Here is a 56293-nt window from a genome sequence, read left to right as displayed (position 1 = left end):
CGCTACGGACGGTGGATCTGATGTGTTCGTCCATTACTCCGCCATCAACATGTCGGGTTTCCGCACCCTTTCCGAAGGGGACCGGGTGGAATTCGAGGTGAAGGCGGGGCGTGACGGCCGCACCCAGGCTGACGGGGTCCGCAAGGTCTGACCGAGCTTCATCCGCGGCCCGGTCCCGCCCGCGGGGCCGGGCCGTTGTGCTGGTCCTCACCGGGCGGATCGCGACCGGCTCGGCCAACCGTGAGACGAGCGTGATCTGGGCCGGTTAGGCTGCTGATCGTGTCGGAAGACCTCACCGGGAAGCGCCTCGGCCACTACAAGATCGACGGAGTGCTCGGTCGCGGTGGCATGAGCGTGATGTACCGCGCCACCGATGTCCGGCTCGGCCGCAAGGTCGCCCTGAAAGTCATGGGCGAGCACATCACCGGTGATGCCGAGTTCCGCGAGCGGTTCGTCGACGAAGCGCGCAACACCTCGGCCATCGACCACGCCAACATCGTGCCGCTGTACGACTTCGGCGAGGTCGACGGCATGCTCTACATCGCGATGCGGCTGGTCGACGGCTCCGACCTGGCCAGCCTGATCAAGGACGGGCCGATCTCGCCCAAGCGCACCCTGGAGCTGCTGGCGCAGATCGCCGAGGCGCTGGACATGCTGCACGAGCGCGGTCTGGTGCACCTCGACCTGAAACCGGCGAACGTGCTGGTGACCTCGCGCGAGTCCGCCCACGAGCACGTCTACCTGGCCGACTTCGGGCTGACCCGGCGCGGCGCGACCGGCCACCGCACGGCCAGCGGCGACTTCCTCGGTTCGCCGACCTACGCGGCGCCGGAGCACCTGCGCGGCGAGCCGGTGGACGGCCGCACCGACCAGTACGCGCTGGCCTGCATGCTCTTCGCCTGCCTGACCGGCCGCCCGCCGTTCCAGGGCCAGGTGCAGGACGTCATCCAGGGCCACCTCGCCGCCGAGCCGCCGCCCGCGACCTCCCTGGTGGTGCTGCCGGGCACCATCGACGAGGTGCTGCGCCGCGGCATGGCCAAGAAGGCCGACCAGCGCTACAGCAACTGCCAGGACCTCGTCTCGGCCGCGCGCGTCGCGCTCGGGCAGGCCGCCGGGGACGCCCCGCCGCAGCCGCGCCCGGTCGCCCCGCCGCCGGGCCCGGTGTCCGGTCCGCAGCCGGTGCAGCACCCGCCGAGCCAGCCGATCCCGGCGCAGGGCTACCGGCCGCCGTTCCAGCAGCAGCCGCCGCGCCCGCTGCCGCCGCCGGGCAACGACCCGGTGCGGCTCCGCCCGCCGATGCCGGCGGGCTCCACGTCGTTCGCGACCACCTCGGGCGGCTCGGCGAAGTGGATCGTGACGGGGCTGGTCGGCGTCGCTCTGGTGCTCATCGTTGTGGTGTTCGTCGTGATGGCCAACATGGGCAGCTCCGGCAGCACCACCCCCGGGACCAGCACCACGACCTCGTCGTACAACAGCAACGACCTGCCCACGACGGTCCCCACGGGCGACTGACCCGCCGCCCGGTCGCTTGCACTCGACAGGGGAGAGTGCTAAACACGGTATTGGCACTCACCAAGGTTGAGTGCCAGGTCGGGACGGTGAGGCCGTCTCCGGCGGTACCACCCGACGGTACCGCCGCACGGTCGTCCGTCGCGGGCACCGAGCCTGGCCGAGCACGAGTCTTGCCGTGGGGTGCGTACTCACCTCCGCGGCGTCCAGACAGGTGGAGGACCACACCGCAATGGCCAAGATGATCGCGTTCGACGAGGACGCCCGCCGCGGTCTTGAGCGCGGCATGAACACCCTCGCCGACGCCGTCAAGGTGACGCTCGGCCCGAAGGGCCGCAACGTTGTGCTCGAGAAGAAGTGGGGCGCACCCACCATCACCAACGACGGCGTCTCCATCGCCAAGGAGATCGAGCTCGAGGACCCGTGGGAGAAGATCGGGGCCGAGCTGGTCAAGGAGGTCGCGAAGAAGACCGACGACGTCGCCGGTGACGGCACCACCACCGCCACCGTGCTGGCCCAGGCCCTGGTTCGCGAGGGTCTGCGCAACGTCGCGGCCGGCGCCAACCCGATCGCCCTGAAGCGGGGCATCGAGAAGGCCACCGAGGCGATCGCCGAGCAGCTGCTCAAGAACGCCAAGGAGATCGAGACCAAGGACCAGATCGCCGCCACCGCCGCGATCTCGGCCGGCGACCGCCAGATCGGCGAGCTGATCGCCGAGGCCATGGACAAGGTCGGCAAGGAAGGCGTCATCACCGTCGAGGAGAGCAACACCTTCGGGCTCGAGCTCGAGCTCACCGAGGGCATGCGCTTCGACAAGGGCTACATCTCGCCGTACTTCGTGACCGACTCGGAGCGGATGGAGGCGGTCCTGGAGGACCCGTACATCCTGCTGCTGAGCTCCAAGGTCTCCAACGTCAAGGACCTGCTCCCGCTGCTGGAGAAGGTCATGCAGGCGAACAAGCCGCTGCTGATCATCTCCGAGGACGTCGAGGGCGAGGCGCTGGCCACCCTGGTCGTCAACAAGATCCGCGGCACCTTCAAGTCGGTCGCCGTCAAGGCGCCGGGCTTCGGCGACCGCCGCAAGGCGATGCTGCAGGACATGGCCATCCTGACCGGTGGCCAGGTCATCAGCGAGGAGGTCGGCCTCAAGCTGGAGAACGCCGACCTGAACCTGCTGGGCCGCGCCCGCAAGGTGGTCGTCACCAAGGACGAGACCACCATCGTCGAGGGTGCCGGTGACGACGAGCAGATCGCCGGGCGGGTCAACGAGATCCGCGCCGAGATCGAGCGCTCGGACTCCGACTACGACCGCGAGAAGCTGCAGGAGCGGCTGGCCAAGCTGGCCGGCGGCGTGGCCGTCATCAAGGCGGGTGCGGCGACCGAGGTCGAGCTCAAGGAGCGCAAGCACCGCATCGAGGACGCGGTCCGCAACGCCAAGGCGGCCGTCGAGGAGGGCATCGTCGCCGGTGGTGGCGTCGCGCTGCTGCAGGCCGCGCAGGCCGCCTTCGACGGGCTGAAGCTGGAGGGTGACGAGGCCACCGGCGCGGCCAGCGTCAAGGTCGCCGTCGAGGCCCCGCTGAAGCAGATCGCCGTCAACGCCGGCCTCGAGGGCGGCGTCGTGGTGGAGAAGGTCAAGAACCTGACCTCGGGCCACGGCCTGAACGCCGCGACCGGCGAGTACGAGGACCTGGTCCAGGCCGGTGTCCTGGACCCGGCGAAGGTCACCCGTTCGGCGCTGCAGAACGCCGCTTCCATCGCCGCGCTGTTCCTGACCACCGAGGCCGTGGTCGCGGACAAGCCGGAGAAGGAGGCCGCGGGCGCGGCTGCCGGTGCCGACCCGATGGGCGGCATGGGCGGCATGATGTGAGTCCTGCCCCAGGCAGCCGAAGGGCCGTCCCCCGAGCGGGGGCGGCCCTTCGGGCTTTTCCGGGGCCGCGGTTTACGGTTTCGGGGTGTTGTTGGAAGTCATCGCGCTGGACGCCGCTGATGCCGAGGCCGCGCAGGCGGGTGGGGCCGACCGGGTCGAGCTCTGCCGGGACCTGGCGTCCGACGGCCTGACGCCGGAGCTGGGGACCGTGCGCAGCGTGCTGGCCACCACCGATCTCCCGGTGCGCGTGATGGTCCGGGAGGAGGCCGGGTTCGCGGCCGACGTCGACGTGCTGCGGCGGCGGGTCGGGGAGCTGCTGGACGCCGGGGCGCGGGAGTTCGTGCTCGGGTTCCTGGACGCGCACGGGCAGGTCGACGTGGGCGCCACCCGTGCGGTGGTCGCCGAGCTGGCCGGGTGCCCGTGGACCTTCCACCGCGCCGTGGACCACGCCGCGCAGCACCGGATGGCCTGGAACCAGGCCGTGTCGCTCGGGCCGGACACCGTGCTGACCGCGGGCGGCCCGGGCGGGGTCGACGAGGGCCTCGCCGACCTGCGCGAACTCGCCGCGGTCCAGGACGTCGACGGGGTGGAGCTGCTCGTCGGCGGCGGTCTGCGCCAGGAGCACGTCCCGGACCTGCGGGCGGCCGGTGTGCGCGCGTTCCACATCGGCAGCGGCGCCCGGATGTCGACCTCGGTGCTCGCCGACCGCGTCCGCTCCTGGCGCGAGCTCCTCGACTCCTGACCTGCGGCCGTTTTCGCGCGAGATCGCCAAGCCCGGCGCGGGGTGGTCCGGGTGCTTCCCGACTCGCCGGGGCGTGTCGGGACGGGGCGGAAGTTCCGGGTCAGGGGCGCGTCCGCGCGCGGCCGAGGGGCGCCTGCCAGCGATCGAGACCTGGATGTGCTCTCCTTGATCCCGTTGGGAACCCAGGCGAGGTGGGGGTCATGTTCGGTCGAAATGCCCGGCGGCGGTCTGCTGCGGTCGCGACGGTGCTGTGCGCCGCGCTGGCGGGGTGCACGAATGCCCCGCAGCCGTCGCCGCAGCCGACCGCGCCAGCGCCCGCGCAGTCGTTGCCCGGGACCGGGCTGCCCCAGGTGACGCCGCAGCCGCAGCAGATGCGGCGGCTCGGCGACGACATCGCGGTGCAGGGCAAGGCCGAGGTGGTCGTCGACCAGCTGGTCGACCAGCCGACCCGCGATCTGGCCGCGCAGGTGCTGCGGATGGCCGGGGCCAGCGACGTCGTGGTGCGCGAGCAGGGGCAGCCGTCCGCTGGCGATGCCGCGCTGCGCATCGAGATCGGCACCCAGGGCTCGCAGGCCATCGCGCAGGGGATGCGGGGCTTCGACTTCTCCGCGCCCGCGAAGCTGCCGCCCGAGGGGTACGCGCTGGCCGGGCGCGGCGGCACGGACCCGGCCGTGGTCATCGGCGCTTCCGACGCGGCGGGCGCGTACTACGGCGTGCAGACGCTGCGCCAGCTCGCCTCGCCCGGCCGCCTCGCCGGGGTCGGCATCGTCGACCACCCGGACATGCCGCTGCGCGGCAGCATCGAGGGCTTCTACGGTCCACCGTGGACGCACCAGCAGCGCATGGACCAGCTCGCCTTCTACGGCGACGTCAAGCTCAACACCTACGTCTACGCGCCCAAGGACGACCCGTACCACCGGGAGAAATGGCGCGAGCCGTACCCGCCGGACGAGTTCGCCTCGGTGCAGCAGCTGATCGGGCAGGCCGCCGCGCACCACGTGAAGTTCACCTTCGCGCTCTCGCCCGGCACCTCGATCTGCTACAGCGACGAGTCGGACTTCCGCGCCCTGCTGGCCAAGCTGCAGGCGGTCTACGACTCGGGCGTGCGCGACTTCTCCGTGCCGCTGGACGACATCTCCTACACCCGGTGGAACTGCCCGGGCGACCAGGCGAAGTACGGCAGCCCCTCGCAGGGCGCGGCGGGCCGGGCGCAGGCGGAGCTGCTCAACCGCGTGCAGCGCGAGTTCGTCGACACCCACCCAGGGGTGGCGCCGCTGCAGTTCGTGCCGACCGAGTACTCCGACGTGGAGGACTCGCCGTACAAGGCGGCGATCCGGTCCACTTTGGACCCGCGGGTGCTGACGATGTGGACCGGGGACGGCGTGATCCCGCGCCAGATCACGGTTTCCGATGCGCAGCAGGCCGCGGCGGTCTGGGGCCGCAAGCTCTTCCTGTGGGACAACTACCCGGTCAACGACTTCGACGGCTCGGTCGGCCGGGTGCTGCTCGGGCCGTACGAGAAGCGCGAGCGCGGGCTCGACGAGCAGCTCACCGGTGCCCTGGTGAACCCGATGAACCTGGCCGCGGCGAGCGAGGTCGTGGAGCTCGGTGCGGCCGACTTCTACTGGAACAACTCGGATTTCGACGCGCAGCGGGCCTGGCGCGCGGCGGCCGACCACCTGGCGGGGAAGCGGGCGGCGGGAGGTGCGCCCGGCCTGGTCGCCGATCGTGGGACCGCCGATGCGCTGCTGGTGTTCTTCGACCTGGAGCACATGGGGCCGCTGCCCAGCGGACGCCCGTGGTTGCCGCAGGCACCGGAGCTGTCCCGGCGCGTCGAGGCGTTCCGGACGGCGTGGGGGAGCGGGGACCGCGCGAACGCGGTGCAGGAGCTGCGCGGGTACGCGCAGGCGATCGCGGACGCGCCAGCGCGCATCCGCGAGGGGGCACCGGCGGACTTCGCCTCCGACGTCGAACCCTGGTTGAGCGCCACCGGGCTCTGGGGTCAGGCGCTGCTCGCGTCGCTCGACGGGTTGCAGTCGCGGGTGGACGGGGACGAGGCGGCCGCGTCCGGGCACTTCGACCAGGCCAGGCAGTTCGCGGCGCGCGCCGAGCAGATCCGGACCGTGCCGGGCAAGGTCCGCCCGCAGGGGCCGGTCCGGGTCGGCGACGGCGTGCTGGACGTGTTCGTCGAGCAGGCGCCCGGTCTCCGCTGACCCGGGGTCACTCCTCCGGGACGACCAGCCAGCAGGCCAGGTAGAGCAGGATGCCGGAGCCGAAGCCGAACAGGGTCGCGGCGATCAGGCCCACCCGGACCAGGGTGGGGTCCACGCCGAGCGCCTTGGCGGCTCCGCCGCACAGCCCGGCGATCATCCGCTCGTCCCGGCTGCGCCGGAACTTCCGGTTCGAGGTCTCGGTGTTCGAGGCGTTGGCGGTGGGGATCTCGTCGGTCATACCTGAATCCTGCGCCTCGGGCGGCCGAGCCGCGTCCGGGAACAACCCCGATCGACCCCTGAGGCGGCCCTGACGCACCCCGGTGCACGACCGGTGGCTGTCCCGAACTTCCTTGAGTTCGGGGGGCGAAGCCAGGTCAGGCGGCGCAGGGGCGGTGGATGTCCAGGAGGTTCGCCGAGGTCTCCTCCCAGCGGTCGTAGAGGGCGTCCCGGCCGTAGCGGGCGACCAGCTGGGCCTCGCCCCGGGTGATCGGGACGAGGGTGATGAGCTGCAGGACCGGTTGCCCCGTTTCGTCGAGCAGGACGTCGAACTCGTCGCCCAGGTAGGGGTGCGGTGCGGCCAGGGCTCCGGCGATCTCGGTCTCCGGCAGCAGGACGCGGTCGTTCATGATCAGCGCGCCGTACCCCACCCGGCTGTTGGACTCGGTCAGCAGCTCGGCGATCACACCCGTCAGGTGCCGTGCGTGCAGCTCCTGGTCGGCCTGCAGGGTGCAGACCAGCTCCTGCGGCAGCGGCGCTCCCGCGGTGCGGTCGCGCAGACCGCTGGTCAGCACGGTGACGTGCGCGCCGTCGGCGTGGTCGCAGTAGACCAGGTGGTACCCGCGGTCGCGGCCACCGGCGATCCGGCCGTCGGCGCCGCGGACCCGGCCGACGTGCTTCTCGATGTGCGCGGGGAACCCGCTGAACCGACTCATGCGCCTCCTCCCGAAGCCGCCGAGATCCTATCCGCGCGGTTCGCCGCCCCGCGCCGACGCCAGCCCGCGCAGCAGGCGCACCCACCAGGACCAGCGGGCGGGTTCGCGCACCGAGCCGGTGGTGGCCCGCTCGGCGAGGTCGAGGCTGTCCTCCAGCGCCGCGTCGTGCAGCGGGCGCCACACCAGGGGCCAGGTGATCCGGGCCGGTCCGCGGGCGCGGATGGACAGCAGGTGGTGCAGCGAGGTGCGGTCGCCCTCGCGCTGCACGGCGTACTCGTGGAACCCGTCGAAGCCGCGCGGGGCGGTGAAGCGGAACCGGATCCAGCGCCCGGGGGAGTACCCGGTGATCCGGTAGCGCACCGGGCCGTGGCCGCCTTCGGCTCCGACGCCCAGCGGGCGGTCGAAGCGCATCGGCGGCCACGCCCGGCCGGGCCACAGCTGGTCCTGCGGCCCGGCCAGCGAGTCGATCAGCGCACCGGCGGTGTCCTCGTCCACCGGCAGGTGCCGGACGTGCACGTTCCGGACGGCCATCGGCCCCTCCCCGCAGTTTTAGGCGGTTCTCTCTAAAACACTATTGGAGCATATCCTCCAATACATGGGCAGGCCTCCTCGGCACGACGCCGACCGACTCCTCGACGCCGCCGTCGCCCTCGCCGCCGAAGCGGGACCGCGCGGCGTGACCATGGCGGCGGTCGCCCGCGCTGCGGGCGCGCCGAGCGGCTCCGTTTACCACCGGTTCCCCGACCGGTCCGCGCTGCTGTCCGCGCTGTGGCTGCGGACCGTCACCCGGTTCCAGGGCGGGTTCTTCGCCGCGATCGAGGCGCCGCCGCTGGAAGCCGCGGTCGCGGCCGCGCGGCACGTGGTCGAGTGGTGCCGCGAGAACCCGGCCGAGGCGAACGTGCTGCTGGCCGGACCCGGCGCCTACGGCCTGGCGGACTGGCCCGGCGAATCGCGCGAACGCCTCGCGAAGGCGAACGCGCAGGTGGACGAGGCCCTCACGCGCTTGGCGGAGCGGCTCGGCCGGTCCGATGCGGCTGGTCGGTCCCGGGTGTTCCTGGCCGTGGTCGACCTGCCCTACGCGGTCGTCCGGCGGCACCTGGGGCAGGGTGAACCCGTTCCGGCTTTGGAGGTTGGCACAGTGACCGACGCGGTCCGGGACCTGCTCGCCGGATGATCCGATGATCGCCTTCGCGGCGGTTGTTCGCATACGCTCCCGGTATGGCGGTGGATGACGCGTTCGACCTGAAGTCCCCGGCCGCGGTCGCCGAAGCGCTGGACGGCACCGGGTACCTGCCCGACGACGGCATCGCGACGGCGGCGTTCCTGGCGATGCGGATGCGCCGCCCGCTGCTGTGCGAGGGCGAGCCGGGCACCGGCAAGACCGCGCTGGCGCAGGCCCTGGCCACCGCGCTCGGCGTGGACCTGATCCGGCTGCAGTGCCACGAGGGCATCGACGCGGCGCAGGCGCTCTACGACTGGGACTTCCCGCGCCAGCTGCTGCACCTGCGCACCCTGGAGGCCGCCGCCGGGGGCGAGCTGGACGCCGAGGCCGCCGAATCCTCGCTCTACACCCGCAGGTTCCTGCTCGCGCGACCGCTGCTGCGGGCGCTGCAGGAGTCGCCGTGCGTGCTGCTGGTCGACGAGATCGACCGCGCCGACGACGAGTTCGAGGCCTTCCTGCTGGAGGTGCTGTCGGAATACGCGGTCACCATCCCGGAGTTCGGAACGGTGTCGGCGGTCGAGCCGCCGATCGTCATCCTCACCTCCAACCGGACCCGCGAGGTGCACGACGCCCTGAAGCGCCGCTGCCTGTACCACTGGCTGGAGCACCCGGACCTGGAGCGCGAGGTGGCGATCCTGCGGCGGCGGCTGCCGGGGTTGGACGAGCGGCTGGCCGAGCAGGTGGCCGCGACCGTGCAGCGGATGCGGCAGATGGAGCTGCTCAAGCCGCCGGGCGTGGCCGAGGCGCTGGACTGGGCGCAGGCCCTGCAGGCGCTGGAGCAGGACGAGCTGGACACCGAGGTGGCCGCGACGACGTTGGGCGCGGTGCTGAAGTACCGCGAGGACGCCGAGCGCGTCCGCGCTGCGGGCGTGCTGACCGCCGAGCGCTGAGACCCGGAGGGGGCGGAATGCACACCGTGACCGGATTGGTCGGGTTCGCGCGCGCCCTGCGGCACTCCGGCATGGCATGCGGGCCGACGCGCGTGCAGGCCTTCCTCGTCGCCGTGGAGCAGGTCGGGTTCGACCGCGACGCGATCTACTGGGCGGGCCGCCTGACGCTGTGCTCCGACCCGGACGACCTGCCGCGCTACGACGCGGCCTTCGAATCCTGGTTCGGCGGTGCGGAGACCGCCGCCGAGCCGGTGGGTCGGCCGCTGCCGCGACCCTCGCAGATCGCGGCGCTGACGGCGGCCGACGCCAGCGGCGAGGAGGGCGACGCGGACCGACCGCTGGCCGCCGCGGCCAGCGACGCCGAGGTGCTGCGCCGCCGCGACCTCTCCGAACTCGGCGTGCCGGAGCGCGAGCACCTGCGGCGGATGCTCGCGGTGCTGCGCCCCGAACCGCCCACCCGCCCGGCGCTCCGCCGCCGCCGCGACAAGCGCGGTGCGCTGAGCTCGCGCGCCACGCTGCGCGAGATGCTGCGCTCCGGCGGCGAGCCGGTCCGGCTGCGGCGGCAGCGGCGTTCCCGCCGACCGCGACGGGTCGTGCTGCTGATCGACGTCTCGGGCTCGATGAGCCCGTACGCGGACGCGCTGCTGCGGTTCGCCCACGTCGTGGTGCGCCGGTCGCCCGCCAGCACCGAGGTCTTCACGCTCGGCACGCGGATGACGCGGGTGAGCAGGCAGCTGCGGCAGCGGGACCCGGAGGCCGCCCTGCTGGCCGCGTCCCGCGCGGTGCCGGACTTCTCCGGCGGCACCCGGCTCGGCGAGACGCTCCGGGTGTTCCTGGACCGGTGGGGGCAGCGGGGCATCGCCCGCGGTTCGGTGGTGGTGCTGTTCTCCGACGGCTGGGAGCGCGGCGACGCCACCGAGCTCGCCGACCAGATGCGGCGGCTGCGGCGGCTGGCCCGCGCGGTGATCTGGGCGAACCCGCACGCCGGGCACGACGGCTACCAACCGGTGCAGTCCGGGATTGTCGCGGCCATGCCGCACGTTGACCGGATGGTGGCCGGGCACAGCCTGCGTTCGCTGGAGGACGTCTGGTCCTGGGTCCGCCGGTTGTCCCACCCCGGCGTTGGAGGGGCGAAGTGCGAGAACTAGCAGCGGTGCCCGCGTCCCCGGGCGCGATTTCAATGGAAATCGGAGGTCTGGTTTCCATTGAAATCGTGGATCGGAGCGGTGCGTCGGGCGGTGCGGTGAGAGCGGAGGTGCGCTGTGCGTGACGTGCTGGACGAGTTGACCAAGCGCTGGGAGTCGGGCGAGTCCGTCGGGCTGGGCACGGTGGTCGCGACCTTCCGGTCGGCGCCGCGCCCGCCGGGCGCCTCGATGCTGGTGACCGGCGACGGCGAGGCCTTCGGCAGCGTCTCCGGCGGCTGCGTCGAGGGCGCGGTCTACGACGAGGCGACCGCGGTGCTGGGCGGGTCCGAGCCGGTCGTGCGCCGCTACGGCGTCAGCGACGACGACGCGTTCGCGGTCGGCCTGACCTGCGGCGGGATCCTGGACGTCTTCGTGGAGCGGGTCGACCGCGACACCTTCCCGGGGCTGGACGAGGTCGCCGCGTCGGTGCGCGCCGAGGAACCGGTCGCGGTGGTCACCGTCGTGGAGCACCCGGACGCGGCGAAGGTCGGCGCGCACCTGCTGGTCTGGCGCGACCGCAGCAGCGGCGGCCTGGGGTCGGAGCGCATCGACGACGCGGTGCTCGACGACGCGCGCGGCATGCTGGCCAGCGGCCGCAGCGGGGTCATCGAGTACGGCCCGGAGGGGCAGCGGCGCGGCGAGGGGCTGCGGGTGTTCGTGAACTCCTTCGAGCCGCCGCCGCGGATGCTGGTGTTCGGCGCGATCGACTTCGCCGCCGCGATGGCCCGGATGGGCGCCTTCCTCGGCTACCGCGTGACGGTGTGCGACGCGCGCCCGGTGTTCGCCACGCACAGCCGGTTCCCCGGTGTGGACGACGTCGTCGTGGACTGGCCGCACCGCTACCTGGCGGCCGAGGCGGCGGCTGGCCGGGTGGACGAGCGCACCGCGGTCATGGTGCTCACCCACGACCCGAAGTTCGACGTCCCGGTGCTGGAGGAGGCGCTGCGCCTGAACCTCGGCTACGTCGGCGCGATGGGCTCCCGCCGCACCCACGACGACCGCCTCCGCAGGCTCCGCGAGCAGGGCCTGACCGAGGAGGAGCTGGCCAAGCTGTCCTCCCCGATCGGCCTCGACCTGGGCGCCCGCACCCCGGAGGAGACGGCGGTGTCCATCGCGGCGGAGCTGATCGCCCTCCGCTGGGGCGGCCGCGGAGTCCGCCTGACCGACCTCGAAGGCCCCATCCACCACCACTCCTGACGCCGCTCGGGTGGCGGCAGGATCAGGTGAGGTCGACTAGGGCGTCCAGGCCGGACGGGGACTGGCAGCGGACGCGGCCGCCCGGGTTGAGCCTCGGGTCGGTCGCGTAGCGGTGGGCCAGCTCGCGCTCGGCGGAGTCGTCGCCGCCGTCGGCCGCGAGCAGCAGGGCGGCGATCTCGTCGACCAGGTGCAGGTCGAGGTCGGCATCGGCGGTCACCAGCGCGCCCCAGAAGTCCCAGAGCAGCAGTTCGTCGCGGCGGCGGTGCGCCAGCTCGCGCAGCACGTAGTTGCCCGCGAACCAGGCGCCGCGCATCGGGTGGTCGGGGCCGACCCCGAAGCGGTCCACGTCCACCTCACCGCGCCGGTGGGCGGTCCAGACCTGCGCGGCGGTGGCGAACGGCGCCGAGCTCAGATCGGCGCCGCGCGGGATGTCGCAGGTGTCGAACGGCCAGTCCGCCTGGTCGAGCTGGGCGTCGGCGAGGACCCAGCGCTGCCCGTCCCAGTACTCGGCGATCACGTGGTCGGCGTGGAAGCCCTCGTGGAAGTAGGCGGCGAAGCCGACGCGGCTGCGCGCCGGGACCCCGTGCTGGCGCAGCGCCGCGACGGTCAGCAGCGCGACGTCCCGGCAGCACCCGACCAGCCGCTGCTCCAGCGGGCGCGGCGCGGTCAGGGACGGCGGGAACCGGCGCTGGTCGGTGGCGAGCAGGCGCTCGGTCCAGCGCGAGTCGATCTCGGCCAGCCGATCACCGGTGAAGGTGATCCCGGTGCCCCGGTAGTGCACGACGAGGCCGTTCGTCACGGCCGCCAGCTGCCGGATGTCCGCGGGCAGCGCGTCGAGCAGCGGTCCGTACCGGCCCGGATCGGTGTACCGGGAATGGCGGGCGTACTCCTGCGGCGTCGTCATCGTCTGCTCCTCCCGGGGCGGACGATAGGGCGGATCCTTCCGCTTCTCCAACGAATTCCCCGGAGGATCGCGCCTGCCCGCTACGGAACGCGATCAGGCGGCCAGCCTTTTGCGCGCTTGCTCGGGTCCGTGTGGCGTAGCAGGCTCTAGCGATGTGACGCCCGTCACCCAGGCGGAGTAGTCCGTGTTCCCGACCGTCCGCGCACCGCGGGCCAGTCCCTCCGAGGAGGCCGCCCAAATGCCGCGCATCACCGTCAACGTCGATGGCACCCAGTACACCGATGAGGTCGAGCCGCGCACGCTGCTCGTCCAGTACCTCCGCGAACGACTAGGCAAGGTGGGCACCGTCATCGGTTGCGACACCAGCAACTGCGGGGCGTGCACCGTCCACCTGGACGGCCACAGCGTGAAGTCGTGCTCGGTGCTGGCCGTCCAGGCCGACGGCCACGACGTGACCACCATCGAAGGGCTCGCCCAGGACGGCAGGCTGCACCCGCTGCAGCAGGCCTTCCACGACAACCACGCACTGCAGTGCGGGTTCTGCACCCCCGGGATGATCATGCAGGCGCTCGACCTGCTCGCCGAGGTGCGCGAACCCGACGACCAGCAGATCCGGGAGGGCATGGAGGGCAACCTCTGCCGCTGCACCGGGTACCAGAACATCGTCCGCGCGGTCTCCGACGCCGCGCAGCGCATGCGTCCCGGGGCCGGTCCGGAGGTGGAGCACACCGAGGACACCCCGGCGCCGCGAACACCCGCCGACGAGCAGGCCCAGCCGAAGGTGACGGGAGGAACGCAGTCATGACCTCGGTCCTGGAACCCGAACTGGGGCGCGCCCGCAAGCGCAAGGAGGACGCGCGGCTGATCACCGGCCGCACCCGCTGGACGGACAACCTCAACCCCGCCGGAACGCTGCACCTGGCGATCCTGCGCAGCCCCGTCGCGCACGCCCGGATCAGGTCGATCGACACCGACGCCGCGCGGCGGATGTCCGGCGTGACCGCGGTGTTCACCGGCCGGGACCTCGCCGACGAGCAGGGCAGCCTGCCGTGCGCGTGGCCGATCACCGAGGACATGAAGGCCCCGGCGGCACCGCCGCTGGCGGTCGACGAGGTGCGCTTCGCCGGTGAGGCGGTCGCGGTCGTCGCGGCCCGCAGCGCGGCCGAGGCGCGCGACGCGCTGGACGCCATCGACGTCGACTACGACGACCTGCCGGTGGTGCTGGACATGGAATCCGCGCTGCGGGCGGATTCCCCGCTGGTGCACGAGGACCTGGGTACCAACCGCAACGCCACCTGGACGTTCGACTCAGCGGCGGCGGGCACCGGTGGCGACGTCGAGGAGGCGCTGCGCAGCGCGGAGGTGCGCGTCGAGCGGACCTTCCGGCAGCAGCGGCTGATCCCGGCGTTCATGGAGCCCCGCTCGGTGGTCGTCGACCCGACCGGCGAGCAGATCACCATGTGGTCGGCCACCCAGGTGCCGCACATCCTGCGGCTGATGCTGGCCATGTCGCTGGGCGTGCCGGAGCAGAAGATCCGGGTCATCGCCCCCGACGTGGGCGGCGGTTTCGGCGGCAAGCTGCAGGTGACGCCGGAGGAGTTCATCGCCTTCGTGCTGGCCCGCAAGCTCGGCAAACCGGTGAAGTGGACCGAATCCCGCTCCGAGACCATGGTTTCCGCGCACCACGGCCGCGACCAGGTCCAGAAGCTGTCGATGGCCGCCGACCGGGACGGCCGGATCACCGGGCTGAAGGTCGAGCTGCTCGCCGACATGGGCGCCTACCTGCGGCTGGTCACGCCGGGCATCCCGATCCTGGGCGCGTTCATGTTCAACTCGATCTACAAGATCCCCGCCTACCACTTCACCTGCACCAACGTGTTCACCAACAAGACGCCCACCGACGCCTACCGCGGTGCCGGGCGGCCGGAGGCGACCTTCGCCATCGAGCGGATGATGGACGAGCTCGCCGCCGAGCTCGGCATGGATCCGATGGAGGTGCGGCGCAAGAACTGGATCGCGCACGAGGAGTTCCCCTACGACACCGTCGCCGGGCTGACCTACGACTCCGGCAACTACGAGGCCGCCACCGACAAGGCGATGGAGCTGTTCGGCTACGACGCGCTGCGCGCCGAGCAGGAGGAGCGGCGGCGCAGCGGTGATCCGGTGCAGCTGGGCATCGGCATCTCGACGTTCACCGAGATGTGCGGGCTGGCCCCGTCGCGCGTGCTGGGCTCGCTGTCCTACGGCGCGGGCGGCTGGGAGCACGCCGCGATCCGCGTGCTGCCGACCGGGAAGGTGGAGGTCGTCACCGGGAGCTCGCCGCACGGGCAGGGGCACGAGACGGCGTGGAGCCAGATCGTCGCCGACCGGCTCGGGGTGGCGTTCGAGGACGTCGAGGTGCTGCACGGCGACACCCAGGTCTCGCCGAAGGGCCTGGACACCTACGGCTCGCGGTCGCTGGCCGTCGGCGGCATGGCGGTGGTGCAGGCGGCCGACAAGGTCGTGGAGAAGGCCAAGAAGATCGCCGCGCACATGCTGGAGTGCAGCGAGGACGACGTGGAGTTCGCCGCCGGGCGCTTCGGCGTTCGCGGCACCGACCGGGGCACCGCGCTCGGCGAGGTCGCGCTGGCGGCGTTCGCCGCGCACGACCTGCCCGACGGGGTGGAGCCGAACCTCGACGCCGAGGCCACCTTCGACCCGGAGAACTTCTCCTTCCCGCACGGCACGCACCTCTGCGCGACCGAGGTGGACACCGAGACCGGGCAGGTGAAGATCCGCAAGTACGTCTGCGTGGACGACATCGGCGCGGTGATCAACCCGCTGATCGTGGAGGGCCAGGTGCACGGCGGCCTGGCGCAGGGCATCGCGCAGGCGCTGTTCGAGGAGGCCGTGTACGACGAGACCGGCACCCTCACCACCGCCACGCTGGCCGACTACCTGGTGCCCTCGGCGGCCGACCTGCCGGAGTTCACCACCGACCGCACCGAGACCCGCGCGACGTCGAACGCGCTGGGCGTCAAGGGGGTCGGCGAGGCGGGCACGATCGCCTCGACGCCCGCGGTGGTGAACGCGGTGGTCGACGCGCTGCGGCCGATGGGCGTCTCCGACGTGGAGATGCCGTGCTCGCCGCAGCGGGTGTGGCGGGCCGTCACGGGCGCGCGCGAGAGCGGTGCCACCGCGCCGGAAGCCGGTGGCGGACTCGGTTCCACGAACCCCCAGGGAGGTGCCCGGTGATCCCCGCCCAGTTCGAGTACGTCGCTCCCTCCACAGTGGAGGAAGCGGTGGCCGCGCTCGCGGAGTTCGGCGACGAGGCCAAGGTGCTGGCGGGCGGGCAGAGCCTGCTGCCGGTGCTGCGGATGCGCCTGGCCGACCCGCAGCTGCTGGTCGACCTGAACCGCGTCGAGGAGCTGCGCGGCATCCGCGAGGACGGCGACGCGCTGGTGATCGGTGCGATGACGACCCACCACGACGTGCTGCGCGACCCGCTGGTCCAGCAGCACGCCGAGCTGATCGCGCTGGCCACCCGCACGGTCGCCGACCCGCAGGTGCGCCACCGCGGCACCTTCGGCGGCTCGCTGGCGCACGCCGACCCGGCAGGTGACCTGCCCGCCCCGGCGCTGGCGCTGGACGCGGAGATGGTGCTGGCCGGACCGTCCGGGCGGCGCACGGTGCCCGCGGCGGAGTTCTTCGTCGACTACTTCACCACCGCACTGGAACCCGCAGAACTGCTGGTCGAGGTGCGGATGCCGAAGTGGACCGGCTGGCGCGCGCACTACGAGAAGTTCAACCGGGTCGCGCAGGCGTGGTCCATCGTCGGGGTGGCGGCCGCGGTGCGGGTCGCCGACGGGCGGATCGCCGAAGCCCGCATCGGCCTGACCAACATGGGCCCGACCCCGATCCGAGCGACCGGGGTCGAACAAGCCCTGATCGGGCAACCACCCACGGCGGAGGCGGTCCGCGCAGCGGCCCGCCGCGCCACGGAGGGCACCAGCCCGACGGCCGACGCCAGCGCCGACGTCGACTACCGGGAACACCTCGCCGAAGTCCTCACCGGCAGAGCGGTCCTCGCCGCCGCAGGCGCCTGACCGGCCCCCGGCCGCGGCTCCACCGCTGGGCCGCGGCCGGGGGATCGGCCCGTGGCGGGTGGACGCGATTTCAATGGAAGTCAGAGGTCCGATTTCCATTGAAATCGCGGAGTTCTCCACAGGTCGGACGGTCTGCCCACACCCTCCGGCGCGTCGGGTGCCCGACGCGCCGGAGGAGTGTGGGGTCGCAGCATCGATCGGAGCTGTGGTCCGCCGTGTGGGGGGTGCAGTTTCAACTGAAACTGTGGGTCGTCGCGGGCGGGGGGCGTGGTTTCGGTTGAGACTGTGGGTTGGTGGTCGCCTTGCTCGTGGTGGAGGCGGGGGATCGGGACTCGTTCGGTGATCGGGCTCGCCCGGTCGGGTGGGCTCGAACTCGTGGTCGGGTGGGCTCGAACTCGTGAAGGCGGTCGACAGCGGTCGCGGTTCGGGTGCGGCGTGGTGAGGACGGATGCCGTTCAATGATCCGAACGGGGTAGAGGTCGGCCGCCGAGGCTGGGAAGCTGGAAGGCGACGCCTCAGCAGGAGGACGGCCCGTCCCGCCGGGCCGAGTTCGGTTCGAACCAGGAGGACTCCCCGTGCAGATGCAGCACCAGTTCAGCGTTCCGGTGCCGGTCGAGGTGGCGTGGCAGGCGCTGCTCGACCCGGAGCGGGTCGCACCGTGCATGCCCGGCGCCACGCTCACCAAGGCCGAGGGCAACGAGTTCTCCGGCTCGGTGAAGGTCAAGCTCGGCCCGGTGACGCTGCTCTACAAGGGAACCGGCACCTTCAAGGAGGTCGACGAGAGCGCCCGCCGCGTGGTCATCGACGCCAGCGGCAAGGACTCCCGCGGCAGCGGCACCGCCGCGGCGACGGTGGCCGCGGTGCTCACGCCCGAGGGCGACACCACCTCGGTCACCGTGGACACCGACCTGAAGGTCACCGGCAAGCCAGCGCAGCTGGGCCGCGGGCTGATCTCCGAGGTCGGCGGCAAGATCCTGAACCAGTTCGCGGCCAACCTCGCCAAGCAGCTCACCGAGGAGGGCACCCCGGCGGCAGCCGAGGCGAAGCCGTCCGCCGGCGAAGCCGCGGCGGCGAAGCCCGCGGAACCCGAAGCCGCAGCGGCGAAGCCCGCGGAGGCGAAGGCGAGCTCGGCGAGCGCCGGAGGCGCGGAGCCGGCGAGCTGGCGGGTGACCCCGGCGGGGAGCCGGGACGGCGAGTTCGCGAGCACGGCGACGGAGGAGCCGTCGCGCCGCGCGGACGCGGTGGTCACCGGAGGCCCGGTGCCGTCGGACGAGGCGATCGACCTCCTCGGCACGGCCGGAGCCCCGGTCCTCAAGCGCCTCGCCCCGCTAGCGGTCGCAGCGGTGGCCCTCGCCCTGGTCTTCCGCCTCATCCGCCGCCGACGCCGCCGCGCCTGACCCAGCACCGTCACCCGGGAGAACGGCAATTTCGGGAGAAAACGACGTTCACCCGGGTGACGGTCAATTTCTCCCGAAATCGCACCCCACCGCGCCCCAACGCAGCCCGACAGACACGCACCGACCTCCACCCCCATCACCACCGCAGGCACGCCCGGTAGCACTGCTACGAGCGCACCACCTGATGCCACTGCCGTGAGGCGCAGGTATCACCACCGCGAGCGCTGTGCCGAACGTCCGCGATTTCGATTGAAATCGCTACCCGCCCAAGGCGACCACCCACCGCTTTGAACCCAAAGCAACCGCACACTCACCGCAACGCACGACGCCCAACTCTCCCGGATATCACCGCTGAACCTCCGGACGCATGGTCCCCCGGCAGCCGCGCCGACCCCGGGTCGCTGAGCCACCTGGCCGCCCAGTCGGTTGGCTGCCGATCGTCAGGCGATGTCCCTGCCGCTCCCGGAACCGGCACCGGGCCAGCGCGGCGGGGGCCGGGTACCTCCACATTGGTCCAAGATCAAGGGCCTTGGCTACCTGGGAAGACGATGCTCGACCCGGCGCCAGGATGAATCTGGCCCGACCGGCCGCACCCTCGCGCCGACGGGCTCTGGTCGGCCTCGGGAGGTGAGCGCGGGTTCCGAGGCGCTGTGTGTGGGGCGACTTCGCGCGAAACCGGCGGCTCGCTCGCGTGCAGGGCGGCGACTTCCTGCGAAATCGCCGCACCGCCCTCAAGGCCGCGAGGGGTCGTGAGTGCGAAAACCGCCTCCAGCCGGTTTTCGCACTCACGACGCCAGGCCGAGCCCAGCCCTAGGCGCGGCGGAGGGTGTCGACGCGGCCGAGGCGTTCGAGCCAGCGGTGTTGGACGTCCGCCGTGGGGGTCGCCGCTGCGACCAGGGCCGGGTCCGGTTCCGGGGGGCGGCGGAGGACCGGGAGGTGGCCGTCCACCGGGAGCAGGGAGTCCGCGACGACGTCGCCGTCCAGCAGGGACATCGTGCCCAGGCCGCAGGCGAAGGGGAGTTCCGGCAGCGCCCCCGCCAGGGCCAGCTGCGCGGCGAGGCCGATGCTCGTCTCCACCGCCGACGACACCACGCACGGCAGTCCGCACGCTTCGGCGACGCGCAGCGCTCGGCGCACCCCGCCCAGCGGTGTCGCCTTGATGATCGCCACGTCCGCCGCTCCGGCCACCGCGACGCGCAGCGGGTCCTCGGCGCGGCGGATGCTCTCGTCCGCCGCGATGCGCACGTCGACCTGGCGCCGGACCGCGGCGAGCTCGTCCACCGACGGGCAGGGCTGCTCCGCGTACTCCAAGCCGCCCGCCGCGCGGTCCAGCTCTCGGATCCGGGTGACCGCCGTGTCGACGTCCCAGGCGGCGTTGGCGTCCACGCGGATCGCGCCGCCCGGACCCAGCGCGTCGCGCACGGCGGCCACGCGCTCGACGTCGTCACCAGCCGTTTGGCCGGGCTCGGCGACCTTGACCTTGGCCGTGCGGCACCCGGACGCCGCGACGATCGCGTGCGCCTTGTCCGCCGACACCGCGGGGACCGTGCAGTTGACCGGGATGCTGGTGCGCACCGGTTCCGGCCAGGCCTCGGTGCAGGCCTCCAGCGCGGCGGCCAGCCACGGCACCGCCTGCGCGTCGTCGTAGTCCTCGAACGGGCAGAACTCGCCCCACCCGGCCGGGCCGCCGAGCAGCACCCCGCGCCGGACCGTCACCCCGCGGAACTTGTTGCGCATCGGCAGCGCGTACACCCGCACCGCGTCCAGTTCCGCCAGGTCGATCGTCGCAGGTGCCATGCCCCGATCCTGTCACCCCGCCGCCACCCCGGCGTGCCAAGGGGACGTGCTGGGCGGTCCGCGCGGCTCAGGCGACGCTGGGGCGGCCCAGGTCGAAGACGTCGACCTCGAAGCGGGCCCACTGCTGGCGCAGGGCCGTCACCCCGTTGTCGAGGATGTAGTTCAGCTCGCCGAGGGTCACCGGGAGGAGGGTGAAGACCTGGAGCTGCTCGATGCCGTCCGGGTCGGTGAAACGGGTGAACTCCGGGGGGAACATCGGGTGGCCGCTGGCCAGCACGCCGTGGAACTCGGTGCCCGGCAGCAGCGGCTGCTCGTTCGGGACGATCTGGTCGGGCACCAGGTGGGTGCGCTGCTGGACCAGCACCTCGGCGGTGAGGTCGACCAGGTGGCGGGCCGCCTCGGCCTGCTCCTTGTAGACCGTGCAGGCCAGCTCCTGGGCCGGTTCGGCGCCCAGCGGCTGGAAGCGCAGCCCGCTGCTGATCACCGTGGTCAGGTGGTACTGCTCCAGGTGGAAGAAGACCAGGCCGTAGCCGCGGTTGGTGCCGTGCACGTTGGGGGGTTCGGCCGCGGTCGGGGTGCCGGCGTGGCGTTCGAGGTTCTCCGCGAGTCCGACGAACCGGTGCGCCCCGCCCATGGCGGTGCGTTCCTGCTCGGTGGTCATCCGATCTCCAGTGTCCCTGCCTGCAAAGCGCGCGGCGCACCCGTCCTGCTCCCGGCGTCCGCCCCCGATCGGTGGTCACCTGCGGCGGCGCGCGGACCACTGCGCACGTCCGGACCGACGTGCCTGGTCAGCTCGCGTGCGTCCACCGCAACCGTAGCGGCTGCCGGGCCCAGCGTGGACACATTTGGGTGACAGCTGACCGGGTGTGTCTCGGAATTGTCGTCACCCGACGTCCGGGATCGAGGGGCCGAGCAGGTCGTCGGCGTCCACGATGCGGTAGGCGTAGCCCTGCTCGGCGAGGAACCGCTGCCGGTGCGCCGCGTAGTCGGTGTCCAGCGTGTCCCGCGAGACCACCGAGTAGAAGTGCGCCTGCTTGCCGTCGGCCTTCGGCCGCAGCAGCCGACCGAGCCGCTGCGCCTCCTCCTGCCGCGACCCGAAGGTGCCCGAGACCTGCACCGCCACCGACGCCTCCGGCAGGTCGATGGAGAAGTTCGCGACCTTCGAGACCACCAGCCGGTTGATCTCGCCGTTCCGGAAGGCGTCGAAGAGCGCCTCGCGCTCCTTGTTCTTCGTCGAGCCCTCCACGATCGGCGCGTCCAGCGCCGCGCCGAGGTCGTGCAGCTGGTCCAGGTAGGCACCGATGACCAGCGCCGGTTCGCCGGGGTGCTGGTCCAGGATCGCCTTGACCACCGGGGCCTTGGTGCGGGCCGTGGAGCACAGCTTGTAGCGCTCGTCGGCGTCCGCGGTCGCGTACTCCAGGCGCTCGTTGTCGGTCAGCGTCACCCGGACCTCGATGCAGTCGGCCGGGGCGATCCAGCCCTGCGCCTCGATGTCCTTCCACGGCGCGTCGTAGCGCTTGGGGCCGATCAGCGAGAACACGTCGCCCTCGCGGCCGTCCTCGCGGACCAGCGTCGCGGTCAGCCCGAGGCGCCGCCGGGACTGCAGGTCGGCGGTCATCCGGAACACCGGGGCGGGCAGCAGGTGCACCTCGTCGTAGACCACCAGGCCCCAGTCGCGGGAGTCGAACAGCTCCAGGTGCTTGTACTCGCCCTTGGAGCGGCGGGTGATCACCTGGTAGGTGGCGATGGTGACCGGCCGGATCTCCTTCTTCTCGCCGGAGTACTCGCCGATCTCCTCCTCGGTCAGCGAGGTCCGCTCGATCAGCTCCCGCTTCCACTGCCGACCGGCCACGGTGTTGGTGACCAGGATCAGCGTGGTCGCCTGCGCCTCGGCCATGGCCGCCGCGCCGACCAGCGTCTTGCCCGCGCCGCAGGGCAGCACCACGACGCCCGAGCCACCGGCCCAGAACGACTGCACCGCCTGCGCCTGGTAGTCGCGCAGCTGCCAGCCGTCCTGCTCCAGCTTGATCGGGTGCGCCTCGCCGTCGACGTACCCGGCCAGGTCCTCGGCGGGCCAGCTGACCTTGAGCAGCATCTGCTTGAGCCGCCCGCGCTCGCTGGGGTGCACCACGACGGTGTCGTCGTCGATGCGCTGGCCCAGCATCGGGGTGATCTTCTTGTTCCGCAGGATCTCTTCGAGCACCGCGCGGTCCAGCGAGTTCAGCACCAGCCCGTGCGCCGGGTCGTTGACCAGCTGCAGCCGCCCGAAGCGCCCCATCGTCTCGACGATGTCCACCAGCAGCGGCTGCGGCACCGGGTAGCGCGAGAAGCGCACCAGGCCGTCCACCACCTGCTCCGCGTCGTGCCCGGCGGCGCGCGCGTTCCACAGCGCCAGCGGGGTGATGCGGTAGGTGTGCACGTGCTCGGGGGCGCGCTCCAGCTCAGCGAAGGGGGCGATGGCGGTGCGCGCCTCGTCGGCGAGGGCGTGGTCGACTTCGAGCAGAAGCGTCTTGTCGGACTGGACGATCAGGGGTCCGTCGGTCACGGGTGCGCAGCTCCCTCGGGTCCGCAGGTGATCAGTGACCTTCCCGGCACGCCCGCCGCAGTCCCGACCCGGGCGGACCGGCCTGCGTGCGCTGGTCACGCGACACCGACGAGGGTACTTGTCCCGCGCGGACGATGTTGCCGTCCGACCGCGCCGGACCGGCCGGTGCGGAAAAGCTCCTATATCAGCCGTTCGCGCACCGAAGTCCGGGTGTGCGGTTAGCCTTCTCGAGGTGAACGAATATACGGAGGAGCAGTGAGCTACCCACAGCAGCCGGATCCCTACGGGTCGCAGTCCGGACCGTACTCGGGCCAGCAGTACCCCGGCGGACAGTACCCGACCGGCGGCTATCCGACCGGCGGTTACCCGCCGCCGAACGAGCCGGACGACTTCTGGCGCCAGGTCGCCGGGAACCAGCCGCAGCCGCCGATGCCGCCGAAGAAGAAGTCCACCGGGCTGATCCTCGGTCTGGTCGGCGCCGGTGTCGCGGTGATCGGCGTCGTCGCCCTCGTGGTCGTGATGATCGTGAACGTCAGCAACCGCAACGAGGCGAGCCCGACCGGCGGGGGTCCCGTCGAGTCCACCACGAGCCCGGCCACCACCAGCCAGGCCGAGGACGGGCCGGTCACCGTGGGGGACTGCATCGGGCTGCTCGACGAGAGCGGCGGCGAGATGACCGTGGAGACCTGCGGCACCCTCGACTCCGACTACGAGGTCGTGAAGGTCGCCAACGGCACCGACCGCGCGGTGTGCGGCGACGACTACAGCAACGTCGTCGACGGCCAGACCTACTGCATCGTCCTGGACGTCGAGGAGGGCGACTGCATCACGCCCTACAACGAGGCGGGCAACCGGATCCCGCTGAAGCTGGACTGCTCCGAGGCGAAGGACCAGATCACCAAGGTCGCGCCGCGCGGCGACCCGGCGCAGGTCTGCGGCCAGGGCGACGGGTACTACAACTTCGCCGAGAAGACGTTCTGCTTCAACGACGTGCGGGGAGCCTGAGACGGCAACGTGACCTGCGTTGCAGTGCGGTCGAGCTGATCACGCGGGGGCGGCGGATTCGCTAGATTCTCGCCGTTTTCAGCTCGAACCGACTGGGGGAACCCGTGACTCAGCCTCCGCAATTCGGCCAGCAACCGCAGTGGGGCCCGCCGCCGCAGCAGCAGTGGGGCCAGCAGCAGCCGGTGCCCGCCGGGCCGCCGCAGGGCTACCCGGCAGGCCCGCCGCCGCAGCAGATGCCGCCGCAGGGCGGATTCCCAGGTGGCCCGCCGCCGCAGATGCCTCCGCAGGGCGGTGCGCCGCAGCAGGGCGGTGCCGCGAAGAAGGTCCTGGGCATGGTCGGGACCCTGGTCCTCGGCATCGTCGGGGTCGTGGTGGTGGCCCTGCTGCGCAGCGTCGACGGCGGCGGCATCGCGGTCGGCGAGTGCGTCGACGTCACCAACCCGAGCACGACCCGACCGGAGTGGGACAAGGCCGCCTGCGGTTCGGCGGAGTCCGACTTCAAGGTCGCCAAGCAGCTCGACGGGTCCGGCAGCTGCGGCGATGACTACGACTCGCTGGAGAAGCGCGGCGACTACGTGATGTGCATGGTCCCGGACGTCAAGACCGGCGACTGCCTGACCGCCCCGATGCTCGACATCTCCACGAAGGTGCCGTGCTCGGACCCGGACGCCGCGCAGCAGGTCACCGCGGTGGCCAACAACACCAGCGGTGACGCCGCGTGCACCGAGGACTCCGAGAAGTACCTGACGTGGAACGAGCCGCCGCTCACCATGTGCTGGAAGTCCACCTGAGCGCCGGTTTCGCGCGAGATCGGCGCCCCTCCCGCTGACCACCCGGCGATTTCGCGCGAGATCGCCGGGTGGCGTGGGCCACCCCGTGCGACCGCCCGCGCGGGAGCGCCGCTGCTCGCGGCCTCCCCGGGCCGTCGAGCCGCACCGGCGATTGGCGCCCAGTGACCAACGCGATCTGGTTCAGACCTGCCGGATGTGGTGTCGTTGCAGGGGCAACCTCGCAGGTGAGCGGGGTTGTTCGCACGATGAGGGAGGCTTGCGATGCGCAGCGAGGACCGCACGGTCCGTGACATCACCCGGACTCTGATGCGGGAGCTCGGGTTGACCACCGTGTTCGGCAACCCGGGCACGACCGAGGTGCCGTTCCTGACGGGCTGGCCGGACGACTTCCGGTACGTGCTCGGCCTGCAGGAGTCCGCGGTGGTCGCGATGGCCGACGGTTATGCGCAGGCGCGCCGCGAGCCGGTGCTGGTCAACCTGCACTCCGCGGGCGGGGTGGGGCACGCGCTGGGCGCGATCTTCACCGCCTACCGCAACCGCACGCCGATGATCGTCACCGCGGGCCAGCAGACCCGCAGCCTGATGTTCGGCGAACCGTTCCTCGGCGCCACCGACGCGCCGAACTTCCCGCAGCCGTACGTGAAGTGGAGCTACGAGCCCGCGCGAGCCGAGGACGTCCCGGCCGCGCTGGTGCGCGCCTACCAGCTGGCCACCACCCCGCCGTACGGCCCGGTGTTCCTGTCCATCCCGGCCGACGACTGGGACCAGCCCGGCGTCCCGGTGCCCGCGCGGCCGCGCACCCCCGGCTTCGCGCCGGACCCGGCGGCGGTCGCCGAGCTGGTCGGGGCGCTGCGCACCTGCGAGCGCCCGGCGTTCGTGGTCGGCCCGGCGGTGGACGCCGACCAGGTCGTCGACGAGATGGTGCAGCTGGTCGAGAAGACGAAGGCGTCGGTGCTGGTGGCGCCGATGTCGCCGCGCTGCTCGTTCCCCGAGGACCACCCGCAGTTCGCCGGTTTCCTGCAGCCCGAGCAGCGCGCGCTGAGCGCGGAGCTGGCCGAGTACGACCTGGTCGTGGTGTGGGGCGCCCCGGCGTTCACGTACCACGTGTACCGCGGGGAGAGCGAGGTCGAGCTGCCGGAGATGTTCCTGGTGCACGACGACCCCGAGGTGCTGGCCCGCGCCCGCCAGGGGCGGGGCGTGCTGGGCACCCTGGGGCACGCGGTCCGGCAGGTCAACGCGCAGGTCGAGGACGTGCCGCGCAGCGCCCCGAAGACGTACCAGCGGCCGGAGAAGCCCGCGGCGGCTGCGCCGATGAGCGCGGCGTACGTGTTCGACGCGATCGCCGAGGCGCTGCCCGCGGACGCGGCGGTGGTGGAGGAGACCCCGAGCCACCGCAACGACCTGCACGAGTTCTTCCCGATCCGGTCGACCGACGGCGGGTTCTTCACCGGGTTCTCGGGTGCGCTCGGCTACGGCATCTGCGCGGCGGTCGGCGTGGCGATGGCGGACCCGAACCGCCGCACGGTGGCGCTGCTGGGCGACGGCTCCAGCATGTACGGCATCCAGTCGGTGTGGACGGCGGTGCGCGAGCAGGCCCCGGTCACCTTCGTGATCATGGACAACTCCCGCTACGCGGCGGTGGCGGTCCTCGGCGAGGCGGCGGGCGGCGACAAGCTGCCCGGCGTGGAGCTCGGCGGCATCGACTTCGCGGCCCTGGCCACCAGCCTCGGCTGCCCGGCCAAGTTGATCGAGACCCCGGAGGACCTCGGAGCGGCGCTGTCCGAGGAGTTCGCGGAGGGCAAGCAGGGCCCGACCCTCCTCCACGTCAAGGTCGACCCGGGCCAGCGCTACCTGTACTGATCCGAGGTTCCGCCTGCTCAAGGCCCGTGAGTGCTTTGTGGTGTTATAGCCCCGCAAAGCACTCACGGCTTACGTTCGAGGTCTGAGCCGTACCGAGCAAACAGCCCCGGCAGCGTTGCGGCCGGGGCTGTTCCGCTGTTCGGCGCTCAGCTGCGCTTCGCGCTCTCGGGCGCTTCGGCCTTCTCGGCCTCCGCCCACTGCTTCGCAGTGGACTGCTCCGCCTCCGCTCCGCCCTTCGGCGCGTCCACATCGGACTCGGCGGGCTCCGCCGCCTCGGCCGACTCCGGCTCCGCCGTCGCCGCTCCGGCTTCCGCCTCCGCAGGCTCCGAAACCTCCGCCGCTTCCGCGGCCTCCGACGCTTCCGCGTCGGCCGAAGCCTCCGCCGCAGGCTTCGGCGTCGCTGCGGTGCGGACGTCGAGGAGGCGGGCGACCTCGCTGCGGAGGTGGACGAAGGTCTCCGACTCCCTGGTGGTGATCTGGTCGCGGTCGTCGCCGAGGGGGATCTCCAGGTCCGCCACGATGCTCGCCGGGGACTTGGACAGGACGAACACGCGGTCCGCCAGGTAGATGCTCTCGTCGATGTCGTGGGTGACCAGCAGGACCGTGCTGTCGTACTGCTTGCGCACGCGCAGCAGGAGGTCTTCCAGCTCGAAGCGGGTCTGGGCGTCCACCGAGGCGAACGGCTCGTCCATCAGCAGCAGGGCCGGGCGGCAGGCCAGCGCGCGGGCGATGGAGACGCGCTGCTGCATGCCGCCGGAGAGCTGCCACGGGTACTTCTTCGCCGCCGCCGACAGGCCCACCCACTCGAGCACCTCGTCGGCGCGCTCGCGGCGCTCGGCCTTGCTCACGCCGCGGGAGCGCAGCGGGAACTCCACGTTCGACCGCACCGACAGCCAGGGGAACAGCGAGCGGCTGTAGTCCTGGAACACCACGGCGAGGTCCTCGGGCACGCCCTGCACCGGGGAGCCGTTGAGCTTCACCTCGCCGCTGGTCGGCTTGATCAGCCCGGAGATGGAGCGCAGCATCGTGGACTTGCCGCAGCCGGACGGGCCGACGATGCAGGCCAGCTCACCGGTGCGCACCTGGAAGGTCAGGTCGGCGATGGCCTGGTGGCCGCTGGGGCCGCCGTAGCGGTGGCCGAGCCCGGAGACGTCCAGCATGGTCTTGGTTTCGGTCATCAGGATTCAGCCTCCGACTACGTTCGCCGACGCTTGCGACGGTTGCCAGCTCAGCGCGCGGCGTTCCACTGCGAGCAGCAGGGTGTTGAGCAGGTATCCGAGGACGCCCAGCAGGACGATGCCCGCCCACATCGCGGGCAGGTCGAACGCGCGCTGGTCGAAGATCAGCCGGTAGCCGATGCCGTTGGTGGAGCCGACCAGCTCCGAGACGACCATCAGCACCAGCGCCAGCGACAGGCTGACCCGCAGGCCCGCGAAGATCTTCGGGGTCGCGGCGGGCAGCACCACGCCGAACACCCAGTGCGAGCGGGGGATCCGGAACGACTTGGCGGTGTCCACCTTGACCTGGTCGACCGAGCGCACCCCGTCCACCGTGTTGAGCAGGATCGGCCACATCACGCCGAAGACGATCACGGTGATCTGCATCTCGGTGCCGATGCCCAGCAGCACCAGGAACACCGGGACCAGCACCGGCGGCGGGATGGCGCGCATGAAGGCCATCAGCGGTCCGAAGTAGTCCATCCCGGTGCGGGACCGGCCCAGCAGCGTGCCCAGCCCGACGCCGATCACCACCGCGATCAGCCACCCGGCGAAGACCCGGCCGAGGCTGGCCAGCAGGTCGGTGAAGACCTCGTCGGTGAGGAACAGCGAGGAGGCCGGGCCGCTGAACCACTTCTGCCCGGCGGCCTCGACGATCTGCGTCGGCGGCGGGAAGAACGGGTTCTGCGCGAACCGCGTGACCAGCTCCCACAGCACGATGGCGACGACGAACACCAACCACCGCCGCACGAAACCTTGCAACCTGCTCACGCTGCCTCCCGGTCAACCGTGCTCCAGCGGAGGCCGCGCTTGTGCAGGAGTTCCAGCGCCTCGTTGATCAGGTAGCCGATGATGCCCGCGACCAGGGTTCCGGCCAGGACCAGGTCCATCCGGCCCGCACCGGAGCTGGCGTCCAGGACGAAGTTGCCCAGGCCGCTGCTGCCACCGGCCAGGAACTCGGTGCTGACCACCAGGATCAGCGCCACCGCGGCGGACATCCGGATGCCGGTGAGCACGAACGGCGCCGCGTTGGGCAGCGCCACGGTGAACATCACGCGACCGCGGCCGAGCCCGAAGGAGCGGGCGGTGTCGACCATGACCGGGTCGATCTCGTCGAGCGCGTAGATGGTGTTGAACAGGATCGGCCAGACCGCGGCGTACACCGCGAGCGAGATCTTGGTCTCCGGCCCGGCGCCGACCAGCACGATCGCCAGCGGGATCAGCGCCACCGACGGGATCGGGCGGAGGAACTCGATGATCGCGCGGGTGGCCACCCGGATGCTGCGCACGCTGCCGAGCAGCAGACCGGCCGGGACCGCGATGGCGATCGCGATGCCCAGCGCGATCGCCCAGGCCAGCACGCTGGCGATCACGTCGAGCAGGAAGTTCCGGTCGCCGAGCAGCTCGGCGAGGCGGAGGAGCACTGTGGACGGTGGCGGAAAGTATTGCTGGGGAACGGTTCCGGATCGGCTGAAGAGCTCCCAGACGAGCAGGAAGCCCAGCAGTCCGAGCAGTCCCCGGAGTGTTTTCGTCATTTCCCGGTATCAGCTCTGTGGCGGTGCGGCGAGGTGTGCACCCGGCGGTTTTCGTTGCGGATGCCCGAATTCCAGCATTCGTGGTGGGAGTGGCGGACTTCGGGGGCGGGCCCGGACCGGGAATTGGCGTCGCGGCGCCAATTCCCGGTGAATTCCGGGAGAACTGGCGGAGTCGGGAGCGCGAAATCGCGCTCGGCGCCCGCCGGTTCAGGCCTTCGGGGTGACGATCATCTCTTCGACGTTGATGTCGGTGTTGATGAACCCGAACTGCTTCATCAGCCGCGGCACCCGCTGCAGGCGGGTCGCGTCGGCGCGGGAGTTGAACTTGAGCAGCGTGATGATCGACGCCGTCTGCGGGTCGATCTTGGCGAACTCCGGCAGCAGCGGCTCGATCTTGCTGCGGTCCTGCGCCTCGGTGACCGCGCGGTCCATGACCTTCTGGAAGGCGGCGACGGTCTTGGGGTGCTCGTCGACGAACTTCGCGGTCGCGCCGTAGCCGGTCAGCGGCAGGTCCTCGAGCGGGCCGGTGGCGGTGTCGACCACCGGGATCGCGCCGTTGCGGGCGGCCATGGTGAGGAAGGGCTCGGTGACGATCGCGGCGTCGACCCGGCCCTGGTCCAGGGCGGCGGGCATGTTCATGAACGGCACCGGGGAGAGCTCGACCCCGCGCCAGTCCACCCCGTGCGCGTCCAGGGTGGCCTTGACCAGCAGCTCGGTGATGGTGTTCGGGCCGCTGATGGCGATCTTGCGCCCGGCCAGGTCCTGCGGCTTCCGGACGTCGGTCTTCGGCGAGGTCATGATGACCGTGGTGTTCTGCGCGGCCGAGGCGCAGTCGGCGACGATCCGCAGCGGGGCCGTGCCGCTGGCCTGCGCGGCGAAGAACGGCACGTAGCTGCTGTAGGTGATGTCGTAGTCACCGCCGATGGTGCTGGCCAGCGCCGCGCTGCCGTCGCTGGCGTTGACGATCTCGACGTTGAGGCCGGCCTCCTTGAAGTAGCCGTTCTTCACGGCCAGGTGCAGCGGCGCCAGGTCGTTGATCGGCAGCGCGCCGACCCGCAGGTTCTGCTTCTCCACCAGGTCGTTCCCACCGCTGTCGCCCTGCGACCCGCCGAGGAGTCCGCAACCGCTCGTGCCCAGCAGCGCGCCGGCGGTGACGGCACCACCTGCGAGTTTCAGCAGGCTGCGGCGATCGAGGGCGCGGGGGACGGGGCTCATGTGTTCCTCCTCGGATTCGGGGTGCGACATGGTGCAGAACCGCGCCGGGTCGTCCGGAGCGCGGCGACCGAGCGCATGCATGCCCCCGTGATGCGCTGTGACCGGTTCGCGGCACCGGTGATCACCGGCTGCTCAGGTGCGGGTGGGGAACAGTCGGTGCGCCCCCGGTGGTGCGGTGGCGGTGGCGGGGCACCCGAACTGTAGAACGTTCACGAAACGCCCACAACCAGCTGTAACTAGCTCGTTGTCACACTATTGGCCCAAATGTTGTCCATACCACTCGACCGTGTGATGAACGCCTGCGTTGGGGGCCTGACTTGTGACGCCCAGTTAAGTATAGTCTCGCCCGTCGAGGTGACTGGCCTCTTGCTTCGGGGGATGCACGTTGTGACCAGGGAGTGTGATGGCAAGCCCGGCTGACAGAGTCAGGGTCTGCGGCTGTTCGGCGGAAGTCGAGGAATCGTCGACCCGCTCGTGGGTTCTCGGCGTGGCGACGCCGGTTCGCGGGCGCACTCCCAGCACGATGATCAACACCGCCGCGGCGCGGAGAGGTAGCCGTCCGTGGCGGTGACGCACATGTCCGCCGCAGCGCAGGAAACAGGGATGCTCAACAACGACCCCGCTACCGGAGCCGATGCGCCCGACCAGCCGGGAGCCACCCGCACCAAGAAGTGGTGGCTGCGCAACTGGCGCCTCCGGTACAAGATGGCCGCCGTCCTGCTCGTGCCGACGCTGGCCGCGCTGGCCGTCGGTGGCATCCGCGTCTACGACGGCCTGACCACCCAGACCCGGCTGAGCACCATCGTCGAACAGGTCGAGCTCGGCCAGCGGGCCGCCGACCTCACCCACGAGCTGCAGCGCGAGCGCGACTTCGCAGTGGTGTTCACCACCGTCCGCGGCCCGAAGGCGGGCGAGGACTACGCGGCGCAGAGCGCGAAGGTCGACGAGGCCGTGAACCTGCTGCGCGGTTTCGAGGACCGCGTTGGCGAATTCTCGCCAGAAGTCCGCGAGGCGTACGAGAGCGCGGTGCACCGCGTCGGCAGCCTCGGCGCCCTGCGCGGCACGATCAACACGGCGTTCACCAGCCCGCAGACGCTGGTCGCCTACAACTCGGTCATCGACACCCTGCTGCAGGTCAACCGCACGGTCGCCACGTCCGCGGTGAACACGCAGGTCAGCCAGACCGCGCGCGCCTCCGAGGCGCTGGGCCGGGCCAAGGAGCAGCTCGCCCAGCAGCGCTCGATCCTGCTCAGCGCCGCGCTGCGCGACCGGTTCCTCACCGGCCAGACCGAGGCGATGCGCGCCGCGGACGCCCGGTTCGAGGCCGCCTACAGCGAGTTCCTGAACTCGGCCAACCCCGACCAGCGCGCCCTCTACGCGGCCCGCGTCGCCGGTGCCGCGGTCGACACCACCGAGCAGATCGAGCAGACCGCGCTGATCCGCGCGGAGAGCGACCAGACCGCCCCGCTGAACGTCCCGGCGCAGACCTGGGGCCAGGTCGCCGGTGAGCGGACCGACCTGGTGCGCTCGGTCGAGGACTCGGTCCTGAACGACTTCCACCAGGACGCCGAGGAGCTGGCCGACTCCGCGTGGTGGGCCATGGTCCGCGACGCGGTGCTGCTCGCGATCCTGCTGGTGGTCGCCTTCGGCGTGGCGGAGTTCATCGCCCGCTCGATGCTGCGCCCGCTGCGCACCCTGCGCTACAGCGCGCTGGAGATCGCGCAGCAGAGCCTGCCGGACGCGATCAGCCGGGTGAACGAGAACCCCAGCACGGCCAGCCAGGTCACGGTGCCGCCGGTCCCGGTGCACACCAGCGAGGAGATCGGCCAGGTCGCCCGCACCTTCGACACGGTCAACCAGCAGGCGCTGCGGCTGGCCTCCGAGCAGGCGCTGCTGCGCAACAACATCAACGACCTGTTCGTTAACCTCGCCCGCCGCAGCCAGACCCTGGTGCAGCGCCAGCTGTCCCTGATCGACCGGCTGGAGCAGGACGAGCAGGACCCGGACCAGCTGAGCAGCCTGTTCGAGCTGGACCACCTGGCCACCCGCATGCGGCGGAACAACGAGAACCTGCTGATCCTCGGCGGCACCGACCTCACCCGCCGGATGATGCGCCCGGTGCCGCTCAACGAGGTCCTCGGCGCCGCGGTCTCCGAGGTCGAGCAGTACGCGCGGATCGCCGTGGTGGACACCCTCGACCTGGCCATCCAGGGCCGCGTGGTCAACGACTTCGTGCACCTGATCGCCGAGCTGCTGGAGAACGCCACGGTGTTCTCCAACCCGGACACCGAGGTCACCGTCCGCGCCGCCTACCGCAGGCAGGAGCTCGTCATCGAGATCCGCGACCGCGGCGTGGGCATCGACGCCGACGAGATCGACGAGATCAACGAGCGGCTCACCCGCCCGCCGGAGATCGACGTCGCGGTGTCCCGCCGGATGGGTCTGTTCGTGGTCGGCCAGCTGTCCCAGCGCCACGACATCCGCGTCGAGCTGCACAACAACGACGGCCTGGAGGGCGGCGCGACCGCCACGGTCCGGCTCTCCGGCGAGTTCGTGGTGCAGCTCACCCCGGACGGCCCGATGCCGATGCCCGACGTGCCGCGCAGCGGGCGCGACGAGCGCCGCGACTCGCTCACCGAGACCGGCGCGCACCTCGGGCTGGCCGCCGCGTTCGGCGGCGGGCGCCCCGACCGGGCGGCCGAGCCGCCCACCGAGCGCGCCCCGCTGCCGCAGCTCGGCATGGACCAGAGCGCCCCGGAAGAGCCCGAACCGGACGAGTCCGGCACCGAGCTGTCGACCCAGTACTCGGTGACGCTGTCCTCCGGCGATTCGTTCGGCGCCACCGACGTCCCCCGGTGGGAGGATGAGCGGACGGCGCCCGCGGACGACGACGTCCGCGCCGAGGAATGGCCGAGCGACGAGACGCCCGGCGGCTTCGACGGCCAGTGCGGGCCGCCCGCCGCTGCGGCCGATCTGTTCCACAGCCCGTTCGAGGCGGAGAAGACCGCGCGGTTCACCCCGGCGGAGTTCCCGACCGAGCTGGACGAACCGGCGCACAACGGCAGTGCGCTGAACGGGGCCGGGCACGACCCCGACGACGTCGAGAGCAGTTCCGAGCGCGCCGCGGACAACGGAACCCGGCAGGACGCGGTCTCGGACGTCTCCACCCGAGGAGGGAGCCCGGAGCAGGGCGCCCAGGGCCAGCCGCCGGCGTTCGCCGACGACGAGCCGAGAGGGGCCTCCTGGGACATGGACGACGCGCCGACGCAACGCCTGCCGATCTACGAAGCCGTGCTGTCGCAGTGGTTCCGCGAGTCCGATGTGGACGATTCGCCGCTGGGGTCGGAGTCGAAGCCGACCGAGCCCGCGTCGTCCCCGGCGGCCGCGGCGGAACCGGCCGCCGAGCCGGAGCCCGTCGCCGAGGTCCCGCGCACCACCGCGCCCGACCCGGGCTGGGGTGGCGGCGACACCGGGTGGAAGGCGGCCGAAGCGCTGCTGCAGGCGCCGCAGGTCCAGGAGACCACCGCAGCCGGGCTGCCCAAGCGGGTGCCCAAGACGAACCTGGTGCCGGGCTCGGCGACCCCGCGCTCGTCGCAGGCCCCCCGCCGCAAGCCCGCCACCCCGCGCTCGGCCGACGCCGTGCGCGGTCGGATGGCGAACTTCCAGCAGGGTGTCAAACGGGGTAGGCACTCCAAGGCCGAACCGGTTTCCACCGAACCTCGCTCGAATCCGAGCCGTCCCGAGGAGCAGGAGTGAACGGGTCCGTGCAGCAACCGATGAGCAGCAACAGCTTCAGTTGGCTGATCACCGACTTCGTGCGTCGGGTTCCCGGCGTGGCGCACTCGGTGGTCGTGTCCGCGGACGGCCTGCTGCTCGCCGGATCACAGGGATTGCCGCGGGACCGCGCCGAGCAGCTTTCCGCGGTCGCGTCCGGTCTGGTCAGCCTCACCCAGGGCGCCGCGCGGTGCTTCGAAGCCGGTGAGGTCACCCAGACCGTGGTGGAGATGGAGCAGGGCTACCTGTTCCTGATGTCCATCAGCGACGGCTCCTGCCTGGCCGTGCTCGCCGCGCCCAACGCCGACATCGGCCTGGTCGCCTACGAGATGACCCTGCTCGTGGAGCGGGTCGGCCGACAGCTCACGCCGGAGCTGCGCGCGCAGCTGCAGGGCATGGGGCGCCGGTGACTCCGGCTGGGGAACGCTGAGGGGAGCTCGCCATGACCACCGGTTCCGAGCCCAGCTGGGACGGTGACCTGTTCCGCCTCTACAACAAGAGGCTGAGCGCGGAGTCCTGGCAGGACGACTTCGTGGACGACGAGTCCGGGCAGAACTCCGACTCGTTCGGCAGCTACGACCGGGCGCTGTTCGGCGGCCCCGGCGCCGACCTGTTCGGCTCCGGCTACGACACGTCCGCCGAGACCCCGGCCCGGCCCCGCGCGACCGACGGCGGCGGCCCGCCCTCGGTGTCCATGCCGTCGATCTCGCAGTCGATGTCGCCGATCTCCCAGTCGATGCCGTCGATCTCGCAACCGATGGCACCGATCTCGCAGTCCATGCCGTCGATCTCCGGGTCGATGCCGGCCATCCCGAGCATCGACGGGCCGGAGGACGACGGGCTGGACAGCGGTTCGCTGGTGCGGCCCTACGCCCGCACTCGGGGGCGGACCCGCACCGATTACGATCTTGCTATCGAAACGCTGGTCACCACCAGCGAACGCGGCCGCACCCAGGCGGCCCAGTCCAGGTCCGAGCACCGCTCGATCTCCGAGCTGTGCATGGAGGCCCGTTCCGTCGCCGAGGTCGCCGCGCACATGCGGCTGCCCCTGGGCGTGGTGCGCGTGCTGATCGGCGACATGGCCGACACCGGCCTGGTTCTGATTCACGACAGCGGCATGGTCGTCGGTGATCGGCCGTCCATGGAGTTCTTGGAGAGGGTGCTCAGTGGGCTTCGCAGGCTCTGATCCCCGCACGACGCCGGGCGGCCGGAAGACCTCGACGAAGATCGTGGTCGCCGGCGGGTTCGGCGTCGGGAAGACGACGTTCGTCGGCTCGGTCTCCGAGATCGTGCCGCTGACGACCGAAGCGGTCATGACCGAGGCCAGCGTCGGGGTCGACGACCTCAGCGCCACGCCCGGCAAGGTCACCACCACGGTGGCGATGGACTTCGGCCGGGTCTCGCTGGACTCGGAGCTGATCCTCTACCTGTTCGGCACCCCGGGCCAGCACCGGTTCTGGTTCATGTGGGACGACCTGGTCAAGGGCGCGATCGGCGCGGTGGTCCTGGTCGACACCCGCCGCCTGGCGGACGCCTTCGCCTCGATCGACTTCTTCGACGACCGCGGCCTGCCCTACATCGTCGCGGTGAACACCTTCGACGGGGTCCTCCACCACCGCATGGAGGACGTCCGCGAAGCGCTGACCATCGACCCCTCGGTCCCGATGATCAGCTGCGACGCGAGGAACCGCGAGAGCACCAAGCAGGCGCTGATCACCCTGGTGGAGCACGCCATGCGCCAGCGCATGGCCACCGCCCGCTGATCCCCGGGTCCCGCAGTCCCGCAAGTTCCATTGAAATCGAAGACGCGATTTCATTGAGGTTTTCCAGCCTCGTTCTGGGTGGCGGTGCCGGTGGCGGAACCTCAGCGCCCGCCTGGCTGTGGGTGCCCTGACTGATGTATGCCAATACACGGCGTCAGGGCCGTCCTCGCCAGGCGAACGCTGAGAACCCGCGGCGGTGCGAGTTGCGAGGGTGGGTTATGCGCCTGCGGCGCATGCGACCCTCGCCGGTCGGTGCCGTTCGCCCTTCGCAGCTGCGGTCCACGGGCAAGATGAAAAGGTTCAATGGAACTCGCGCGTCCACCGGCGAGTCGGGCACCCGACATGCCGACACCTGTGGACAACTCCGGGTCCCCTGCGGGCGACTTCCGCGATTTCAATGGAAATCAGATGTCCGATTTCCATTGAAATCGCGTGCGGACCCCGGACGGCTCCGCCGACGGCGGTGGTGCGCCGCTAGGCGGTGATGGCGGTCTTCACGATGCCTCTCCGCTCTCCACGAGGGTGGTCAGGGCGTCGGTGACCGAGCCCCAGCCCTCGAAGAAGCCCAGGTCCTCGTGCAGGTTCCGGGCGGCGGGGTCGCGGTGGCGGACCGTGACCCGGTAGTCGGTGCCGTCGGGGTGCTCGCCGAGGACGATCTCCGCGGTCATCGCCACCGGTTCGGGCAGGGCGGGCCGCCACGCGCTGTTCACCGCGTTGGTGAACACCAGCCGGTGGTCGGGTTCGACCACGAGGAACACCGCGTCGATGTGCGGCACGAACTCGCTGTCGCCCTCGCGCATGCTGGTCTCGAGCGCGCCGCCGGGGCGGACGTCGAGCTGGTCGATCCGGGCCTGCGCGGGCGCGGGGACCAACCAGCGCTGCAGCAGCGCGGGCTCGGTCCAGGCGCGCCAGATCGTCTGCCGCGAGGCGCGGATCACCCGGTGCAGGGTCAGGTCCAGGCTGGGGTCGATCGCCGTGGTCACGGGGTCTCCTCGAGGTCGGTGACGAGCTGTTCGAGACGGTCGGTGGCGGCTTCCCAGGCGCGCCGCTGCTCGGCCAGCCAGTCGTCCACGAGGGCGAGGCGCTCGCGGTTGAGCGTGCAGGTGCGGACCCGGCCGGACTTGCTGGTCCGGATCAGCCCGCTCGCCTCCAGGGTGCGGACGTGCTTCATGAACGAGGGCAGCGTGATCGGGAACGGGCGGGCCAGCTCGCCGACGCTGGTGGGGCCGCGCCCGAGCCGCCGGATCACGTCCCGCCGGGTCGGGTCGGCCAGGGCGACGAAGATGTCGTCCAGAGCCTCATGGTTAGCCATGAGGCTAAGTGTTGCAGCCCGAAACACTTAGCGCAACGGCAAAGTGTTGGTCAGTCCTCGACGAGGGCGACGGTCATGATGCGGTGCAGCGGGTAGTGGCCGAGCTCGTCGCTCGTCGTGTCCACGCCCTGCAGGACCCCGCCGCCGACGCTCACCGGGCGGACCACGCGCTCGCTCCGGATCCCGTTCGTGTCCACGAAGCCCAGCCACACGCTCCGGCGCTGCCGCGCCGCGTCGCGCAGCAGCTGCAGCGTCGCCTCCGCGCTCGGCCGTCCTCGCTCCGGGCTCACGGCGCTGCCGCGCCGCGCCGCTCCCGCGCGGTCGCCCGCGCGCAGCTGCGCCACGAGCTCCGCGAGCTGCTCCCGGTTGGGGCGCGCGATCGCCGCCGGCTGCGCCGGGCGGCTCTTGCCGCGCACCCGGCGGCCGGTCTCCCGGAGGTCCAGGACGTTGCCGTCGGGGCCTTCGGCCACCGGGGTGAAGCCCGCCGCCCGGAGGGTTTCCACCACGTCGGCCAGGGGGAGCGGGCTGACCAGGACCGTCGGCGCGATGCGGCGGAGTTCGAGCTCCTCGGCCGCCGGTTTGGCCATGATCTCGGCCAGCAGCAGCGGGTCGTCGCAGCGCAGGAAGGCCGCCGCGGTGCCCGCGCGGAGGCGGCCGTGGCGGCGGGCGACGTCGTCGATCAGGTAGGTCAGCGACTGCGGGATCGGGGTGCGGGAGCGGGTGCGGAACAGCGCGTGCAGGTCGTCGGCGGTGTGCCCGGCGTCCAGGGCGCGGCGGATGCTGCTGTCGCTGATCCGGTAGACCGTGGCGCTGCCCGCGGATTCGACGTCGGCGACGAGCTTCATCTCGTTCGCCAGGTCCGGTTCGAGGCGGCCCGGCGCGACCACCGTCAGGTCGGCCTGCACCAGCACGTGGTCCAGCGGTTCGGGCAGCGCGTCGGCGAGCACGCGGGCCGCTTCGGCGGCTCCGTCGGCGAGCAGCGCGCGCCCGGCGCTGGTCAGCGCGTGCAGCGCCACGACGCCGAGCGCGGTCGCCTCGGCGAGGGTCCAGCGCACCAGGTCGTCGCGCAGCCGACCGCCGCGGCGCGGGGCGCGCCAGGCCAGCACGGCGGCCACGTCGTCCGGCCGCGCGCCGTGGCCGCCGGGCAGTTCGTCCAGGTAGTCCAGGACGCGGCGGCGGTCCTTCGGGGCGAGCGGGCGGCGGAGGTCCTCGGACAGCGGGCCGAGCAGGCGGTCCTTCTCGTCGCGGGCGCCGATCAGGCCGGGCAGCCGCGGCAGGTCGAGCCAGGCCTGGGCGAGCGCGGCCCAGCGCTGCTCGGGCGGGGAGGCCAGCCAGGTGTCGGACTGGTAGGTGGGCACCCACTGCGGCTCGGCGGCCTCGCTGTTGGCGATGAGGTTGGCCGCGACGGCGAGCTCCACCAGCAGCCCGAGCCGGTCCTCGTCGACGTCGATGGCCTTGGCGGTGCGCCGCAGCTCGCGCACCCCGACGCCGCCGGAGCGCAGCACGTCCGGCGGGTCCTCGCCCCAGGCGTTGAGCAGCTCCTCGACGTGCCGCAGCAGCTCCAGCACCTCGCCGCCGCCGGTGCTGTCCACCGCGGACCGGTCGGTCCCGGTCAGGTCCGGGATCGGTTCGTCCGGCTCGACCTCGCCCATCGGGTGCTCCCCGCGCACGGCGAGCGCGAGCTGGCGGGGGAGTTCGACGGTCTCCGCGTCGCGGCGCAGCAGGAGCCCCTTGGCCAGCAGGCGCTGCACCGGGTTCGCCGCCTGCGCGAGCGGGACGTTCTTGGCGGCGTCCTTGGTGCGGCCGATCGGCGAGCCAGCGGCGAGCTTGCCGACCAGCCGCCGCTCCTCCTCGTCCAGCTCGGCCAGCGCGGACTTCGCGGCGTCCTCGGTCAGGTCCTCCGCCCGGCGGCCGAGCCCGGCCGGGAAGTTCGGCAGCACCTCGCGCACCGCGGGCGCGGTGGACAGCTCGTCGTCCTCGCCCCAGGCCAGCGCCAGGTCGCGCAACCGCTCGACGGCCCGCCGCGCTTGCTGCGGGGTGATCCCGCCGCCCAGCAGCTCGGCGACCGCCTCCAGCGGGACCGGCGCGAGGTCGGCGTCCAGCAGCACCAGCGCTTCCAGCGCGGACAGGGCGAACGAGTCCAGGTCTTCGCAGGCCCGCGCCACCGAGGAGCGCACCCCGACGCGCGTGGCCAGCACCGAGGTGTCCGCGGGCGGCGGGGTCGCGAGGTCGGGGCGAGCGCGCAGCAGCGCCACGAGGGCCTCGTCACCGCGTTCCCGCAGCCAATCCGCAAGCGAAGACATCCCCCTCACGATACCGAGCGGACGACCGCCGCCGACCCCCTTCACCAGGGCGCGACCAGTTGTCCTCAACACCCTTGGATGAGGTTGACCACTGCATCCGGCAAACTGGACTCGTCCGATAGCCGGAATGCACCAGGAGGACGACGTGGCCGGCAAGACCAAGAAGGACCGCATCGACCCGACGTGGCCGCAGGTCACCGACGGGCACGCGGTGAGCGAGTTCTGGGCCGACAAGCAGGGCGCGGAATCGCCGTTCGGCAGCACCACCTTCCCGCTCGAGCAGGACGCCGTGCCGTACGTCCACCCGGTCACGCGCATCAACAAGTGACCCGGTTGTCAAGGGGAACCCATCGGTAACCGGACCGGACGTCGCTCACACCTGGGAAAGTTTTAGGATTTTTCGTGCTGGGTGAAGTTCCGGTCGCTTAGCAGGCCAGCAGGGCTTGCATCCCGGATGAGCGATCCACTCCGGCGGTCGGCGGGCCGCCGGAGAACGGCACCCGACAAAGTCCATAGCCGTACCGCTCGACAGGGGTGTGCCATGCCGGTTCCAGGTCCGGGTTACTCGATCACCGTGCGCGTCGAGGCTCCGCCGTCGACGACCGCCGCGGGCGATCTGACCAGCGCGATCGGTCGCGCGGGCGGGGTCATCACCGCGTTCGACGTGGTCGAGTCGCACGCCGACCGCATCGTCGTCGACATCACCTGCAACGCGCGGTCGGCCGATCACGCCAACGACCTCGCCGAGGTGCTCGGCGGGCTGCCCGGCGTCCGGGTCCGCAAGATCTCCGACCGGACGTTCCTGGTCCACCTCGGCGGCAAGATCGAGGTCAACTCCCGGGTCGCGCTGAACAACCGCGACGACCTGTCCCGCGCCTACACCCCCGGCGTCGCCCGGGTGTGCACCGCCATCGCGGAGAACCCGGAGGACGCCCGCCGCCTCACCGTCAAGCGCAACGCGGTCGCGGTGGTCACCGACGGCTCCGCGGTGCTCGGCCTGGGCAACATCGGGCCGGAGGCGGCGCTGCCGGTGATGGAGGGCAAGGCGGCGCTGTTCAAGAAGTTCGCCGGCGTCAACGCCTGGCCGGTGTGCCTGGACACCCAGGACACCGAGGAGATCATCCGCGCCGTCGAGCTGATCGCCCCGGTCTACGGCGGCATCAACCTGGAGGACATCGCGGCCCCGCGCTGCTTCGAGATCGAGGCCCGGCTGCGGGAGAAGCTGAACATCCCGGTCTTCCACGACGACCAGCACGGCACCGCGATCGTGGTGCTCGGCGCGCTGCGCAACGCCCTGCGCGTGGTGGAGAAGGACATCGCCGACTGCCGCATCGTGGTGTGCGGCGTGGGCGCGGCCGGTTCGGCGATCATCCGCCTGCTGCAGCACAAGAAACCGGCCGACATCATCGCGGTGGACATCGACGGCATCGTCCACACCGGACGCGGCGACACCGACCCGAACCTGCGGTCCATCGCCGCGGGCACCAACAAGGACGGCCGCACCGGCACCCTCTCCGACGCGGTGCGCGGCGCGGACGTGTTCATCGGCGTCTCGGCGCCGAACCTGCTGACCGCCGACGACGTGGCGTCGATGAACACCGACTCGATCGTCTTCGCGCTGGCCAACCCGGACCCGGAGATCGACCCGCTCGAGGCGCAGAAGCACGCCAAGATCGTGGCGACCGGCCGCAGCGACTACCCGAACCAGATCAACAACGTGCTGGCGTTCCCGGGCGTCTTCCGCGGTCTGCTGGACGCGCACGCGCACCAGATCACCGACGACATGATGATCGCGGCGTCCAACGCGATCGCCGACGTGGTGGACGGCGAGCGGCTGAACGCGTCGTTCATCGTGCCGAGCGTGTTCGACTCGGCGGTGTCCCCGGCGGTCGCCGAGGCGGTCAAGAAGGCGGCGCTGGCGGCCAAGGCCGGTGAGCCTTCCTCCGCGGGCGGCTCCTCCCTGCCGTGGAGCATGGCCGAGGACATCGACTTCTGATCGGTGCCGGAGGTGGAGGGGCATCCGCGGCTCGCGGGTGCCCCTCGCTCGTTCGCGGCGGCTACTCCCCGCCTGCGGGCTCGGGGAGGTGGCCGAGGCGTTGGATGACGCGCTCGCGCAGGAGCAGGTATTCCTCCCAGCGGCGCAGGCGTCCCGGCGGGCGGGTGAGGGCGCGGGCCGCGGTGATGGTCTGGCCGCGCTGGAACTGCTCGCGCGTCAGGTCGAGTTCAACGCCGGAGGGCAGCCGATTCCAGCAGTGGAACCCGTGCTGTTCGCCGTCCAGGTGAACTTCGCCGACCATCAGATCGCCGCCGAAGACGTCGTTCACGATCAAGGCCGTGATGTCGCAGTGGCCCCACGCCGGATTGCTGGGCTGCCATCCGGCGCGTTCGAGGTCGTCCGGCGAGCAGGTGTCCGCGGCCCAACTGGCGCGCAGAGCCTTGTCGAGGGTGATCAGGTCCCACGGGGTCGTGTCGGAAGCATCACAGCATCCACCGACATGGGGGCGTTCCACGCGGACGGCACGAGATCGGCGGCCGAATCGCGAGGCGCTGAACGGTGCCGGTCACGTCTTCTCCGGTGTGGGTTCTAGGCTCGGGGGCATGGCGCAGGAAGAGCTCACGCACGTCGACGAGACCGGTGCTGCCCGGATGGTCGACGTGTCCGAGAAGGAGGCCACCGCCCGCCGGGCCGTCGCCACCGGGGTGGTGCGGACGACGGCCGAGGTGATCGCCCTGCTGCGCCGCGACGGGCTGCCGAAGGGCGATGCGATCGCCACCGCCCGCATCGCGGGCATCATGGCCGCGAAGCGGACGCCCGACCTGATCCCGCTGTGCCACCCGATCGCCATCTCCGGCGCCAAGGTCGAGCTGGAGCTGGGCGAGTCCGAGGTGCGGATCACCGCGACGGTCAAGACCACCGACCGGACCGGGGTGGAGATGGAGGCCCTCACCGCGGTGGCGGGCGCCGGGCTCACCCTGCACGACATGATCAAGGCCGTCGACCCCGGCGCGGTCCTCGACGCGGTCCGCGTCGAGCGCAAGGAGGGCGGCAAGACCGGCACCTGGACCCGCGAGTCCTGACCCCGCCTCCGCTCCGCCGTCCTCGGCAGGTCGGACCGCAGTTTCAACTGAAACTGCAGTTCCCCCGCGCGGAGATTCGAAGTTTCAATTGAAACTGCAACCTGGGGGACGGGCTTGAGGCCGTGTCGGCGGGTCGCGCAGGATGGCCCCTGCGGCGGCCGGTCGGCGGGTGCGCGCAACACACAGGAGGTCTCCATGACGAGGACAGCGCGGGTGATCGCCGCGTCCAACCGCGCCGCGGCCGGGGTCTACCCGGACCGCACCGGGCCGGTGATCGTCGACTGGCTGCGCGGCCGCGGGTACGAGGTGCCCGACCCCGTCGTGGTGCCCGACGGCGACCCGGTGGGGGAGGAGCTGCGCCGCGCGGTCGCCGACGGCGCCGACGTGGTGATCACCACCGGTGGCACCGGGATCAACCCGAGCGACCGCACCCCCGAGGTCACCGCGGCGGTGCTGGACTACCCGATCCCCGGCCTGGCCGAGGCGATCCGCTCCGCGGGGCTGCCGCAGGTGCCGACCGCGGTGCTGTCCAGGGGTCTGGCCGGGGTCAGCGGCCGGACGTTGATCGTGAACCTGCCGGGCTCGCGCGGCGGGGTCAAGGACGGCTTGGGCGTGCTGGACGGAGTGCTGGAGCACGCCGTCGACCAGCTGCACGGCGGTGACCACGCGGCGCCGAACCGGGCGGCGGCGGACGTCCTGCGCGCCGACGTGACGGAGCAGGTGATCGACGTCGACGAGCTGGCCCGCTCGGTGGAGCACCGCGCGGCGGGCGCGGTGGTGACCTTCGGCGGGGTGGTGCGCGATCACGACGGCGGTCGCGGGGTGCGGGAGCTGGAGTACACCGGCCACCCCAGCGCGTCCGAGGTGATCGCCGAGGTCGCGCAGGACATCGCGGCGCGGTTCGAAGGGGTGCGCGCGGTTGCCGTGTCGCACCGCATCGGCCTGCTGAAGATCGGTGACGTGGCGTTGGGCTGCGCGGTGGCGGCCGAGCACCGCAAGCAGGCCTTCACGGCGTGCTCGGAGCTGGTGGACGAGGTCAAGCGGCGGTTGCCGATCTGGAAGCGCCAGGTCTTCGACGACGGCGCCGAGGAATGGGTGAACTGCCCCTGATGGTCGTGAGTGCGTAACGGTGTTCGAACACCGTTACGCACTCACGACCGATCACGCCGGGCGGAAGGCGCGGAGCGTGGCTTCCACCAGGGCGTCGGCGAAGGCGTCGTCGAGCGGGCGCGAGCGCTCCAGCCAGCGCTGGGTCAACGGCGCGTAGAGGAAGTCCAGGACGAGGTCCAGGTCTGCGTCGGCGTCGAGCTGGCCCGCGCGCTGCGCGCTGCGCAGGCGCTGCTTCTTCGCCTCGCGCATCGGCGCTTCCATCTTCTCCCGGTAGATCGCCGCCAGGTCCGGGTCGTTGATGATCTCGGTCTGCAGCGCCCGGATCGGCGCTTCGAACTCGGCATCGGCGAACTCGGCCGCGGTCGCGCGCAGCACGGTCTTGAGGTCGGCTTCGAGATCGCCGGTGTCGGGCAGCTCGATGCCGCGCTCGCCCTCGCTCAGGGCGAGGATCGAGTCGAAGACGACCGCGCCCTTCGAGGGCCACCAGCGGTAGATCGTCTGCTTGCCGACCCCGGCCCGGGCCGCGATCGCCTCGATCGTCAGCTTGGCGTAGCCGACCTCGCTGACCAGCTCGCGCGCTGCGGTCAGGATCGCCAGCCTCGACCGCTCGCTGCGGCGGGTGCTGTTGGGGCGCTTCTCCGGTGGCACGCGACCAGCCTAACCCGAAACGAGACGTTCCGTCTTGACAAGCCGTGGGGCTCGGCGCATGCTGGCCCTCAGAACGAGACGGACCGTCTCGTCTCGATAGGAGGCACTGCATGCGAGAACCCCGCACCTGGTTCATCACCGGCGCCGCCCGCGGACTCGGCCGGGCGTTCACCGAAGCGGCCCTGGCGGCAGGCGATCAGGTCGTCGGCATCGCTCGTGACGTCGCGCCGCTGGACGAGCTGGTCGCGACCAGCGGCGGCGGCCTGGTCGCCTTCCCCCTGGACGTCTCCGACCGCGCTGCGGTCTTCGCGGGCGTCGAGCGGGCGGTGGCCGCGTTCGGGCGGCTGGACGTCGTGGTCAACAACGCCGGGGGCTCCTTCCTCGGCATGATCGAGGAGGTCACCGAGGAGCAGGCCCGCGCGCACCTGGACACCAACTTCTTCGGCGCGCTGTGGGTCAGCCAGGCGGTGGTGCCCCACCTGCGAGCGCAGGGATCGGGCCACATCCTCGCGGTCTCGTCGATGGGCCCGTTCGGCGGCTTCGCGGCGGCGGGGCTCTACGGAGCGGGCAAGGCGGCCCTCGACTCGATGAGCGAAGCGCTAGCGATGGAGGTGGAGCGCTTCGGCATCAAGGTGACCATCCTCGGCCCGGGCGGCTACCGCACCGACCTGTTCACCCGAGGCCTGACCACGACAGAAGAGCACGAGGCCTACGCCCCGCTGCGCGAGTGGCTGCAAACCCTGTGGACGGAGTCGGAGGACTTCGACCCGGCGAAGGCGGCCGAAGTGGTCCTGGAGGTGGTGAACATGCCGGAACCCCCGAAGCGCCTGATCCTCGGCAGCGCGGCCTACGACATGGTCGCCGAGATGAACCGATCCCTGACCGAAGAACTGGCCAAGTGGGAACCCCTCAGCAGAAAAGCCGAGTAACCCCGAAACCAAAAGCCCGCCCCCACCCCCGATCGCACGGCCGAAGCCACGGTTCAGCCTGCGCGGGGACCATGACCTGCCAAAACAATCCCCACAACCAAAGCAGAGGCGGTGAGGTGAGCGCATGAGTCGACCACCGTCAGAACCGGCAGCCGCAAGGCGAGGAAAAGCGGTGAGGGGAAGTCGATAAATCGGCCGTCGTCAGGCAAGCGGCGAAGCCGCTTTCGGCGGTGGACAGCGACCGCGACGGGCGACCGGCACCGATCGGAAGGTCGTCGCATGCGCCGCCAGGCGCATAGCCCACCCTCGCAGCTTGCACCGCCGCGGGTTCTCAGCGTTCGCCTGGCGAGGACGGCCCGGCTGCCGTGTATTGGCATACATAAAGCCGGGCACCCGCAGTCCAGGCGGGCGCTGAGGTTCCGCTACCCGCACCGCCACGCGAACCAACCACTGGAAACCCACAAAAAACGGAGCCCCCACCGCTGGGGGCTTGCGGTGGGGGCTCCGAGAGGAGTGGAGCACGTGCCGTGTCGGGGGTACGACACGTACTCCTCGCCGACCGGCTCAGCCGGTCGACCAGATCACTTGATGTCGAGCTGCTGGCCCGGGAAGATCAGGTTCGGGTCGCTGATGATGCTCGAGTTGCGCTCGGCGATCTGCTGGTAGCTGACGCCGAACTTCTCGCCGATCTTGCTCAGCGTGTCGCCCAGCTGGACCGTGTAGTCCCCGCCGCCGGTCTTCACCTGCGGCTTCGGGGTGGTCTTCTTGGTCTGGGTCTTGGTCTCGGTCTTGCTGGTGACCTTCTTCTGGGTCACCTTGGTGCTCGTCTTGGTGGTGCCGCTGGCCCAGTTGGTCTTCGACGTGCAGCCCGGCCACGCGTTGGGGCCCTGCGCGGCGAGGACCTTCTCGGCCACCGCGATCTGCTGCTCGCGGGTCGCCTGGTGGGCGCTGCTGGCGTACTGGGTACCACCGAAGGCGGCCCAGGTGGACTGGCTGAACTGCAGCCCGCCGTAGTAGCCGTTGCCGGTGTTGATGCTCCAGTTACCGCTGCTCTCGCACTGCGCGAGGGTGTCCCAGTCGGCGGCGTTGGCCATCGGGGCGATCGCGATCGGGGACGCGACCACCGCGCCGGCGACGGCGACGCGAGCAACGGTGCGGCTGGTATTCGAAGGCTTGCGGTGCTTGCCCTTGTAGCGAGCCATGATCCTCTCTCCTGCCGCGCCTGCGAGGTGAGCTGTCGGGTTCGGGCTGAGAGGCAGCCCGGCCGGCTCGGGGGAACCGGCTTCACCCCTAGGGCTTCGGGGAGCCCGGTGGTTGGGTCCCCCGCCCCTGTCCGGTGTTTCTCGTTTCGGGGGTCGGAAGCCCGCCGGACAGGGTTCGGCGCTGCGGGCTTCCCGCTCTTTGCTGATCGGTTCGGGGCCGACCGAGGAGCGACACTACGTAACCAACGGGGAGATCCCAAATCTTCGCCCATGTGACGCTGGTCACGTAACAAGTGGGGCGGGTGCTCCGATCCGAGGTGTTTTTGCTGATCAGAGCGTTGTTATCAAGTCGTTTCCTTGTCGAGATCGATCACCGTCGGTGAGGCGTGGGTCACCACATTGCTCCCCTCCGGCAACCCCCGTCGCACTAGTTCGCGCCACCCGGAGGGGTGGTGTCACGCCTCGGGCAGGCGTGCGCGGGCGTGCGAGGCCGATCACGAACAAGGTTCGCATCGGCGCGGAGGGTAGCGATCTGCGTCGCCGGATCAGGAGCCCTTAAGGCTGTCGAAGGACGCGGTTCCGAAGTCAAGATCGACATGGCCGTCGTCGAGACCGAAATGTCACCTGAAAGGGCATGTACGACACGCCGGGGAATGTTGTATTCGCGCACGCGCGCGCCCGCACGCGTGCGCAGTAATAAGGTGCCCGGTCCTCGCGGTTCAGCCGCCCGCGAACGGCGGCAGGACGTCCAGCGTGGCCTCGGCGGGCACCTCGGCCCGGCGGTCCCGGACGGCCACGCCGTCGAGCAGGAAGCTGCAGGCGGGAAGCACCTTCGCCAGCCCCTCGTCGTGCAGGTCCAGCACCGCCGCGATGACGTCCGAGACGGTCACCGGTGTCGCCAGGCGCACCGTCTCCTCCGGGACCCCGGCAGCGGCGCGCGCGCCCGCGAAGTACCGCACCTGCACCGCAACCGTGTCGACCTGGTCCGGCACCGCCGTCATCGGCTCACCCTCCGATAGCGCTCATCGGCCGGGACGGCTGCGCGAACTCGCCCGAGTCCATGCCGTGCCCGGCGGCCTTGGCCCACATGGTGCCCTGCCAGAGCCGGACCAGTTCCGCGTCGTCGGCGCCGGCGCGCATCGGCCCCCGCAGGTCCGTCTCCGTGGTGGAGAACAGGCACGAGCGGAGCTGGCCGTCCGCGGTCAGCCGGGTGCGGTCGCAGGCCGCGCAGAACGGCCGGGTGACCGACGCGATCACGCCCACGGTGGCGGGCCCGCCGTCGACCAGCCAGCGCTCGGCCGGTGCGGAGCCGCGCTCGGCGACGTCCGGGCTGAGGCTGAACTCGGCGCTGAGCCGGTCCAGGATCTCCTCGGCGGTGATCATCTGCGAGCGGTCCCACTCGTGCTGCGCGTCCAGCGGCATCTGCTCGATGAACCGCAGCTGGTAGCCGTGCTCGATGCAGTAGCGCAGCAGGTCGGCGGCCTCGTGGTCGTTGATCCCGCGCATCAGCACCGCGTTGACCTTGACCGGCTCCAGCCGCATCCGCTTGGCCGCGGCCAGCCCGGCGAGCACGTCGTCCAGCCGGTCGCGCCTGGTCAGCCGCTTGAAGACGTCGCGGTCGAGGGTGTCCAGCGAGACGTTGACCCGGTTCAGCCCGGCGCGGACCAGCGGTTCGGCGTAGTCGCCGAGGTTGATCCCGTTGGTGGTCAGCGAGGTCTTCGGGCTGCCGGACAGCGCGGCGGTGGCGCCGATGATGTCCACCAGGTCCTGCCGCAGCAGCGGTTCGCCGCCGGTGAAGCGGACCGCGGTCACCCCGAGCTCCTCCACGGCGATGCGGATCAGCCGGTTCATCTCGGCGGTGTCGAGCAGCTCGGCGCGCTTGAGCCAGGGCAGGCCCTCGGCGGGCATGCAGTAGGTGCAGCGCAGGTTGCACTTGTCGATGAGGGACACGCGCAGATCGGTGGCGATCCGCCCGAACCGGTCCACCAGCTGCGGGGTGTCCGGCCGTGCGGACGTGTCGATCGTGCGGCGCACGAACGGGATTCCCAGGTCCACCGCGGTCACCCCACGACCCTAACCCGCCGGACCGACGAATTTCGATCGCGGGAAGGCATTTGTGCGGAACAGCCGATGGCCTCCTGCGCTGCGGGATTCCGGGTAGGAGGAACGCACGAAGCCGGTTAACGATCCGGATTCGCGGTCGGTCCACCCTGGATCGTGCCGCAGTTGCGGAAGTATCGTCCTCGGCGTGCCGCAATATCGGATCGCCGAGGCCGCCGGGCTGCTCGGCGTCAGCGACGACACGGTGCGCCGGTGGGTCGACGGCGGGCAGCTGCGCGCGCAGCGGGACGCCTCCGGGCGGCTCGTCGTGGACGGCGCCGAGCTCGCCGAGTTCGCCCGCGACCAGGCGCGCTCCACGCCCGACCCGTCCGGCGTCGGCCGCTCGGCCCGCAACCGGCTGGTCGGGCTGGTCACCGAGGTGGTCTCGGACCGGGTGATGTCCCAGGTGGAGATGCAGTGCGGGCCGCACCGGGTGGTGTCGCTGATGAGCACCGAGGCGGTCCGCGAGCTCGGGCTGCGGCCGGGGGTGTTGGCGGTGGCGGTGGTCAAGTCGACCAACGTCGTGGTGGAGACGCCGGGAGAGGCATGATGTCGAAGCTCAAGATGATCGCCGGGGCGGTGCTGGCGCTGGTGCTGCTCGCCGGGTGCGGGCAGGCCGGGTCCGAGCAGCAGCGCACGCTGACCGTGCTGGCCGCGGCGTCGCTGACCGAGTCCTTCGACGAGCTGGGCGCCCGGTTCACCGCCGAGCACCCGGACGTGCGGGTGCAGTTCGACTACCAGGGCTCGTCGACGCTGGCCGAGCAGATCGAGCAGGGGCGACCGGCGGACGTCTTCGCCTCGGCGGACGAGAAGAACATGGACAAGGTGCGCGACCTCGTCGGCGGGCCGCAGACCTTCGCCACCAACCAGCTGACGATCGTGGTCCCGCCCGGCAACCCGGCGAAGATCACCTCGCTGGCCGACCTGTCCGGCGACCGCGCCGTCGTGGTGTGCGCGCCGCAGGTGCCGTGCGGTTCGGCGACGAAGAAGGTGACGCAGGCGGCCGGGGTGCAGGTCGAGCCGGTCAGCGAGGAGAACGACGTCAAGTCGGTGCTGCAGAAGGTCGTCGCGGGCGAGGCCGACGCCGGGCTGGTGTACGTCACCGACGCGAAGGCTGCCGGGGATCGGGTCCAGGTGGTCGACTTCCCGGAGGCGCAGCAGGCGGTCAACAGCTATCCGATCGCGACCGTCAACGGCGCCCCCGAGCCGGAGCTGGCGGCCCAGTTCGTCGAGTTCGCGCGCGGTCCCGTCGGCCGCGAGATCCTCGCCGCGCACGGCTTCGGAACCCCGTGACTCCGCCGCAACTTCCATTGAATTCGAAGACTCGATTTCAATGGAAATCACGTCGCCGATTTCCATTGAAATCGCACTCGACCCAGGTCCCGGTGGTGCTGTGGGTGCCCGCGGTGCTGGCGCTGGCGCTCGTCGTGCTGCCCGTCCTCGGGCTGCTGACCAGGGTGGACCCGGCCGAGCTGCCGGGACTCCTGCTCAGCCCGGCCGCGCTCGACGCGCTCCGGCTGTCGGTGGTCACCGGCCTCATCTCCACCGGCCTGTCGCTGCTGCTCGGCGGCCCGCTCGCGCTGGTGCTGGCGAGATCCCGGATGCGCGGACTGCGCGTGCTGCGCGCCTTCGTGCTGCTGCCGCTGGTCCTGCCGCCGGTGGTCGGCGGGCTGGCCCTGCTCTACCTGCTCGGCCGCACCGGACCTCTCGGGCAGCTGCTCGACGTCGTGGGCATCCGCCTGCCGTACACCACGACGGCCGTGGTGCTGGCCCAGACGTTCGTCGCGATGCCGTTCCTGGTCGTCGGGCTGGAGGGCGCGCTGCGCACGGCGGGCGGGAAGTACGAGCAGGTCGCCGCGACGCTGGGCGCCGGGCCGTGGTTGACCTTCCGGCGGGTGACCGTGCCGCTGCTGCTGCCCGCGCTCGGGTCGAGCCTCGTGCTGACCTTCGCGCGCGCGTTGGGCGAGTTCGGCGCGACGATCACCTTCGCCGGTAGCTTGCAGGGCACCACCCGGACCCTGCCGCTGGCCATCTACACCACCGCGCAGTCCGATGTGGACGCTGCGGTGGCGATGTCGTTGCTGCTGGTGGTGGTGGCCCTCGTGGTGATCGTGGTGGCCCGGCCCAAGGCGGTGGAGGGACGGCTGTGAGCGGGTTGCGGACCGACGTCGAGCTCCGCCGGGCGGAGTTCGCGCTGCGCGCCGAGCTGGCGGTCGCGCCCGGCGAGGTGCTGGCGGTGCTCGGGCCGAACGGGGCGGGCAAGTCGACCCTGCTGTCGGTGCTGGCCGGGCAGCTGGTGCCGGACCGGGGGCGGGTCGAGCTGGACGGCGTGCCGTGGCTGGACACCGAGCGCGGGATCGCGGTGCCGACGCACCGCCGGGGTGTCGGGCTGCTCGCCCAGAACCCGCTGCTGTTCCCGAACCTCACGGCGCTGGAGAACGTGGCCTTCGGTCCGCGCGCGGCCGGGGTCGGCAAGGCTGAGGCGCGGGAGATCGCCGCGCACTGGCTGTCCGAAGTGGACGTCGCCGAGCTCGCCGGCCGGCGCCCCGGGCAGCTCTCCGGCGGCCAGGCGCAGCGCGTCGCGCTGGCCCGCGCCCTGGCGGCCGACCCGAAGCTGCTGCTGCTCGACGAGCCGCTGGCCGCGCTCGACGTGGACGCCGCCCCGGCGATGCGCGGCCTGCTGCACCAGGTCCTCAGGCGTCAGGACAAGCCGACCGTGCTGGTCACCCACGACGTGCTGGACGCGGTCGTGCTCGCCGACCGGCTGGTGGTGCTGCTCGACGGCTGCATCGTCGAGCAGGGGCCGACCCGCGAAGTGCTGTCCCGGCCGAAGGAACCGTTCACCGCGCGGGTCGCCGGGCTCAACCTGGTGCCCGGGGTGGCGCGGGACGGCGGGGTCGAGTTCGGCGATACCGTGCTCAGCGGCCGGGTCGCGGAGGACGTGGACCAGGGGGAACCGGCCGCGGCGGTGTTCGCGCCCGCCGCGGTGGCGGTGCACCGCGAGCCGCCGGGCGGCAGCCCGCGCAACGCGCTCCCGGTGCGGCTGGCCGGGCTGGAGCCGCGCGGCGACGTCGTGCGGGTGCGCGGCGTGGTGCGGGACTGCTCGCTGGCCGCGGACATCACCCCGGCGGCCGTCGCCGACCTGCGGCTGACCACCGACGACGAGGTGTGGTTCGCGGTCAAGGCCGCTGAGGTAGCAATCCACCCGCTATCCGGAGGATCATCTGGGGCGTGACTGAGCCATCCCCCTGGACCTACCTGATGGACATGGACGGCGTGCTCGTGCACGAGGAGCACATGGTGCCCGGCGCGGACGCCCTGCTGGCGGCGCTGCGGGAGAACGACGTCCCGTTCATGGTCTTCACCAACAACTCGATCTACACCCCGCGCGACCTGCGGGCCCGGCTGCTGCGCACCGGGCTGGACGTCCCGGAGGAGGCGATCTGGACCTCGGCGCTGGCCACCGCGCAGTTCCTGGAGAACCAGCGCCCGGGCGGCTCGGCCTACGTGGTCGGCGAGTCCGGGCTGACCACGGCGCTGCACAACATCGGCTACGTGCTCACCGACCGCGACCCGGACTACGTCATCCTCGGCGAGACCCGCACCTACAGCTTCGAGGCGATCACCAAGGCGATCCGGCTGGTCGAGGGCGGGGCGCGGTTCATCGCCACGAACCCGGACGAGAAGGGCCCGAGCCGCGAGGGCACGCTTCCGGCCACCGGCGCGGTCGCCGCGCTGATCGAGCGGGTCACCGGGCGCGCGCCGTACTACGTGGGCAAGCCGAACCCGCTGATGATGCGCTCCGCGCTGCGGCACCTGCGGGTGCACTCGGAGAACACGCTGATGATCGGCGACCGGATGGACACCGACGTGCGGTCGGGCCTGGAGTCGGGGCTCAAGACGATCCTGGTGCTATCCGGGATCTCCGACGAGAGCACCGCCGAGCTGTTCCCGTACCGCCCGACGAAGGTGGTCAACTCCGTCGCCGAGCTGGTCGACAACGTCCTGGACCCGTTCAGCTCGTGACCACCGCGGTGAGTGCGCAGCCCGCCTGCGCACTCACCGGGTGGCGGTCTGGTGCGGGAGGTCGACGGCGATCGCGCTGGTGACGCGGTTGAGCTCGTCGGCCATCCGCTCGGCCGCGTCGCGCACCAGCTCGGCGCGGCGGCTCAGCGAACCGGACCAGTGGCGCTGGGCGGCGGCCAGCCGGTCGAGCAGGTCGGCGTGCAGGCGCAGGCGCTCGACGGCGGGCCAGTCCGCCGTCCCGGGGTGCCGGAAGGCTCGCTCGATGGCTGCTGCGATTCGCTCCAGCTCAAGTTCGGTGATCACGGGCACCCCCAAATCGGCGTTGGGCTGACGTTGGAGAGAGGCACCTGGAGCAGCTCCTCGTACGCCGATGTGCCGAAAGTCACCTGCTGCGCATGAACGCGTACGGGTCGTCAGCGTCCACGATCCGCTTGCCGAGCGGCATCAGCGAGACCGGGACCAGCTTGAAGTTGGCGATGCCCAGCGGGATGCCGATGATCGTGATGCACTGCGCGATGCCCGTGAGGATGTGGCCGAGCGCCAGCCACCACCCGGCGAGCACCAGCCACAGGATGTTGCCGATGCCCGCCATCGCGCCCGAGGACGGCTCGTCCACCAGCCGTCGGCCGAAGGGCCACAGCGCGAAGTTCGCCATCCGGAACGAGGCGATCGCGAACGGGATGCCGATGATCGTGATGGCCAGCAGGATCCCGGCGAAGGCGTACCCCAGGGCCATCAGCAGGCCCCCGAACACCAGCCAGATGACGTTCAGCAACAAGCGCATGCCCCCACCGTGCCAGTTCCCGGCGCGGAGCGAATCAGGGGAACCCCGGAGGGCGCGGGTGGTCGTGAGTGGCAAGACCGGCTCCAGCCGGTTTTGCCACTCACGACCATCAGACCAGGAGGTCGCCGCTGAGGACGGTGACGGCTCGGCCGCGGAGGCCGACGCGGTCGCCGCGCAGGGCCATGCGGACGGTGCCGCCGCGGGCGGAGGCCTGCTCGCCGACGAAGTCGGAGTTCCGCGGATCGCGGTGGAGCCGCTCCGCCCACCACGTCGCCAGCGTGCAGTGCGCGGAGCCGGTCACCGGGTCCTCCTGGATGCCGACCTGCGGGGAGAACACCCGGCTGACGAAGTCGACGCCCGGCCTGTCGCCGGGAGCCGTGACGATCACGCCGCGGGACGGGACGGTGGCCAGCGCCGTGAAGTCCGGCCGCACCGCGCGGACCTCGGCAGCCGAGGCGGCCAGCACGAGCACCTTCGTGGCGGCCTGAGCGGTCGCCTCGACGGTGATGCCGGGGAGTCCGGCGGCGATCGCCTCGGGCGGCTCCACCGGCTCGGCCCGGTCGGCGGGGAAGTCCATCCCGATCCAGCCGTCGGGCAGCGCGGTGCAGGTCAGCACGCCGCTGCGGGTGTCGAACCGCTGGTCGCCGCCGAGCACGTGCGCGGTCGCCAGGGTCGCGTGCCCGCACAGCGGGACCTCGGTGGTCGGGGTGAACCAGCGCAGCGGCTTCGGCTCGTCCGGCGGGCCGCCGACCACGACGAACGCGGTCTCGGAGTGCCGCAGCTCGGCGGCCACCGACTGCATCCACGCGGGATCGGCGGGGGAGTCCAGCAGCACGACCCCGGCGGGGTTCCCGGCGAAGGCGGTGTCGGTGAAGGCGTCCACGACGAAAGCACGCACCCCCGAACCCTACGAGGACCCGGGGACCTGCCGCCCGCGGATGCGATTTCACTGAGGTTTTTCCAACCTCGTTCTGGGTGGCGGTGCGGGTGGCGGAACCTCAGCGCCCGCCTGGACTCCGGGGTCCCTGACTTATGTATGACCGATACACGGCGTCAGGGCCGTCCTCGCCAGGCGAACGCTGAGAACCCGCGGCGGTGCGAGTTGCGAGGGTGGGTTATGCGCCTGGCGGCGCATGCGGCCCTCGCCGATCGGTGCAGTTCGCCCTTCGCGGCTGCGGTCCACGGGCAGGATGCGATTTCAATGGAAATCGGAGGTCTGATTTCCATTGAAATCGCGTCGGAGCCGCGGTTCGTACCCGCGTTCGGGGGTGGCCCGGGGGTGGTGGACGGGACAAGATGGGTGATCCGTCTCACGTGTTCGTCGGGGAGGTAGTCACCGTGGATGCCGTCCAGCTCAGCTACGACTCGGGTGTGTCGGACGTGCCGCTGCTGGGGGAGACGATCGGGGCGAACCTCGATCGGCTCGCCGCCCGGTTCCCGGAGCGGGACGCCCTGGTGGAGTGCGCCACCGGGCGCCGCTGGACCTACCGGGAGTTCGTGGCCGACGTGGACGCGCTGGCCGTCGGCCTGCTCGACGCCGGGATCGGCAAGGGCGACCGGGTCGGGATCTGGTCGCCGAACCGCGCCGAGTGGACGCTGATCCAGTACGCGACCGCGAAGATCGGCGCGATCCTGGTCAACATCAACCCCGCCTACCGGGCGCACGAGCTGGAGTACGTGCTCAACCAGGCCGGGATCCGGATGCTGGTCTCGGCGAAGTCGTTCAAGTCCTCCGACTACGTCGAGATCGTCGAGCAGGTGCGGCCGAAGTGCGCCGCCCTGGAGCAGGTGGTGTTCCTGGGCGATCCGGAGTGGGAGCGGCTGGCCGGGGCCACCGCGGACCCGCAGCGGCTGGCCGCGGTCGAGCTGTCCGCCGACGACCCGATCAACATCCAGTACACCTCGGGCACCACCGGGTTCCCCAAGGGCGCGACGCTGTCGCACCACAACATCCTGAACAACGGGTTCTTCGTCGGTGAGCTGTGCGGCTACACCGAGGTCGACCGGGTGGCGATCGTGCCGCCGTTCTACCACTGCTTCGGCATGGTGATGGGCAACCTGGCCTGCACCAGCCACGGGGCGGCGATGGTGATCCCGGCGGAGGGCTTCGACCCGGTCGCGGCGCTGTCCGCGGTGGCCGCCGAGCGGTGCACCTCGCTGTACGGGGTGCCCACCATGTTCATCGCCGAGCTGGAGCACCCGGATTTCGACAGCTTCGACCTGTCCTCGCTGCGCACCGGGATCATGGCCGGATCGCCGTGCCCGGTGGAGGTGATGAAGCAGGTCATCGACCGGATGGGGATGCGGGAGGTGTCGATCTGCTACGGCATGACCGAGACCTCGCCGGTGTCCACGCAGACCCGCGCGGACGACTCGCTGGAGCGCCGGGTGTCCACCGTGGGGCGGGTCGGTCCGCACCTGGAGGTCAAGGTCGTCGACCCGGCGACCGGGCTGACGGTGCCGCGCGGCACCCCGGGCGAGCTGTGCACCCGCGGGTACTCGGTGATGCTGGGCTACTGGGAGCAGCCGGACCGCACCGCCGAGGTCATCGACGCGGCCCGCTGGATGCACACCGGCGACCTGGCGGTGATGGACGCCGACGGCTACGTCAGCATCACCGGGCGGATCAAGGACATGGTCATCCGCGGCGGCGAGAACATCTACCCGCGCGAGATCGAGGAGTTCCTCTACACCCACCCCGACGTGGTGGACGCGCAGGTCATCGGGGTTCCGGACGCGCGCTACGGCGAGGAGCTGATGGCCTGGGTCCGGCTTCGGGAGGGTGCGGAGGAGCTGACCGCCGAGGCGCTGCGGGAGTTCTGCACCGGCAAGCTGGCGCACTACAAGATCCCCCGCTACGTGCACGTGGTGAGCGAGTTCCCGATGACGGTCACCGGCAAGATCCGCAAGGTCGAGATGCGCGAGATCGCCAAGGAACTCCTCGACCTCGGCTGAGGGCACCCCGGACCCGTCCGACCCGGGTCCGGGAACCCGCGATTTCAATGAGGTTTTTCCAACCTCGTTCTGCGCGGCGGTGCGGGTGGCGGAACCTCAGCGCCCGCCTGGCTGTGGGTGCCCTGACTGATGTATGACCAATACACGGCGTCAGGGCCGTCCTCGCCAGGCGAACGCTGAGAACCCGCGGCGGTGCGAGTTG

Annotated in this window: 53 protein-coding genes, 1 pseudogene and 1 riboswitch (1 of these 55 cut by a window edge); of the genes and pseudogenes, 32 read left to right on the top strand and 22 right to left on the bottom strand. The window is 71.5% G+C overall.

Features of this window, described 5'->3' with window-relative positions; all coding sequences use genetic code 11:
- The 5 genes from F1721_RS24595 to F1721_RS24575 form a co-directional block, all read left to right on the top strand.
- On the top strand, positions 1–151 hold the 3' portion of the coding sequence (locus F1721_RS24595) for a cold-shock protein (RefSeq protein ID WP_093268692.1). Its footprint begins 53 nt before the window's first position; the window shows 151 of its 204 coding nt (coding positions 54–204); its start codon lies beyond the left edge, outside the window; the stop codon is at positions 149–151.
- 128 nt (positions 152–279) lie between these two features.
- Positions 280–1512 carry a serine/threonine-protein kinase gene (locus F1721_RS24590; protein ID WP_150069147.1) on the top strand — a complete coding sequence of 411 codons (1233 nt, stop codon included), beginning with the start codon at positions 280–282 and terminating at the stop codon, positions 1510–1512.
- 229 nt (positions 1513–1741) lie between these two features.
- Positions 1742–3376 carry a chaperonin GroEL gene (gene groL, locus F1721_RS24585; RefSeq protein ID WP_150069146.1) on the top strand — a complete coding sequence of 545 codons (1635 nt, stop codon included), beginning with the start codon at positions 1742–1744 and terminating at the stop codon, positions 3374–3376.
- An 88-nt stretch (positions 3377–3464) separates the two neighbouring features.
- Positions 3465–4118: a copper homeostasis protein CutC gene (locus tag F1721_RS24580; RefSeq protein ID WP_150069316.1), complete on the top strand. Its 654-nt coding sequence runs from the start codon at positions 3465–3467 to the stop codon at positions 4116–4118.
- A 200-nt stretch (positions 4119–4318) separates the two neighbouring features.
- Positions 4319–6331: a glycoside hydrolase family 84 protein gene (locus tag F1721_RS24575; protein WP_150069145.1), complete on the top strand. Its 2013-nt coding sequence runs from the start codon at positions 4319–4321 to the stop codon at positions 6329–6331.
- A gap of 7 nt (positions 6332–6338) precedes the next feature.
- Here F1721_RS24575 and F1721_RS24570 read toward each other — a convergent pair whose 3' ends face one another.
- The 3 genes from F1721_RS24570 to F1721_RS24560 form a co-directional block, all read right to left on the bottom strand.
- Positions 6339–6569 (bottom strand): PspC domain-containing protein, encoded by a 231-nt coding sequence (locus F1721_RS24570; RefSeq protein ID WP_150069144.1) that lies wholly within the window; start codon positions 6567–6569, stop codon positions 6339–6341.
- 136 nt (positions 6570–6705) lie between these two features.
- Positions 6706–7263, bottom strand: coding sequence for a suppressor of fused domain protein (locus F1721_RS24565; protein WP_150069143.1), 558 nt, complete (start codon positions 7261–7263; stop codon positions 6706–6708).
- Between the two features lie 27 nt (positions 7264–7290).
- The gene (locus tag F1721_RS24560) at positions 7291–7794 is read right to left on the bottom strand and encodes an SRPBCC family protein (RefSeq protein ID WP_150069142.1); all 504 of its coding nucleotides are present in this window, start codon (positions 7792–7794) and stop codon (positions 7291–7293) included.
- Between the two features lie 64 nt (positions 7795–7858).
- Here F1721_RS24560 and F1721_RS24555 point away from each other — a divergent pair, with 64 nt between their 5' ends.
- The 4 genes from F1721_RS24555 to F1721_RS24540 all read left to right on the top strand — a co-directional run bounded on the left by F1721_RS24555 (position 7859) and on the right by F1721_RS24540 (position 11756).
- The gene (locus F1721_RS24555; protein WP_150069141.1) at positions 7859–8437 is read left to right on the top strand and encodes a TetR/AcrR family transcriptional regulator; all 579 of its coding nucleotides are present in this window, start codon (positions 7859–7861) and stop codon (positions 8435–8437) included.
- 44 nt (positions 8438–8481) lie between these two features.
- Positions 8482–9375 (top strand): AAA family ATPase, encoded by an 894-nt coding sequence (locus F1721_RS24550; RefSeq protein WP_150069140.1) that lies wholly within the window; start codon positions 8482–8484, stop codon positions 9373–9375.
- 17 nt (positions 9376–9392) lie between these two features.
- Positions 9393–10523: a vWA domain-containing protein gene (locus tag F1721_RS24545; RefSeq protein ID WP_150069139.1), complete on the top strand. Its 1131-nt coding sequence runs from the start codon at positions 9393–9395 to the stop codon at positions 10521–10523.
- 114 nt (positions 10524–10637) lie between these two features.
- Positions 10638–11756, top strand: coding sequence for an XdhC family protein (locus tag F1721_RS24540; RefSeq protein ID WP_150069138.1), 1119 nt, complete (start codon positions 10638–10640; stop codon positions 11754–11756).
- 22 nt (positions 11757–11778) lie between these two features.
- Here the strand turns inward: F1721_RS24540 and F1721_RS24535 are convergent, their stop codons facing one another.
- The gene (locus tag F1721_RS24535) at positions 11779–12660 is read right to left on the bottom strand and encodes a transglutaminase-like domain-containing protein (RefSeq protein ID WP_150069137.1); all 882 of its coding nucleotides are present in this window, start codon (positions 12658–12660) and stop codon (positions 11779–11781) included.
- 238 nt (positions 12661–12898) lie between these two features.
- Here F1721_RS24535 and F1721_RS24530 point away from each other — a divergent pair, with 238 nt between their 5' ends.
- From F1721_RS24530 to F1721_RS24515, 4 genes are all read left to right on the top strand, one after another.
- Positions 12899–13465 (top strand): (2Fe-2S)-binding protein, encoded by a 567-nt coding sequence (locus F1721_RS24530; protein WP_150069136.1) that lies wholly within the window; start codon positions 12899–12901, stop codon positions 13463–13465.
- Positions 13462–15894 carry a xanthine dehydrogenase family protein molybdopterin-binding subunit gene (locus F1721_RS24525; protein ID WP_150069135.1) on the top strand — a complete coding sequence of 811 codons (2433 nt, stop codon included), beginning with the start codon at positions 13462–13464 and terminating at the stop codon, positions 15892–15894. Before F1721_RS24530 ends, F1721_RS24525 begins: the two co-directional genes overlap by 4 nt.
- Positions 15891–16745 carry an FAD binding domain-containing protein gene (locus F1721_RS24520; protein ID WP_150069134.1) on the top strand — a complete coding sequence of 285 codons (855 nt, stop codon included), beginning with the start codon at positions 15891–15893 and terminating at the stop codon, positions 16743–16745. Before F1721_RS24525 ends, F1721_RS24520 begins: the two co-directional genes overlap by 4 nt.
- Positions 16746–17320: 575 nt before the next feature.
- Positions 17321–18142 (top strand): SRPBCC family protein, encoded by an 822-nt coding sequence (locus tag F1721_RS24515; RefSeq protein ID WP_150069133.1) that lies wholly within the window; start codon positions 17321–17323, stop codon positions 18140–18142.
- Between the two features lie 810 nt (positions 18143–18952).
- On the opposite strand, the gene F1721_RS24510 is transcribed toward F1721_RS24515, so the two are convergent.
- From F1721_RS24510 to F1721_RS24500, 3 genes are all read right to left on the bottom strand, one after another.
- Positions 18953–19939, bottom strand: coding sequence for an o-succinylbenzoate synthase (locus F1721_RS24510; protein WP_150069132.1), 987 nt, complete (start codon positions 19937–19939; stop codon positions 18953–18955).
- 67 nt (positions 19940–20006) lie between these two features.
- Positions 20007–20600 carry a suppressor of fused domain protein gene (locus F1721_RS24505; RefSeq protein ID WP_150069131.1) on the bottom strand — a complete coding sequence of 198 codons (594 nt, stop codon included), beginning with the start codon at positions 20598–20600 and terminating at the stop codon, positions 20007–20009.
- A gap of 222 nt (positions 20601–20822) precedes the next feature.
- Positions 20823–22484 (bottom strand): DNA repair helicase XPB, encoded by a 1662-nt coding sequence (locus F1721_RS24500; RefSeq protein WP_150069130.1) that lies wholly within the window; start codon positions 22482–22484, stop codon positions 20823–20825.
- A 255-nt stretch (positions 22485–22739) separates the two neighbouring features.
- Here F1721_RS24500 and F1721_RS24495 point away from each other — a divergent pair, with 255 nt between their 5' ends.
- The 3 genes from F1721_RS24495 (at position 22740) to mdlC (ending at position 26140) form a co-directional block, all read left to right on the top strand.
- Complete coding sequence (locus F1721_RS24495; protein WP_150069129.1) at positions 22740–23489, top strand: hypothetical protein; 750 nt, start codon at positions 22740–22742, stop codon at positions 23487–23489.
- A 104-nt stretch (positions 23490–23593) separates the two neighbouring features.
- Entirely contained in the window at positions 23594–24280 is a 687-nt protein-coding gene (locus F1721_RS24490) for an LppU/SCO3897 family protein (RefSeq protein WP_150069128.1), read from the top strand.
- Positions 24281–24541: 261 nt separating this feature from the next.
- Positions 24542–26140 (top strand): benzoylformate decarboxylase, encoded by a 1599-nt coding sequence (gene mdlC, locus F1721_RS24485; RefSeq protein WP_150069127.1) that lies wholly within the window; start codon positions 24542–24544, stop codon positions 26138–26140.
- Positions 26141–26286: 146 nt separating this feature from the next.
- Here the strand turns inward: mdlC and F1721_RS24480 are convergent, their stop codons facing one another.
- The 4 genes from F1721_RS24480 to F1721_RS24465 all read right to left on the bottom strand — a co-directional run bounded on the left by F1721_RS24480 (position 26287) and on the right by F1721_RS24465 (position 30107).
- Complete coding sequence (locus F1721_RS24480) at positions 26287–27300, bottom strand: ABC transporter ATP-binding protein (RefSeq protein WP_246155296.1); 1014 nt, start codon at positions 27298–27300, stop codon at positions 26287–26289.
- Positions 27301–27324: 24 nt separating this feature from the next.
- Positions 27325–28128 (bottom strand): ABC transporter permease, encoded by an 804-nt coding sequence (locus F1721_RS24475; protein WP_150069126.1) that lies wholly within the window; start codon positions 28126–28128, stop codon positions 27325–27327.
- Complete coding sequence (locus tag F1721_RS24470) at positions 28125–28892, bottom strand: ABC transporter permease (protein ID WP_150069125.1); 768 nt, start codon at positions 28890–28892, stop codon at positions 28125–28127. The genes F1721_RS24475 and F1721_RS24470 overlap by 4 nt, the downstream gene beginning before the upstream one ends.
- A 207-nt stretch (positions 28893–29099) precedes the next feature.
- Positions 29100–30107 (bottom strand): ABC transporter substrate-binding protein, encoded by a 1008-nt coding sequence (locus F1721_RS24465; protein ID WP_150069124.1) that lies wholly within the window; start codon positions 30105–30107, stop codon positions 29100–29102.
- A gap of 576 nt (positions 30108–30683) precedes the next feature.
- Between F1721_RS24465 and F1721_RS24460 the strand changes: the two genes are divergently transcribed.
- Genes F1721_RS24460 through F1721_RS24445 form a run of 4 tightly spaced genes read left to right on the top strand, consistent with a single transcriptional unit; the run spans position 30684 to position 35644 of the window.
- Positions 30684–33863 carry a sensor histidine kinase gene (locus tag F1721_RS24460; protein WP_246155282.1) on the top strand — a complete coding sequence of 1060 codons (3180 nt, stop codon included), beginning with the start codon at positions 30684–30686 and terminating at the stop codon, positions 33861–33863.
- 20 nt (positions 33864–33883) lie between these two features.
- Positions 33884–34291 carry a roadblock/LC7 domain-containing protein gene (locus tag F1721_RS24455; protein WP_175548002.1) on the top strand — a complete coding sequence of 136 codons (408 nt, stop codon included), beginning with the start codon at positions 33884–33886 and terminating at the stop codon, positions 34289–34291.
- 32 nt (positions 34292–34323) lie between these two features.
- Positions 34324–35067 (top strand): DUF742 domain-containing protein, encoded by a 744-nt coding sequence (locus F1721_RS24450; protein ID WP_150069123.1) that lies wholly within the window; start codon positions 34324–34326, stop codon positions 35065–35067.
- Positions 35048–35644, top strand: coding sequence for a GTP-binding protein (locus tag F1721_RS24445; protein ID WP_150069122.1), 597 nt, complete (start codon positions 35048–35050; stop codon positions 35642–35644). The genes F1721_RS24450 and F1721_RS24445 overlap by 20 nt, the downstream gene beginning before the upstream one ends.
- A 494-nt stretch (positions 35645–36138) precedes the next feature.
- On the opposite strand, the gene F1721_RS24440 is transcribed toward F1721_RS24445, so the two are convergent.
- The 3 genes from F1721_RS24440 to F1721_RS24430 are packed head-to-tail and all read right to left on the bottom strand — an operon-like array spanning position 36139 to position 39259.
- Positions 36139–36627, bottom strand: a complete 489-nt coding sequence (locus tag F1721_RS24440; protein ID WP_246155281.1) for an SRPBCC domain-containing protein — start codon at positions 36625–36627, stop codon at positions 36139–36141.
- Complete coding sequence (locus F1721_RS24435) at positions 36624–36956, bottom strand: ArsR/SmtB family transcription factor (protein WP_150069121.1); 333 nt, start codon at positions 36954–36956, stop codon at positions 36624–36626. The genes F1721_RS24440 and F1721_RS24435 overlap by 4 nt, the downstream gene beginning before the upstream one ends.
- A gap of 50 nt (positions 36957–37006) precedes the next feature.
- Positions 37007–39259 carry a helicase-associated domain-containing protein gene (locus tag F1721_RS24430; RefSeq protein WP_150069120.1) on the bottom strand — a complete coding sequence of 751 codons (2253 nt, stop codon included), beginning with the start codon at positions 39257–39259 and terminating at the stop codon, positions 37007–37009.
- A gap of 127 nt (positions 39260–39386) precedes the next feature.
- Between F1721_RS24430 and F1721_RS24425 the strand changes: the two genes are divergently transcribed.
- Together F1721_RS24425 and F1721_RS24420 are read left to right on the top strand one after the other, a co-directional pair.
- Positions 39387–39587, top strand: coding sequence for a hypothetical protein (locus F1721_RS24425; protein WP_211840607.1), 201 nt, complete (start codon positions 39387–39389; stop codon positions 39585–39587).
- 213 nt (positions 39588–39800) lie between these two features.
- Entirely contained in the window at positions 39801–41255 is a 1455-nt protein-coding gene (locus F1721_RS24420; RefSeq protein ID WP_150069119.1) for an NAD-dependent malic enzyme, read from the top strand.
- 61 nt (positions 41256–41316) lie between these two features.
- Here the strand turns inward: F1721_RS24420 and F1721_RS35685 are convergent, their stop codons facing one another.
- Complete coding sequence (locus F1721_RS35685; RefSeq protein WP_150069118.1) at positions 41317–41769, bottom strand: YunG family protein; 453 nt, start codon at positions 41767–41769, stop codon at positions 41317–41319.
- An 88-nt stretch (positions 41770–41857) separates the two neighbouring features.
- Between F1721_RS35685 and moaC the strand changes: the two genes are divergently transcribed.
- A complete protein-coding gene (moaC, locus tag F1721_RS24410) occupies positions 41858–42337 on the top strand; it encodes a cyclic pyranopterin monophosphate synthase MoaC (RefSeq protein ID WP_150069117.1) in 480 nt (159 codons plus the stop codon).
- A 195-nt stretch (positions 42338–42532) separates the two neighbouring features.
- Positions 42533–43447: a molybdenum cofactor biosynthesis protein MoaE gene (locus F1721_RS24405; protein WP_150069116.1), complete on the top strand. Its 915-nt coding sequence runs from the start codon at positions 42533–42535 to the stop codon at positions 43445–43447.
- A gap of 51 nt (positions 43448–43498) precedes the next feature.
- On the opposite strand, the gene F1721_RS24400 is transcribed toward F1721_RS24405, so the two are convergent.
- Positions 43499–44095: a TetR/AcrR family transcriptional regulator gene (locus tag F1721_RS24400; RefSeq protein ID WP_211840605.1), complete on the bottom strand. Its 597-nt coding sequence runs from the start codon at positions 44093–44095 to the stop codon at positions 43499–43501.
- 110 nt (positions 44096–44205) lie between these two features.
- Here F1721_RS24400 and F1721_RS24395 point away from each other — a divergent pair, with 110 nt between their 5' ends.
- Positions 44206–45024, top strand: a complete 819-nt coding sequence (locus F1721_RS24395) for an SDR family NAD(P)-dependent oxidoreductase (protein WP_150069115.1) — start codon at positions 44206–44208, stop codon at positions 45022–45024.
- A 581-nt stretch (positions 45025–45605) separates the two neighbouring features.
- Here the strand turns inward: F1721_RS24395 and F1721_RS24390 are convergent.
- The 3 genes from F1721_RS24390 to moaA all read right to left on the bottom strand — a co-directional run bounded on the left by F1721_RS24390 (position 45606) and on the right by moaA (position 48290).
- Entirely contained in the window at positions 45606–46226 is a 621-nt protein-coding gene (locus F1721_RS24390; protein ID WP_150069114.1) for a transglycosylase family protein, read from the bottom strand.
- A 1-nt stretch (position 46227) separates the two neighbouring features.
- Positions 46228–46373: riboswitch (cyclic di-AMP (ydaO/yuaA leader) on the bottom strand.
- A 572-nt stretch (positions 46374–46945) separates the two neighbouring features.
- Complete coding sequence (locus tag F1721_RS24385; RefSeq protein WP_150069113.1) at positions 46946–47227, bottom strand: MoaD/ThiS family protein; 282 nt, start codon at positions 47225–47227, stop codon at positions 46946–46948.
- A 4-nt stretch (positions 47228–47231) separates the two neighbouring features.
- Positions 47232–48290, bottom strand: a complete 1059-nt coding sequence (moaA, locus tag F1721_RS24380; protein ID WP_211840604.1) for a GTP 3',8-cyclase MoaA — start codon at positions 48288–48290, stop codon at positions 47232–47234.
- 184 nt (positions 48291–48474) lie between these two features.
- Between moaA and F1721_RS24375 the strand changes: the two genes are divergently transcribed.
- The 6 genes and pseudogenes from F1721_RS24375 to F1721_RS24355 all read left to right on the top strand — a co-directional run bounded on the left by F1721_RS24375 (position 48475) and on the right by F1721_RS24355 (position 52352).
- Entirely contained in the window at positions 48475–48876 is a 402-nt protein-coding gene (locus tag F1721_RS24375) for a TOBE domain-containing protein (RefSeq protein WP_150069112.1), read from the top strand.
- On the top strand, positions 48873–49619 hold the full coding sequence (modA, locus tag F1721_RS24370; RefSeq protein WP_211840603.1) for a molybdate ABC transporter substrate-binding protein: 747 nt from the start codon (positions 48873–48875) through the stop codon (positions 49617–49619). Before F1721_RS24375 ends, modA begins: the two co-directional genes overlap by 4 nt.
- A gap of 65 nt (positions 49620–49684) precedes the next feature.
- On the top strand, positions 49685–50476 hold the full coding sequence (locus tag F1721_RS24365; protein WP_150069111.1) for an ABC transporter permease: 792 nt from the start codon (positions 49685–49687) through the stop codon (positions 50474–50476).
- Positions 50477–50532: 56 nt separating this feature from the next.
- Positions 50533–50955, top strand: a pseudogene (locus tag F1721_RS35680) (ATP-binding cassette domain-containing protein); the annotation flags it as partial.
- A 39-nt stretch (positions 50956–50994) separates the two neighbouring features.
- Positions 50995–51561, top strand: coding sequence for a TOBE domain-containing protein (locus F1721_RS35675; RefSeq protein WP_425474418.1), 567 nt, complete (start codon positions 50995–50997; stop codon positions 51559–51561).
- A gap of 26 nt (positions 51562–51587) precedes the next feature.
- On the top strand, positions 51588–52352 hold the full coding sequence (locus F1721_RS24355; protein WP_211840619.1) for an HAD-IIA family hydrolase: 765 nt from the start codon (positions 51588–51590) through the stop codon (positions 52350–52352).
- Between the two features lie 33 nt (positions 52353–52385).
- Here the strand turns inward: F1721_RS24355 and F1721_RS24350 are convergent, their stop codons facing one another.
- The 3 genes from F1721_RS24350 to F1721_RS24340 all read right to left on the bottom strand — a co-directional run bounded on the left by F1721_RS24350 (position 52386) and on the right by F1721_RS24340 (position 54034).
- Positions 52386–52655, bottom strand: coding sequence for a hypothetical protein (locus F1721_RS24350; protein WP_246155280.1), 270 nt, complete (start codon positions 52653–52655; stop codon positions 52386–52388).
- A gap of 79 nt (positions 52656–52734) precedes the next feature.
- On the bottom strand, positions 52735–53136 hold the full coding sequence (locus F1721_RS24345; RefSeq protein WP_211840602.1) for a YccF domain-containing protein: 402 nt from the start codon (positions 53134–53136) through the stop codon (positions 52735–52737).
- Positions 53137–53245: 109 nt separating this feature from the next.
- Entirely contained in the window at positions 53246–54034 is a 789-nt protein-coding gene (locus tag F1721_RS24340) for a PhzF family phenazine biosynthesis protein (protein WP_150069108.1), read from the bottom strand.
- 398 nt (positions 54035–54432) lie between these two features.
- On the opposite strand from F1721_RS24340, the gene F1721_RS24335 reads away from it, so the two are divergent.
- Positions 54433–56091, top strand: a complete 1659-nt coding sequence (locus F1721_RS24335; RefSeq protein WP_150069107.1) for an AMP-binding protein — start codon at positions 54433–54435, stop codon at positions 56089–56091.
- Positions 56092–56293 lie beyond the last annotated feature (202 nt).

The sequence above is a fragment of the Saccharopolyspora hirsuta genome, from assembly GCF_008630535.1.
GTDB classification, from domain to species: domain Bacteria; phylum Actinomycetota; class Actinomycetes; order Mycobacteriales; family Pseudonocardiaceae; genus Saccharopolyspora; species Saccharopolyspora hirsuta.
The sequence above is the reverse complement of the archived record's forward strand: the minus strand, read 5'-3'. Positions and strand labels throughout refer to the sequence as shown.

Bases quoted from the DNA above. Each gene is read 5' to 3' on its own strand.
- F1721_RS24505 (WP_150069131.1), bottom strand. From the start codon at position 20,600: ATGACCACCGAGCAGGAACGCACCGCCATGGGCGGGGCGCACCGGTTC.
- F1721_RS35675 (WP_425474418.1), top strand. From the start codon at position 50,995: ATGCGCGGCCTGCTGCACCAGGTCCTCAGGCGTCAGGACAAGCCGACC.
- F1721_RS24395 (WP_150069115.1), top strand. From the start codon at position 44,206: ATGCGAGAACCCCGCACCTGGTTCATCACCGGCGCCGCCCGCGGACTC.
- F1721_RS24550 (WP_150069140.1), top strand. From the start codon at position 8,482: ATGGCGGTGGATGACGCGTTCGACCTGAAGTCCCCGGCCGCGGTCGCC.
- F1721_RS24455 (WP_175548002.1), top strand. From the start codon at position 33,884: ATGAGCAGCAACAGCTTCAGTTGGCTGATCACCGACTTCGTGCGTCGG.
- mdlC (WP_150069127.1), top strand. From the start codon at position 24,542: ATGCGCAGCGAGGACCGCACGGTCCGTGACATCACCCGGACTCTGATG.
- moaC (WP_150069117.1), top strand. From the start codon at position 41,858: ATGGCGCAGGAAGAGCTCACGCACGTCGACGAGACCGGTGCTGCCCGG.
- F1721_RS24355 (WP_211840619.1), top strand. From the start codon at position 51,588: ATGGACATGGACGGCGTGCTCGTGCACGAGGAGCACATGGTGCCCGGC.
- F1721_RS24480 (WP_246155296.1), bottom strand. From the start codon at position 27,300: ATGCTGGACGTCTCCGGGCTCGGCCACCGCTACGGCGGCCCCAGCGGC.
- F1721_RS24545 (WP_150069139.1), top strand. From the start codon at position 9,393: ATGCACACCGTGACCGGATTGGTCGGGTTCGCGCGCGCCCTGCGGCAC.
- F1721_RS24530 (WP_150069136.1), top strand. From the start codon at position 12,899: ATGCCGCGCATCACCGTCAACGTCGATGGCACCCAGTACACCGATGAG.
- F1721_RS24335 (WP_150069107.1), top strand. From the start codon at position 54,433: ATGGGTGATCCGTCTCACGTGTTCGTCGGGGAGGTAGTCACCGTGGAT.
- groL (WP_150069146.1), top strand. From the start codon at position 1,742: ATGGCCAAGATGATCGCGTTCGACGAGGACGCCCGCCGCGGTCTTGAG.
- F1721_RS24385 (WP_150069113.1), bottom strand. From the start codon at position 47,227: ATGACGGCGGTGCCGGACCAGGTCGACACGGTTGCGGTGCAGGTGCGG.
- F1721_RS24460 (WP_246155282.1), top strand. From the start codon at position 30,684: ATGTCCGCCGCAGCGCAGGAAACAGGGATGCTCAACAACGACCCCGCT.
- F1721_RS24405 (WP_150069116.1), top strand. From the start codon at position 42,533: ATGACGAGGACAGCGCGGGTGATCGCCGCGTCCAACCGCGCCGCGGCC.
- F1721_RS24425 (WP_211840607.1), top strand. From the start codon at position 39,387: ATGCACCAGGAGGACGACGTGGCCGGCAAGACCAAGAAGGACCGCATC.
- modA (WP_211840603.1), top strand. From the start codon at position 48,873: ATGATGTCGAAGCTCAAGATGATCGCCGGGGCGGTGCTGGCGCTGGTG.
- F1721_RS24510 (WP_150069132.1), bottom strand. From the start codon at position 19,939: ATGGCACCTGCGACGATCGACCTGGCGGAACTGGACGCGGTGCGGGTG.
- F1721_RS24465 (WP_150069124.1), bottom strand. From the start codon at position 30,107: ATGAGCCCCGTCCCCCGCGCCCTCGATCGCCGCAGCCTGCTGAAACTC.
- F1721_RS24525 (WP_150069135.1), top strand. From the start codon at position 13,462: ATGACCTCGGTCCTGGAACCCGAACTGGGGCGCGCCCGCAAGCGCAAG.
- F1721_RS24430 (WP_150069120.1), bottom strand. From the start codon at position 39,259: ATGTCTTCGCTTGCGGATTGGCTGCGGGAACGCGGTGACGAGGCCCTC.
- F1721_RS24560 (WP_150069142.1), bottom strand. From the start codon at position 7,794: ATGGCCGTCCGGAACGTGCACGTCCGGCACCTGCCGGTGGACGAGGAC.
- F1721_RS24555 (WP_150069141.1), top strand. From the start codon at position 7,859: ATGGGCAGGCCTCCTCGGCACGACGCCGACCGACTCCTCGACGCCGCC.
- F1721_RS24565 (WP_150069143.1), bottom strand. From the start codon at position 7,263: ATGAGTCGGTTCAGCGGGTTCCCCGCGCACATCGAGAAGCACGTCGGC.
- F1721_RS24570 (WP_150069144.1), bottom strand. From the start codon at position 6,569: ATGACCGACGAGATCCCCACCGCCAACGCCTCGAACACCGAGACCTCG.
- F1721_RS24390 (WP_150069114.1), bottom strand. From the start codon at position 46,226: ATGGCTCGCTACAAGGGCAAGCACCGCAAGCCTTCGAATACCAGCCGC.
- F1721_RS24575 (WP_150069145.1), top strand. From the start codon at position 4,319: ATGTTCGGTCGAAATGCCCGGCGGCGGTCTGCTGCGGTCGCGACGGTG.
- F1721_RS24435 (WP_150069121.1), bottom strand. From the start codon at position 36,956: ATGGCTAACCATGAGGCTCTGGACGACATCTTCGTCGCCCTGGCCGAC.
- F1721_RS24345 (WP_211840602.1), bottom strand. From the start codon at position 53,136: ATGCGCTTGTTGCTGAACGTCATCTGGCTGGTGTTCGGGGGCCTGCTG.
- F1721_RS24470 (WP_150069125.1), bottom strand. From the start codon at position 28,892: ATGACGAAAACACTCCGGGGACTGCTCGGACTGCTGGGCTTCCTGCTC.
- F1721_RS24450 (WP_150069123.1), top strand. From the start codon at position 34,324: ATGACCACCGGTTCCGAGCCCAGCTGGGACGGTGACCTGTTCCGCCTC.
- F1721_RS24535 (WP_150069137.1), bottom strand. From the start codon at position 12,660: ATGACGACGCCGCAGGAGTACGCCCGCCATTCCCGGTACACCGATCCG.
- F1721_RS24420 (WP_150069119.1), top strand. From the start codon at position 39,801: ATGCCGGTTCCAGGTCCGGGTTACTCGATCACCGTGCGCGTCGAGGCT.